The organism is Salipaludibacillus neizhouensis (assembly GCF_002886185.1).
GTDB lineage: Bacteria > Bacillota > Bacilli > Bacillales > Salisediminibacteriaceae > Salipaludibacillus > Salipaludibacillus neizhouensis.
The window spans coordinates 316,102-373,772 of record NZ_KZ614148.1 but is presented as its reverse complement, the minus strand read 5'-3'; the positions used below and the strand labels follow the sequence as shown (position 1 = coordinate 373,772).

General features: G+C 39.3%; 55 protein-coding genes and 2 riboswitches (2 of these 57 only partly in view). Of the genes, 20 read left to right on the top strand and 35 right to left on the bottom strand.

The window, feature by feature from the left end; genetic code table 11:
* A protein-coding gene (locus tag CEF18_RS24735; RefSeq protein ID WP_110939157.1) for a YusW family protein crosses the window boundary here: on the top strand, positions 1-439 show its 3' portion. It extends 104 nt beyond the left edge of the window; the window shows 439 of its 543 coding nt (coding positions 105-543); its start codon lies beyond the left edge, outside the window; it ends in the stop codon at positions 437-439.
* Between the two features lie 106 nt (positions 440-545).
* Here the strand turns inward: CEF18_RS24735 and CEF18_RS24730 are convergent, their stop codons facing one another.
* Both CEF18_RS24730 and CEF18_RS26240 read right to left on the bottom strand, forming a co-directional pair.
* Positions 546-1,478, bottom strand: a complete 933-nt coding sequence (locus tag CEF18_RS24730; RefSeq protein WP_110939156.1) for a manganese-dependent inorganic pyrophosphatase — start codon at positions 1,476-1,478, stop codon at positions 546-548.
* A 399-nt stretch (positions 1,479-1,877) separates the two neighbouring features.
* Complete coding sequence (locus CEF18_RS26240; RefSeq protein WP_183041133.1) at positions 1,878-2,030, bottom strand: hypothetical protein; 153 nt, start codon at positions 2,028-2,030, stop codon at positions 1,878-1,880.
* Between the two features lie 398 nt (positions 2,031-2,428).
* Here CEF18_RS26240 and CEF18_RS24725 point away from each other — a divergent pair, with 398 nt between their 5' ends.
* Entirely contained in the window at positions 2,429-2,749 is a 321-nt protein-coding gene (locus tag CEF18_RS24725; RefSeq protein ID WP_407690442.1) for an antibiotic biosynthesis monooxygenase family protein, read from the top strand.
* Positions 2,750-2,993: 244 nt separating this feature from the next.
* On the opposite strand, the gene CEF18_RS24720 is transcribed toward CEF18_RS24725, so the two are convergent.
* Together CEF18_RS24720 and licT are read right to left on the bottom strand one after the other, a co-directional pair.
* Positions 2,994-4,457, bottom strand: coding sequence for a glycoside hydrolase family 1 protein (locus CEF18_RS24720; RefSeq protein ID WP_110939154.1), 1,464 nt, complete (start codon positions 4,455-4,457; stop codon positions 2,994-2,996).
* Positions 4,458-4,637: 180 nt separating this feature from the next.
* Positions 4,638-5,501, bottom strand: a complete 864-nt coding sequence (licT, locus tag CEF18_RS24715; protein ID WP_110939153.1) for a BglG family transcription antiterminator LicT — start codon at positions 5,499-5,501, stop codon at positions 4,638-4,640.
* A 286-nt stretch (positions 5,502-5,787) separates the two neighbouring features.
* On the opposite strand from licT, the gene CEF18_RS24710 reads away from it, so the two are divergent.
* Positions 5,788-6,642, top strand: coding sequence for a VOC family protein (locus CEF18_RS24710; RefSeq protein WP_110939152.1), 855 nt, complete (start codon positions 5,788-5,790; stop codon positions 6,640-6,642).
* 290 nt (positions 6,643-6,932) lie between these two features.
* On the opposite strand, the gene metH is transcribed toward CEF18_RS24710, so the two are convergent.
* The 4 genes from metH to CEF18_RS24690 form a co-directional block, all read right to left on the bottom strand.
* Complete coding sequence (gene metH / locus CEF18_RS24705) at positions 6,933-10,391, bottom strand: methionine synthase (RefSeq protein ID WP_110939151.1); 3,459 nt, start codon at positions 10,389-10,391, stop codon at positions 6,933-6,935.
* Positions 10,392-10,454: 63 nt separating this feature from the next.
* On the bottom strand, positions 10,455-12,311 hold the full coding sequence (locus CEF18_RS24700; RefSeq protein WP_110939150.1) for a bifunctional homocysteine S-methyltransferase/methylenetetrahydrofolate reductase: 1,857 nt from the start codon (positions 12,309-12,311) through the stop codon (positions 10,455-10,457).
* A 14-nt stretch (positions 12,312-12,325) separates the two neighbouring features.
* A complete protein-coding gene (gene metC, locus CEF18_RS24695; RefSeq protein ID WP_110939149.1) occupies positions 12,326-13,489 on the bottom strand; it encodes a cystathionine beta-lyase in 1,164 nt (387 codons plus the stop codon).
* Positions 13,489-14,610, bottom strand: coding sequence for a methionine biosynthesis PLP-dependent protein (locus CEF18_RS24690; protein ID WP_110939148.1), 1,122 nt, complete (start codon positions 14,608-14,610; stop codon positions 13,489-13,491). Before CEF18_RS24690 ends, metC begins: the two co-directional genes overlap by 1 nt.
* 102 nt (positions 14,611-14,712) lie before the next feature.
* A riboswitch (SAM riboswitch) is annotated at positions 14,713-14,828 on the bottom strand.
* Between the two features lie 539 nt (positions 14,829-15,367).
* Positions 15,368-15,481, top strand: a riboswitch (TPP riboswitch).
* Between the two features lie 160 nt (positions 15,482-15,641).
* Here CEF18_RS24690 and thiW point away from each other — a divergent pair.
* Entirely contained in the window at positions 15,642-16,115 is a 474-nt protein-coding gene (gene thiW / locus CEF18_RS24685) for an energy coupling factor transporter S component ThiW (protein ID WP_110939147.1), read from the top strand.
* Between the two features lie 322 nt (positions 16,116-16,437).
* On the opposite strand, the gene CEF18_RS24680 is transcribed toward thiW, so the two are convergent.
* Both CEF18_RS24680 and CEF18_RS24675 read right to left on the bottom strand, forming a co-directional pair.
* Positions 16,438-16,743 carry an AzlD domain-containing protein gene (locus CEF18_RS24680; RefSeq protein WP_110939146.1) on the bottom strand — a complete coding sequence of 102 codons (306 nt, stop codon included), beginning with the start codon at positions 16,741-16,743 and terminating at the stop codon, positions 16,438-16,440.
* Positions 16,736-17,476, bottom strand: coding sequence for an AzlC family ABC transporter permease (locus tag CEF18_RS24675; RefSeq protein ID WP_110939145.1), 741 nt, complete (start codon positions 17,474-17,476; stop codon positions 16,736-16,738). Before CEF18_RS24675 ends, CEF18_RS24680 begins: the two co-directional genes overlap by 8 nt.
* A gap of 110 nt (positions 17,477-17,586) precedes the next feature.
* Here CEF18_RS24675 and CEF18_RS24670 point away from each other — a divergent pair, with 110 nt between their 5' ends.
* Positions 17,587-18,138: a helix-turn-helix domain-containing protein gene (locus tag CEF18_RS24670; protein WP_110939144.1), complete on the top strand. Its 552-nt coding sequence runs from the start codon at positions 17,587-17,589 to the stop codon at positions 18,136-18,138.
* A 112-nt stretch (positions 18,139-18,250) separates the two neighbouring features.
* On the opposite strand, the gene CEF18_RS24665 is transcribed toward CEF18_RS24670, so the two are convergent.
* From CEF18_RS24665 to hflX, 4 genes are all read right to left on the bottom strand, one after another.
* Entirely contained in the window at positions 18,251-19,402 is a 1,152-nt protein-coding gene (locus tag CEF18_RS24665; RefSeq protein ID WP_110939143.1) for a glycerate kinase, read from the bottom strand.
* A gap of 15 nt (positions 19,403-19,417) precedes the next feature.
* A complete protein-coding gene (locus CEF18_RS24660; protein ID WP_110939142.1) occupies positions 19,418-19,735 on the bottom strand; it encodes an ArsR/SmtB family transcription factor in 318 nt (105 codons plus the stop codon).
* On the bottom strand, positions 19,735-20,154 hold the full coding sequence (locus tag CEF18_RS24655) for an SRPBCC family protein (protein ID WP_110939141.1): 420 nt from the start codon (positions 20,152-20,154) through the stop codon (positions 19,735-19,737). Before CEF18_RS24655 ends, CEF18_RS24660 begins: the two co-directional genes overlap by 1 nt.
* An 89-nt stretch (positions 20,155-20,243) precedes the next feature.
* Positions 20,244-21,509: a GTPase HflX gene (gene hflX / locus CEF18_RS24650; protein ID WP_110939140.1), complete on the bottom strand. Its 1,266-nt coding sequence runs from the start codon at positions 21,507-21,509 to the stop codon at positions 20,244-20,246.
* Positions 21,510-21,863: 354 nt separating this feature from the next.
* On the opposite strand from hflX, the gene CEF18_RS24645 reads away from it, so the two are divergent.
* Positions 21,864-22,328, top strand: coding sequence for a DUF2188 domain-containing protein (locus CEF18_RS24645; protein WP_110939139.1), 465 nt, complete (start codon positions 21,864-21,866; stop codon positions 22,326-22,328).
* A 244-nt stretch (positions 22,329-22,572) separates the two neighbouring features.
* Here CEF18_RS24645 and CEF18_RS24640 read toward each other — a convergent pair whose 3' ends face one another.
* On the bottom strand, positions 22,573-23,406 hold the full coding sequence (locus CEF18_RS24640) for a 1,4-dihydroxy-6-naphthoate synthase (RefSeq protein ID WP_110939138.1): 834 nt from the start codon (positions 23,404-23,406) through the stop codon (positions 22,573-22,575).
* Complete coding sequence (locus CEF18_RS24635) at positions 23,407-24,096, bottom strand: futalosine hydrolase (protein WP_223292474.1); 690 nt, start codon at positions 24,094-24,096, stop codon at positions 23,407-23,409.
* A 197-nt stretch (positions 24,097-24,293) separates the two neighbouring features.
* On the opposite strand from CEF18_RS24635, the gene pgsB reads away from it, so the two are divergent.
* Genes pgsB through CEF18_RS24615 form a run of 4 tightly spaced genes read left to right on the top strand, consistent with a single transcriptional unit; the run spans position 24,294 to position 29,210 of the window.
* Positions 24,294-25,535, top strand: a complete 1,242-nt coding sequence (gene pgsB, locus CEF18_RS24630) for a poly-gamma-glutamate synthase PgsB (protein WP_223292477.1) — start codon at positions 24,294-24,296, stop codon at positions 25,533-25,535.
* A 42-nt stretch (positions 25,536-25,577) separates the two neighbouring features.
* A complete protein-coding gene (pgsC, locus tag CEF18_RS24625) occupies positions 25,578-26,024 on the top strand; it encodes a poly-gamma-glutamate biosynthesis protein PgsC (RefSeq protein ID WP_110939136.1) in 447 nt (148 codons plus the stop codon).
* A 19-nt stretch (positions 26,025-26,043) separates the two neighbouring features.
* Complete coding sequence (locus CEF18_RS24620; RefSeq protein WP_110939135.1) at positions 26,044-27,318, top strand: CapA family protein; 1,275 nt, start codon at positions 26,044-26,046, stop codon at positions 27,316-27,318.
* Positions 27,315-29,210, top strand: a complete 1,896-nt coding sequence (locus CEF18_RS24615) for a gamma-glutamyltransferase family protein (RefSeq protein ID WP_110939134.1) — start codon at positions 27,315-27,317, stop codon at positions 29,208-29,210. The genes CEF18_RS24620 and CEF18_RS24615 overlap by 4 nt, the downstream gene beginning before the upstream one ends.
* A 71-nt stretch (positions 29,211-29,281) precedes the next feature.
* Here the strand turns inward: CEF18_RS24615 and CEF18_RS24610 are convergent, their stop codons facing one another.
* From CEF18_RS24610 to CEF18_RS24570, 9 genes are all read right to left on the bottom strand, one after another.
* The gene (locus tag CEF18_RS24610) at positions 29,282-30,337 is read right to left on the bottom strand and encodes a sulfate/molybdate ABC transporter ATP-binding protein (protein WP_110939133.1); all 1,056 of its coding nucleotides are present in this window, start codon (positions 30,335-30,337) and stop codon (positions 29,282-29,284) included.
* Positions 30,338-30,344: 7 nt separating this feature from the next.
* The gene (gene modB / locus CEF18_RS24605) at positions 30,345-31,016 is read right to left on the bottom strand and encodes a molybdate ABC transporter permease subunit (RefSeq protein ID WP_110939132.1); all 672 of its coding nucleotides are present in this window, start codon (positions 31,014-31,016) and stop codon (positions 30,345-30,347) included.
* Position 31,017: 1 nt separating this feature from the next.
* Positions 31,018-31,800: a molybdate ABC transporter substrate-binding protein gene (gene modA, locus CEF18_RS24600; protein ID WP_183041132.1), complete on the bottom strand. Its 783-nt coding sequence runs from the start codon at positions 31,798-31,800 to the stop codon at positions 31,018-31,020.
* A gap of 214 nt (positions 31,801-32,014) precedes the next feature.
* Complete coding sequence (locus tag CEF18_RS24595; RefSeq protein WP_110939130.1) at positions 32,015-32,362, bottom strand: hypothetical protein; 348 nt, start codon at positions 32,360-32,362, stop codon at positions 32,015-32,017.
* A 340-nt stretch (positions 32,363-32,702) separates the two neighbouring features.
* Positions 32,703-34,160 carry an ABC transporter substrate-binding protein gene (locus CEF18_RS24590; protein WP_110939129.1) on the bottom strand — a complete coding sequence of 486 codons (1,458 nt, stop codon included), beginning with the start codon at positions 34,158-34,160 and terminating at the stop codon, positions 32,703-32,705.
* A 60-nt stretch (positions 34,161-34,220) separates the two neighbouring features.
* Positions 34,221-35,033 (bottom strand): carbohydrate ABC transporter permease, encoded by an 813-nt coding sequence (locus tag CEF18_RS24585; RefSeq protein ID WP_110939128.1) that lies wholly within the window; start codon positions 35,031-35,033, stop codon positions 34,221-34,223.
* The gene (locus CEF18_RS24580; RefSeq protein WP_110939127.1) at positions 35,030-35,977 is read right to left on the bottom strand and encodes a carbohydrate ABC transporter permease; all 948 of its coding nucleotides are present in this window, start codon (positions 35,975-35,977) and stop codon (positions 35,030-35,032) included. The genes CEF18_RS24585 and CEF18_RS24580 overlap by 4 nt, the downstream gene beginning before the upstream one ends.
* Positions 35,974-37,101: an ABC transporter ATP-binding protein gene (locus CEF18_RS24575; RefSeq protein WP_110939126.1), complete on the bottom strand. Its 1,128-nt coding sequence runs from the start codon at positions 37,099-37,101 to the stop codon at positions 35,974-35,976. The genes CEF18_RS24580 and CEF18_RS24575 overlap by 4 nt, the downstream gene beginning before the upstream one ends.
* Before the next feature lie 285 nt (positions 37,102-37,386).
* A complete protein-coding gene (locus CEF18_RS24570) occupies positions 37,387-38,712 on the bottom strand; it encodes a TrkH family potassium uptake protein (protein ID WP_110939125.1) in 1,326 nt (441 codons plus the stop codon).
* Between the two features lie 452 nt (positions 38,713-39,164).
* Between CEF18_RS24570 and CEF18_RS24565 the strand changes: the two genes are divergently transcribed.
* Both CEF18_RS24565 and CEF18_RS24560 read left to right on the top strand, forming a co-directional pair.
* Complete coding sequence (locus CEF18_RS24565; protein WP_110939124.1) at positions 39,165-39,815, top strand: pentapeptide repeat-containing protein; 651 nt, start codon at positions 39,165-39,167, stop codon at positions 39,813-39,815.
* Positions 39,816-39,841: 26 nt separating this feature from the next.
* Positions 39,842-41,014: a MalY/PatB family protein gene (locus CEF18_RS24560; RefSeq protein ID WP_110939123.1), complete on the top strand. Its 1,173-nt coding sequence runs from the start codon at positions 39,842-39,844 to the stop codon at positions 41,012-41,014.
* 116 nt (positions 41,015-41,130) lie between these two features.
* On the opposite strand, the gene CEF18_RS24555 is transcribed toward CEF18_RS24560, so the two are convergent.
* A complete protein-coding gene (locus CEF18_RS24555) occupies positions 41,131-41,325 on the bottom strand; it encodes a YwbE family protein (RefSeq protein ID WP_110939122.1) in 195 nt (64 codons plus the stop codon).
* A gap of 262 nt (positions 41,326-41,587) precedes the next feature.
* On the opposite strand from CEF18_RS24555, the gene CEF18_RS24550 reads away from it, so the two are divergent.
* Positions 41,588-42,415, top strand: coding sequence for a YihY/virulence factor BrkB family protein (locus CEF18_RS24550; protein ID WP_110939121.1), 828 nt, complete (start codon positions 41,588-41,590; stop codon positions 42,413-42,415).
* A 22-nt stretch (positions 42,416-42,437) separates the two neighbouring features.
* Here the strand turns inward: CEF18_RS24550 and trhA are convergent, their stop codons facing one another.
* Positions 42,438-43,085 carry a PAQR family membrane homeostasis protein TrhA gene (gene trhA, locus CEF18_RS24545; protein ID WP_110939120.1) on the bottom strand — a complete coding sequence of 216 codons (648 nt, stop codon included), beginning with the start codon at positions 43,083-43,085 and terminating at the stop codon, positions 42,438-42,440.
* Between the two features lie 156 nt (positions 43,086-43,241).
* Between trhA and CEF18_RS24540 the strand changes: the two genes are divergently transcribed.
* From CEF18_RS24540 to CEF18_RS24530, 3 genes are all read left to right on the top strand, one after another.
* The gene (locus tag CEF18_RS24540; protein WP_110939119.1) at positions 43,242-43,814 is read left to right on the top strand and encodes a DUF1836 domain-containing protein; all 573 of its coding nucleotides are present in this window, start codon (positions 43,242-43,244) and stop codon (positions 43,812-43,814) included.
* A gap of 90 nt (positions 43,815-43,904) precedes the next feature.
* Positions 43,905-44,273: a hypothetical protein gene (locus CEF18_RS24535; protein ID WP_110939118.1), complete on the top strand. Its 369-nt coding sequence runs from the start codon at positions 43,905-43,907 to the stop codon at positions 44,271-44,273.
* Positions 44,274-44,539: 266 nt separating this feature from the next.
* Positions 44,540-44,884: a YflT domain-containing protein gene (locus CEF18_RS24530; RefSeq protein ID WP_110939117.1), complete on the top strand. Its 345-nt coding sequence runs from the start codon at positions 44,540-44,542 to the stop codon at positions 44,882-44,884.
* Positions 44,885-44,991: 107 nt separating this feature from the next.
* Here CEF18_RS24530 and CEF18_RS24525 read toward each other — a convergent pair whose 3' ends face one another.
* Entirely contained in the window at positions 44,992-45,591 is a 600-nt protein-coding gene (locus CEF18_RS24525; protein ID WP_110939116.1) for a trimeric intracellular cation channel family protein, read from the bottom strand.
* 596 nt (positions 45,592-46,187) lie between these two features.
* On the opposite strand from CEF18_RS24525, the gene nirB reads away from it, so the two are divergent.
* The 3 genes from nirB (at position 46,188) to cobA (ending at position 49,821) form a co-directional block, all read left to right on the top strand.
* Positions 46,188-48,617 (top strand): nitrite reductase large subunit NirB, encoded by a 2,430-nt coding sequence (gene nirB / locus CEF18_RS24520; protein WP_110939115.1) that lies wholly within the window; start codon positions 46,188-46,190, stop codon positions 48,615-48,617.
* Between the two features lie 17 nt (positions 48,618-48,634).
* The gene (gene nirD, locus CEF18_RS24515; protein ID WP_110939114.1) at positions 48,635-48,958 is read left to right on the top strand and encodes a nitrite reductase small subunit NirD; all 324 of its coding nucleotides are present in this window, start codon (positions 48,635-48,637) and stop codon (positions 48,956-48,958) included.
* Between the two features lie 77 nt (positions 48,959-49,035).
* Positions 49,036-49,821, top strand: a complete 786-nt coding sequence (cobA, locus tag CEF18_RS24510) for a uroporphyrinogen-III C-methyltransferase (protein WP_223292473.1) — start codon at positions 49,036-49,038, stop codon at positions 49,819-49,821.
* Between the two features lie 106 nt (positions 49,822-49,927).
* Here cobA and CEF18_RS24505 read toward each other — a convergent pair whose 3' ends face one another.
* The gene (locus CEF18_RS24505; RefSeq protein WP_110939113.1) at positions 49,928-50,413 is read right to left on the bottom strand and encodes a spore coat protein; all 486 of its coding nucleotides are present in this window, start codon (positions 50,411-50,413) and stop codon (positions 49,928-49,930) included.
* Between the two features lie 83 nt (positions 50,414-50,496).
* Positions 50,497-50,823, bottom strand: coding sequence for a hypothetical protein (locus CEF18_RS24500; protein ID WP_110939112.1), 327 nt, complete (start codon positions 50,821-50,823; stop codon positions 50,497-50,499).
* 136 nt (positions 50,824-50,959) lie between these two features.
* On the opposite strand from CEF18_RS24500, the gene CEF18_RS24495 reads away from it, so the two are divergent.
* Positions 50,960-51,799, top strand: a complete 840-nt coding sequence (locus CEF18_RS24495; protein ID WP_110939111.1) for a manganese catalase — start codon at positions 50,960-50,962, stop codon at positions 51,797-51,799.
* Positions 51,800-51,863: 64 nt separating this feature from the next.
* On the opposite strand, the gene CEF18_RS24490 is transcribed toward CEF18_RS24495, so the two are convergent.
* The 5 genes from CEF18_RS24490 to CEF18_RS24470 form a co-directional block, all read right to left on the bottom strand.
* On the bottom strand, positions 51,864-52,595 hold the full coding sequence (locus CEF18_RS24490; RefSeq protein WP_110939110.1) for a YwaF family protein: 732 nt from the start codon (positions 52,593-52,595) through the stop codon (positions 51,864-51,866).
* Between the two features lie 361 nt (positions 52,596-52,956).
* Positions 52,957-53,466 carry a type 1 glutamine amidotransferase domain-containing protein gene (locus CEF18_RS24485; protein WP_110939109.1) on the bottom strand — a complete coding sequence of 170 codons (510 nt, stop codon included), beginning with the start codon at positions 53,464-53,466 and terminating at the stop codon, positions 52,957-52,959.
* 218 nt (positions 53,467-53,684) lie between these two features.
* The gene (locus CEF18_RS24480) at positions 53,685-54,554 is read right to left on the bottom strand and encodes a superoxide dismutase (RefSeq protein WP_110939108.1); all 870 of its coding nucleotides are present in this window, start codon (positions 54,552-54,554) and stop codon (positions 53,685-53,687) included.
* A gap of 170 nt (positions 54,555-54,724) precedes the next feature.
* Positions 54,725-56,320, bottom strand: coding sequence for a catalase (locus tag CEF18_RS24475; RefSeq protein ID WP_110939250.1), 1,596 nt, complete (start codon positions 56,318-56,320; stop codon positions 54,725-54,727).
* A 495-nt stretch (positions 56,321-56,815) separates the two neighbouring features.
* Positions 56,816-57,671, bottom strand: partial view of a hypothetical protein gene (locus CEF18_RS24470; RefSeq protein ID WP_110939107.1) — the 3' portion only. 374 nt of this gene lie beyond the right edge of the window; 856 of the gene's 1,230 nt are visible here — the last part of the coding sequence; the start codon falls outside the window, past its right edge — the gene reads right to left on this strand; it ends in the stop codon at positions 56,816-56,818.

Here is a 57,671-nt window from a genome sequence, read left to right as displayed (position 1 = left end):
TTTTAATGAGAATATAAGCGCCGATCTTAACGACAATGAATTAGACCTCGTTGAAAATAATCAGACGAGTATCGAGGATCAGGATACACAAAACGGATCAAAGGAAAGTTCTTCATTTGATTATGGTGTGGATGACTTTGACTTAGGTTTGGAATTTCAAGATGGGGATGAATGGGATTACGATTATGATTATGAGGAGGACAAGGAAGCAGAAATTGAAAAAGAAAATGGTGAGAAGATAGAAATATCCGGCCCTGAAGCCATTGAAGAAATTGAAATAATGCTTCAAGAAATACAAATCACTCCGCCCACATCTGAAGACGATGCTATTGCCGAGATTTTAAACCACTTAACGGTAAGTGAACAGGATTTATTAAGTTTTGAACTAGAAATTGATTTCAATGATGGAGAAGAGCTTGATGTTAGTCGAAGTTACTAAACTTAGGTTGAGAAAAAGAAAGTGCCTTAAGATCGCATGGATCAGAGGCACTTTTAAAAATTATTATAAACTGTCAAATTACCAAAAGTCAGACATTCTGCTTACTTTATGACAACGCACTTGTTAACTGTGGGACAATTTGTTTTTTACGTGATACAACACCTGGCAATGTAGCTTGATTATTATCTAGCTTAACATCAAATGCCTTTTCAACAGCTTGTTTTTCAGCACCAACAGCAAGAATAACTGAATCATTTTCTAAAATATCAGTCACTGCTAAAACGAATAAACCTAATCCTTTTTCTGCAATGGTCTTAGCCATCTCTTGTTCGACTTCTGCTTTACGGCCTAACACATCTTCTGTGTCGACAACGTTTACTTGGGAAACTTCCACTTTATGAGATCCCATTGTGAATTCCTTCGCATCAATCGTAAGCAATTGCTTTACTGACTTTTCACTCATATCCGCGCCAGCCTTAAGCATTTCAAGCCCATATTCCTCTACATTCATCTCCGCGATAACAGCTAATTCTTTTGCCGCTTCAACATCTTCGTCTGTACACGTTGGAGACTTAAATAATAATGAATCGGAAATGATTGCCGAAACCATGAGACCAGCCATTTCTTTCGTAACTTTTACACTATTTTCTTTATAAAGTTTGTTTAATATCGTAGCCGTACAACCTACGGGCTCTGCACGATAATATAACGGGGCTTCCGTTTCAAAATTCGCAATACGATGGTGATCAATAACTTCTAAAACCTGAACCTGGTCCAAATCCTTTGCGCTTTGCTGACGCTCGTTATGATCAACCAATATTACTTGATTCACTTCATTTGAAACACTCTCTACGAAACGAGGTGCTTTTATCTTGAAATGATCCAAAGCATATTGCGTTTCCCCATTTACTTCACCAAGTCTAACCGGTTCTATAGCCATTCCAAGCTTGGATTTCAAATCTGCATACACAATAGCGGAGCAGATAGTATCTGTATCCGGATTTTGATGTCCAAAAACTAACACATTTTCATTACTCATGCACAAGACACTCCTTCTTTAACTAACATTCATTAAGGGTAATTTTATCATGTTAAAGGTGTGTATGTCACTATATCCGACAAAAGTGATGCGAATTTTATTGAATTGCATGAATGTATTAAAAAGGCTAATGGAGCTATAGTGAATCTTGGTGCCATTTACACGAACGTGGCAGGCTGAGTGTCGTTATAATCTTTCTATAACGACACTCAGGGCATCAAACGCTTCTGAATGTCACTTTCCGCTTCTTACAGTAACATTCGATCTGGTGCCATCGGTGTAAGTGTCACTTATAGACTTCTATCTTTCTTTTTGAACACAAATACCGTAAAATCTAAGAATTTAATACATTCAAAAAACTATTCCAGTTATTGCTGCTGGAATAGCCCCCCTCTTCATCTATACACGGCTTTCTTTTTTTGAGGCATACAATTCTTCTAATTCCGTTAACGTCAGTTTTTCTATTGCTCCTCTACTTATTCCTAATTGGGCCAACCTCTTTATTAAAAACTCTCTTTTTTTCTTAATAGCTTCTTGAATGTATTTGGACATTCTTAACGCCTCCCATCCTCAGGTAACCATGTATATTCAACTTCCTTATGATCATTCATTACATCTATTTATCAATATATGTCGCTTCCTCAAGTTTTGCTTGGCTAAATACGATTGTTAGGAGGATTCAATTCGTCCTACAATACTCGGAAAACAATCACCACAAATACTATTTAACAATGATTCCCATTATAAAATATGATGATGATATCTAATCTGTGAATGGAGTGTTCGGATTGTTTATTTAAGAAAACGCGTAGCGTATTTTGTTAAATACAGCGTCAGCTTCCGTCGCCCCGAGTAGCACCTACTCAGTGCGTGTAGGTGCTACTCGAAAGGAGGATAATTTTCCCTTGATACTTGCGGTGTGAAGGTAGCTGTCAATTTAATAAATACTTATTTCTGAAACAAAGACGATTGTAGTGAAACAGGGTACTGCCGATAAAGTAGTCGATCGATTTAGTGGGGAAGGCATCATTGAACAATCAGAAGGATTTATAGATCTTAGTGTTCTTGTAAAAGAGTCACGCAAAGGAAACGATAAAGTAGTTGTTCTTATTCGATGGGAGTCTGAAGCTTCATGGAAACAGTGGGAAAAAAGCGAAGCACATATTAATATGCACCGTCAAAATCGAGGGAAACCGAAACCTGATCATATCGTCGATTCATCACACGATACGTATCATGTTCGCGGCGTTAAAACTGCGTCAGCAAATTAAACGATATTGGCCATTTAAATATAATCTCAATAAAACGCCCACCTTTCGAAAATGCAAAAGGTGGGCAGTTACTTGACTTAAATAATAACTTCTTAAGACGTCTATGCCGTTTTTCTTATAAGTAAAGTATAAGATGACACCTATCTTTACGCCACACGCACCAAGGGAAACCCACCCTTGTTACTTAAATGATGGTGGCAAAAGATCACGCTGTATTTAATAAAAGACGGCAATGCCGTTTTTCTTAGTCTAAATCTCTTCCGTTCGTCTCAATTACTTTTTGATACCAGTAAAAACTGTCTTTGCGGCTTCTGTCCAATGTTCCATTACCATAGTCATCCTGATCAACATAGATAAATCCATAACGCTTGGACATTTCAGAAGTAGAAAAACTGATTAAATCAATCGGTCCCCATGCCGTGTATCCCATTAGGTCCACACCATCTGCAACGGCTTCTCTCATTTCACGAATATGCTCACGTAAATATGCCATTCGGTACTCGTCATGAATACTGCCATCTTCCTCCACTTTGTCAAATGCACCCAATCCATTTTCAACGACAAACAAAGGTTTTTCGTAACGATCAGTGAACATATTTAATAATGTACGTAAGCCTTTCGGATCGATCTGCCAACCCCAGTCAGAAGCTTCAAGGTAAGGATTCTTCAAGCTGCTCATTATATTTCCGGCTACTCTTTCTCCTTCCGTTTCTGGACGAGCAGAGACAGATGACATGTAGTAACTTAATGCCACGTAGTCCACAAGATTCTCCTGCAGAACTTTCTCATCCGACTCATCCTTCTCGATAACAATTCCATTATCATCAAAAAAGCGAGTCATGTACGCAGGATAGTGTCCTCTTGCCATTACATCCGTGAAGAAGAACGTATTCCGTTGATCATTAAGTGCTTCTAGAACATCTTCTGGGTGTGTTGTGTTCGCATAGTTAAGCATCCCAATCACCATACATCCAATTTGACCATCCGGAATAGTTTCATGTAAAGCTTTAACAGCTTTTGCACTCGCAACAAACTGATGATGAGCTGCCTGAAACTTAGCTTGTAAAATATCCTCATCCTTTACTTGATCACGTAAAAATGCCCCACCAATATATGGACTCATCATAATGGCATTAATTTCATTAAAGGTAATCCAGTATTTCACTTTATCTTTAAAACGAGTAAACACCGTTTGCGCATAGCGTTCAAAGAAATCAACTAGTTTTCGGTTTGTCCATCCTCCGTACTCCAAGGCTAAATGAACTGGTGTTTCATAGTGTGACAACGTGACAACTGGTTCAATTCCTTGTTTATGCAATTCATCAAATAAATCATCATAAAATTTGAGGCCTGCTTCATTCGGTTCCAAATCGTCTCCATCCGGAAAAATTCTTCCCCAAGAAATAGATACACGTAGTGTCTTAAAACCCATTTCTTTAAATAGAGCTATATCTTCTTTATAGCGATTATAAAAATCAATTCCGTATCTTTTTGGATAATCTTTATCATTTTTATTCGCTAATGCCTCTTTTACTTCCTCAGTAGTAGGAAATGGCAGCTTCATTTTTTTACGATCCTCTGGACGAACGACTTTTACAACGTCACTAATATTTGGTCCTTTCCCATCCTTGTCGTACGAACCTTCTACTTGGTTAGCAGCGATTGCTCCACCCCACATAAAATTTTCTGGAAATCCTTTTATACTCATACTATCCCCAACCTTTCAAGTCAATTATATTAAGTATTTCTCCTACCAAATCTTTATTTGTTTGCTCTAAATATCTCATCTCCGAGATTTTTAAAAAACCTAAATCACGCCAATGAAAGAGCGCAGTAAAAGCTCCATTGGTTCGTAACTTAGGTTTTGCCTGATTTACAGTAACAATCCTTAGTTGGATGTTTTATTATTTAATTGATGTCTATTTGCCACGCGATGAACATGGAGTGTTAAATAGACCTTTTCATCCTTTGAAACTCGCCAATTATGTGCCTTTTCTATATACATCGCTATTTTTTCACTGCACTGAAATGCTTCCTTATACTTCCACTTGACCTGGTCATATAAAAAGTCATCTGGATTGTCTGCGTCTTGTCCCTCTTCTTTCATTAACCGAAAAGAGAAAAAACGTAGATGTGTCAGAAATCTTTCATAATTAATCGATCCCTCATCTAACTCCATGCCGAAATGGTATTTAACAATATTAAGAATATCATTAACCATTTCTGTTGCTAAAACCATTGATTCTAATCCCTCACCGGATATTTGACTGTTGAGAAGGTGGAGTGCAATGGATCCTGCTTCATCATCTTCCAGTCGATACCCCGTATCTTCTTCGATGATGTCTAAGGCATGTCGTGCAACTTCATACTCTTGCTTGTAAAATTTACGTATTTCCCATAATAGAGGATTTTTTAATTGCATCCCTTGCTTATGTCTCGTAATAGCAAAACTTAAGTGATCAGTTAAAGCAACATATAAAAAATCGTCTAATTTAGTCGATAGCCGTGATTTTGCATAGGATATTATTTTGTCAGAGAGTTGCAAGTACTTTTCCGATACATCACTTAGTAGCTCAGCTAGCTTATCGGACACATCATCGCTTTCAAGAACAAATGTTTTCTCAATTTTAGACGAGTCAACCAAGTCCCCCACTTTTTTCTGAAATGCTAACCCTTTACCCATGACTACTAATTCTTGATTATCATTCTCTGTTAACACGACGTTATTGTTTAAAACCTTTTTTATATCCATTTGCACTCCTCCTTTCTTGTTAAGGCTTTCTGGAACATAAAAAAACCTAAATTCACTAAGAGATCCCACACTTGTGAGTTCCTCCAGAAACTTAGGTTTTGCCTGCCGAACAGTAACAATCCATATATATGAGAAATTTATTGTAAGCGATTAACTAATTACAATTTACCATTTCATATTTAGTCATGTCAAGTATTTATAAACACCGTAAGAATGTTTACTTGACTACCCCACCATATATTATTTATACTTACTTAAAGTAAGTAACCAAAAGGAGGAAATAGTAATGGGATTTCATCAGCCACCTTCAACTTTTGTTAACGAGATACAATTAAAAGTAACTGATTTTGAACGTTCGTTAACTTTTTATCAAGACATGTTAGGATTTCAAATTTTAGATCAAACCGGTGAACTCGTTCGTTTAACAGTCGATGGGGAAAAACCACTAATAACATTAACAAGGCCGGACGATATCCTTCCAAAACAACCAAGAACCACCGGTTTATATCACTTTGCAATCTTGTTACCAGACCGGGTATCTCTGGGGGCTTTGTTGCAACATCTAGTTAGACAAAAATATCCACTTCAAGGCGCTTCAGATCATCTGGTGAGTGAGGCCGTTTATTTAGCTGATCCGGATGGGAATGGGATTGAATTATACATTGACCGCCCATCATCTGAATGGACCTGGTCCAATGGTGAAGTAAAAATGACAACGGATCCTCTTGATGCTGAGAGCTTATTAGCAGAAGGAGCCAGTTTAATATGGAAGCAACTCCCGGCTGGAACAGTATTAGGTCATATCCATATGCATGTATCGGACTTTCGTGATATAGAAGATTTTTATTGCACAGGTTTAGGTTTTGAGGTAGTCACGAAGTTTGGTGATCAAGCGTTATTTATCTCTTCTGAAGGATATCATCATCACATCGGACTAAACACATGGGCAGGTGTGGGTGCATCAGCACCACCTGAAAACAGTGTTGGAATCACTTGGTTTGAAGTCGTATTCCCGAGCAGTGATGCAAAACATAAAGCAATCGAACGATTAGAAAAACTAGACTTTTCCATCGAGGAAAAAGATAATGAATTTTATACGAGCGACCCTTCTAAGAATAAAATTAAGTTATCTGTTTTTTAGAAGAGGATGTTCAAAAAGGTGTTTTTTACCTTTTTGAACATCCTTTATACAATGAGTGATGCCGCTGCATTGTCTTAAGCCTGATCTGAGTGGTTTTCTCAGAACAGGCGTGCAGCGTGTATTGCCATTGAACAGACCTTTCTGAACATACTTTAGAAGTAACTTTACCACAAATAAAAGGTGTGTCCGTAAGGCATTTAGCCTAACAAACACACCTTTTAAACACTGTGGTAGTTTTTCGTATATGTTTTTCTTGAAAAAATAGCAAAGAAAACTATGCCACTTTCCTATTACACACTAAAGTACCGTCCTTCTGGATGGGCAAATACCATCGCAGACACACTTGCTTCAGGTTCCATCATGAATTCGTCCGTTAACTCCACACCGATTTTGGATGGGTTAAGAAGTCTGAACAGCTTCGCCTGATCTTCCAGGTTCGGGCAGGCAGGATAACCAAATGAGACACGAACGCCTTGATAACGTGCTGAAAAGCGCTCTTTCATCGTAAAGTCAGGTGAATCAGGGAATCCCCATTTGTCACGTATTAACTGATGAATTCTCTCAGCAAACGCTTCGGCCACTTCTAAGGCTACTGCCTGAATCATATGACTCTCTAAATAATCTCCTGCTTCCTTCGCTTGCTCAGCAAGGTTACGCACACCTTTCCCCGCAGTAACTGTCATGAAAGCAACATGATCCATTACACCGCTGTCTACCGTACGTAAAAAGTCGGCGAGACATAAATATGGCTCTTTTTGCTGGCGAGGAAAACTAAATCGCTCCAATACTTTTGTGTGATCTTCTGGATCATACACAATGACATCGTTCTTTCCATCCGATTGAGCTGGAAAAAATCGATACAATCCGTCTGCCGATAGAAAGCCTTCCTTACCCGCACGAGTGATTAAATCATTTGCCTTGTCTTGAAGATCGATTGTTTTTTGGTCATTTCGAGCAAGATTTTTTTTAATATTTCCTTGTATACCAAGATGCTGACCTAACAAAGTTTGCATGTTTATATACGGATGTAAATGTGATAACCGGTAATTTTTTAAAACATGGTAACTATAGTCCTCCGGAATAAACAATGGTGCTTCCTTTGCCACTTTGGAGCGTGGTAATTCCAATGTTGCTGTAGGAGACTTGTCTTTTGACGCATTTCCCTCTGCCTCACTAGCCGTTTTAATCGCTAGCTGTTTCTCCTGATGCGCGATGGTTAGTTGTTCACGATCTGCCGGCCTGGCAAGCTTGTTTGCTAGATCTAATCCATTCATAGCATCCTTCGCATACAAAACAAGCCCTTCATACCCTTTTGATATTTTATTTTCCGTGAATCGTCGCGTTAATGCCGCTCCACCAACTAATATAGGAATGGAAATACCTCTTTCACGTAAATCGTTTGCTGTTAAGACCATTTGCTGTGTCGACTTGACTAACAGTCCTGATAACCCAATTGCATCAGGGGTTTCTCGTTCGACCGCTTCAATCAGCTCATTGGAAGTCACTTTGATTCCTAGATTAACAATTTTAAAGCCATTATTTTTCAAAATAATCTCCACTAAGTTTTTACCAATATCATGGACATCGCCTTTTACCGTAGCTAAAAGATATTTCCCTTTTCCGCGATCATCTTCTTTTTTCTCCATAAATGGTTCTAAATGGGCTACAGCTGCCTTCATTGCTTCGGCACTTTGCAACACCTCAGCCACAATTAGTTCATTATTATTAAATAACTTGCCTACTTCATCCATTCCAGCCATTAAAGGTCCATTAATAATAGATAAAGGGGCATCATACTTCTCGAGGGCTTCATCCAAGTCTTTGAATAAACCTTCTTTTGTTCCCTCTACGATATAGCTGGCCAGACGTTCCTCTAAACTCATCGTCGAAGCTTCAATTTTTACCGCAGGCTTTTTCTCCCGATAGAAAGCCGTGAAGGTAGCTAATGTTTCATCTGTTGTTTCGTACAGAAGCTTATCCGCCAATTCTTTCTCTTCCTTCGAGATCGATCCATACCGTTCTAATTTTTCTGTATTTACAATTGCATAATCAAGTCCTGCTTTTGTGCAGTGATACATGTAGGCAGCATTTAGTACTTCACGACCTAATGGAGGTAAACCAAAAGACACGTTACTGACGCCTAGAATGGTTAAACACTCAGGCATAGCTTCTTTGATTAATCGTATCCCATCGATCGTTGCTTCTGCAGAACCAATATATTGCGCATCTCCAGTACCAACCGGGAAGACAAGCGGATCAAAAATGATATCCTGTGGCGGAATCCCGTATTTATTTACTAACAAATCATAGGATCTTTTCGCAATTTCAAGCTTCCGCTCTGCCGAAACTCCCATCCCTATTTCATCAATCGTTCCGACAACTACTGCAGCTCCGAACCTTCTTATCAATGGAGCTACCGCTTCAAATCTTTCTTCCCCGTCTTCTAGATTAATCGAGTTTATAATTGCTTTTCCTTGTGAATACGTAAGTCCTTTTTCGATGACTACTTCATCCGTTGAATCAATCATGAGAGGAACCTTCACTTTATTGACAACGAACTCCAAGAATTTCTCCATGTCTTCCATTTCTTCTCGGTCAGGGTCAGCTACACAAACATCTATTACATGAGCCCCACGCTTCACTTGTGCTCTCGCTATTTCAGAAGCTTCCTCGAATTTTTCCTCTGCGATTAATCGTTTGAACTTTCGGGATCCGATAACATTTGTTCTTTCCCCAACGAGCAAAGGACGCATGGAATCATCATAAACAAGTGGTTCAATTCCTGAAACCATATGGGTTTGATCTACGCGAGGTTGACGAGGCTTATAGCCTGACAGCCTCTCTGTAATCACTCGGATATGTTCAGGCGTTGTGCCGCAGCAACCACCTACAATATTTAACCATCCCTTTTCAGCAAAGCCTTCCAGTTTAGTGGCTAATGACTGAGGAGATTCATGGTAATGTCCCTCTTCATCAGGTAACCCGGCATTTGGATAGCAATGCACATATGTCGAGGACAGGTCTGATAACGAACGTAAATGGTCCTGCATAAACTCAGGTCCAGTAGCACAATTTAAGCCAACTACAGTCGGCTTCATGTGTTCTAAAGAAATATAAAATGCTTCTATATTTTGGCCAGCAAGCGTCGTTCCCATTGGCTCGATCGTTCCAGAAATAATCAGCGGTACCTCTATGTCTCTTTCCGCCTTCACTTCCTCGATTGCCACATAGGCTGCTTTTACATTTCTCATGTCCTGGCTTGTCTCTAAAAGAAGGATATCCACACCGCCATCAAGTAAGCCTTCTACCTGCTCACGGTATGATTCTGTTAATTGCTCGAAGGTTGCTCCTCCCGTAACCGAGAGTGATTTCGTGGTTGGTCCCATTGCTCCAGCTACAAACCGAGGTTTTTCTTCACTGGAAATCGCTCTTGCCTCTGTAACTGCTAATTCTGCCGACTTCTTATTTACTTCATAGGCAATATGTTGCAAATCATAATCTGCCAACACTATGTTTGTCGCACCAAACGTATTCGTTTCAATAATGTCTGAACCCGCTTCTAAATACGCCCGGTAAATATCCGTGATAACATGAGGAGCAGTGATATTTAAATACTCATTACACCCTTCATATTCTTCTCCACCAAAATCATCTGCATCTAGATTTGCATCCTGCAGCATCGTTCCCATGGCTCCATCAAGGACTAATATTCGTTTTTCTAATGCATTTTCAAATGCCGACTTTCCCATGTTGATCGTCCTTTCCTGCCCTCTATTTTAGAGGATATTCACAAGCCAAAATGCTTCATTGTATTATTTTGCAGTTATATCGAAACTTTTATTTGCTTTCATAATATTTTTAGTCAATTCGACTGTCATTTCATAGCGTAAAAAAGGAGTAATTAAGTAAATGCTCGGAAAATATTCTACCGCTGCATCAACTAAGCTTTGGGCAATGGCTAGTCCCTCTCGCTGACTGGCTTCCCGATCCCCTCCATGCTTTGCCATGCTGTCTCTGACTCCTTGCGTTAACTTGATGCCTGGAACTTCATGATGCAAAAATTCTGCATTTCGACTGCTCACTAAAGGCATAATTCCCACGTAAATTGGTACAGGAAGATGCTTCGTCGCTTCGTAAATATCTTTGAATTGCTCTTCACTGTAAACTGGCTGACTCATAAAGTAGTCTGCCCCGGCCTCGATTTTTTTCTCGAGACGAGTTACTTCTCTGTCCAAACGACGAGCGTTTGCATTAAAGGCTGCAGCGACAGTAAACGATGTTTTTTCACCTAAATCTTTTCCAGAAAACGATAGTCCTTCGTTCAACTGCTTCATCATCCGGATAAGATCCATCGAAGCCATATCGTAAACCGAAGATGCTCCAGGGAAGTCGCCAACCTTTGCTGGATCTCCCGTTATCGCAAGGACATCTTGAATTCCCAACGTGTGTAATCCAAGCAAGTGAGATTGCAAGCCGATCATATTACGATCACGACAAGCTACATGCAACAACGGTCGCGCTCCTGAATGCTGTTTCATCAATGAACCTAATGCCAGATTATCAATTCTGGCCGAGGCCAAGGAGTTATCGGCAAGGGTTACCGCGTCTGCCCCAGCATCTTTTATCGCTGCCGCTCCTTCAAGAAATTTCGCCGTTGCGGAAAGAGCTTTCGGCGGGTCTAACTCTACAACAACTGACCGTCGTTTCAGGGGCATTTCCGGGATTCTTTCCAACACTCTATTAGAAGCTACTTTAACGACTTCTTTTCTTTTTGGCTCTTTTACTCGATGCGATTTGTCTTTAACAGGTTGTAAATGAAGATTATTTATTGCACCTCGAATTGCCTGGACATGCTCTGGGGTTGTCCCGCAACAACCGCCGATAAGATGGACGCCTTCTTTTACTAACGGCTCTGTCATGTCTGCAAAATAGGAAGGATTGGATTGGTAGAAAAACTTGCCGTCCCTAACATTCGGCAAACTTGCATTTGGATAGACACATAGAACAGAATCAGTTAAGAGAGGCACTTCTTCTAATGAACGTAACATATGGTATGGTCCCATTCGACAGTTTAAGCCGACAACTTCTACGCCTTCCGCTTCCAATAGTAGCAGAGCATCTGCGAGCGGAGTCCCACCTTGTAAGACACCAATATCTCCTAACGTCACTTGAGCAATAATAGGTTTATTTGTATTTTTTCGCACGTACTTCACGATCTCCAGCAATTCTTGAAAATCATAAAATGTTTCTAATATAAAGCCATCCACATCCGTTTTCAATAGAATATCAACTTGTTGCTTTAAGCTCTGATTTATTTCGTCAGGTTCGTACTCTGTTAAATGAACGCTCCCAATACCACCGATCGTAGCAAAGACAAATGTTTCCTCTTTTGCTTCTTTTCTAGCTAGGGCTACCGCGGCCCCGTTAATCTCTTCTACTCGATGGTCCAATTGGTATCTGCGCAATTTTAACGAATTAGCGGCATACGTATTTGTTTGAATCAAATCAGATCCTGCCTCAACATAGAGACGGTGGACATGGCTGACCTTTTCAGGTGCACTGATATTCAACTCTTCAAAGCAACCGTCCACTCCATGTTGATAGAGCAACGTTCCCATTGCACCATCACCTACAAGAATATTATTCTTTATTTTTTCTAGGAATTCCATGTCACCATCTCCTCTCATAGCGTTTGATTAAAGGCTTGGTCAAAATCTTTTATTAAATCTTCTGACTTTTCCAATCCGACAGATAGACGAAGTAGGCCATCTGAGATTCCCCGTTTTTCTCTTTCATGCGCTGGCATCGCAGCATGAGACATAAGAGCAGGATAAGAAAGAATAGATTCGACTGCACCGAGACTTACTGCAAAAACAGGTATCTCAATCGCATCAACAACCTTTTTTACTGCTTCTCTATCCGCTAATTCAAACGAAAGAACGGCACCGGGACTATCAGATTGAGCCTGGTGAAGATCAAAGCCAGGGTGATCTTTCAAACCGGGATAATACACATGTTTCACTGCTGGATGAGTCGTCAACCATTGCGCAATCTCTACCGCTGTTTTTGTCGAAGCTTCCATTCTCGTGTGCATCGTTTTCATTCCACGAAGAATCAGCCAGCAATCCTGAGGTCCTAAAACTGCGCCAAAGCTGTTTTGTAAAAAGCCTAGTTTTTCTGCTAAAGCAGAATCTTTCACTACTGCTAAACCTGCAATAACGTCACTGTGTCCGCCAATAAATTTCGTAGCGCTATGAACAACTACATCCACACCAAGATCTAACGGACGCTGTAGAACGGGCGTCATAAACGTATTATCTAAAACTGTTAAACTACCACTTTCCTTGGCAAGATCAACAATCGCTTTGATTGGTGTAATTTTCATCGTTGGATTTGACGGTGTCTCTATGTAGATCATTTTTGTATTCGGTTGAATTGCTTGTTTTACTTCCTCAACCTTTGTCATGTCTACAAATGTATGCTCAATACCTAGTTTTGTAAGTACTTCTGTCGTAAACCGGAATGTCCCGCCATAAACATCTTCCGTGATGACCAGATGGTCGCCTGAAGACAGCATCATAAACGTCGTGGAGATCGCCGCCATTCCTGAGGCAAAAGCAAATCCCGCTGTTCCATTTTCCAATTGAGCAATGGTATCCTCCAAAGCCTCTCTAGTCGGATTCCCCGATCTCGCATAATCGTATTTACCGAACGAGTCCAGTCCCTCTTGATGGAACGTCGATGCATGCTGAATCGGCACACTGACAGCACCGTTTGTAGGGTCTGTTTTATGTTTATGATGTAAAATTCGTGTTTGCAGGCTATATTCTAAAGAATCATTTTTCATTATTTCTCCCCCTGACTAGCTGTAACTGCTTGAAAAGCTTGCTCTAAATCAGCAATTAAATCTCGCGCTGATTCAACACCTACTGAGAATCTTAAAAGTCGGTTGCAAACTCCGAGCTTGGTGCGAAGTTCTTCCGGCACATCTGCATGTGTTTGTGTCGCCGGATAAGTCATTAAGCTTTCAACCCCACCCAAGCTTTCTGCAAAGGTAATCAATGATAAGTTTTGCAGGAATGGGTTCACATAAGATTCATCTTGAATCCGAAAAGACAGCATGCCCCCGCGCCCGGGGTAGATAACATCATCCACTAGTGGGTGCTCGTGTAAAAATTCAGTGATCTCTTTTGCATTTTGCTCATGTTTATCCATACGAAGAGCCAATGTTTTCATGCCTCTGATTACGAGCCAGGAATCTAAAGGTGACAGAACCGGACCAATGCTATTAAAGTAATAGAAAAGATCTTCACACAGTTTTTCTCCTTTTCCTACGATCAAGCCGGCAATCACATCATTATGACCTGATAGGTATTTTGAAGCACTGTGAATAACTATGTCCGCACCTTCTTCAATAGGGCGCTGGATGAGCGGAGTATAAAATGTATTATCTACAATGAGCAGAAGGTTAAATTCCTTTGCAAGTTTATTAAACGCTGCTAAATCCGCTTCTTGCATAAGCGGGTTTGTCGGCGTTTCAATGTATAAAGCTTTCGTTTTATCTGTTATTTTAGAACGGAACTCCTCGACGTTTCTTGCATCACCATATTGAAAGCTCAGCCCCCAGCGACGCCAGCTTCCTTCAAACAGTCGGTACGTTCCCCCGTATAAATCACTTGATGCTATAATTTCATCTCCACTTTCAAATAGGGAGAGAACAATTTGAATTGCTGACATTCCTGAGGAACAGGCAAAACCCCTGTCTCCACCTTCTAATTTGGCAATCGCCTCTTCTAAAATATGTCTAGTTGGGTTGCCAGTCCGAGAATAATCATATCCTGTCGACTGCCCAATGCCTTCATGGCGGTATGCTGTTGAAAAATAAATAGGCGCGCTAACTGCACCTGTTGTTGATTCACTTCTGTTTCCGATCTGAACGAGCGCTGTTTCAATTTCTTTACGATCCATAGACGCCGATACCTCCTTTAAACTAATACTTACTGCAATCAAAAAAACCTTCTTCTTATTTTTAAATAAGAAGAAGGTTTGGGATGTATATGTAAGGTCTTCTTCTTATCTTTGCAAGCACCTTGGCTTGCAGGAATTAGCACCTGACCACGGACAATTACTCGCAGCTGGTTGCTGAGACTTCAAAGGGCCTTTCCCTCCATCTCTCACAATAAGAATGTATCTGAATATTTAATTTTCACTAGGTCATTGAATCTATTCTATAGCATACGGGAAAAGAATGCAATATTTTTTTCGGATCCAGAAGATAGACAATCTTAATTTCCGTAGAGACTTAGATTTCTTTTATTTTCAGAAAAATTAACCTTTCAAGTAAAAGATCGAGCAGTTTACCCTTATGACGATGCGCCGATCTCAAAAGTTTTCGGAGGATCATCCTCAAGATAGCTTAATCTCATCACTTGTACAGGTGAGTTCGACCGCGCTAATGGAACACACAGAGAACGTTTAGTCGTTTGCACAGAATTAGTTGAAGAAGCTTAAATGACAGTAGGGTACGGAAGAAGTTTATTAACTTCTTTCGTGCCTTTTTACTCGAATCAGTTTAATTCAATCGTTTGTTTAAAAATAAATGGTTGTTGTTAGTTGTTATATTAGAGGACTCTATGAAGGTCTAAAATGATGACATTCGTTATCACAGAAAGTTGACATCAGCTTAAGGTTTGTTACAATCAAGGGAAATTAATACATACTATAACTATACTACTAGGGGTGCCCATAAGGCGGGCTGAGAGAAAGGTGAATTAAACCTTTTAACTCTTTTGAACCTGACCTGGTTAAAACCAGCGGAGGAAAGTAGTGATAAATGAGATTGTATCTTTATCAACTTCGTGACCAAGGTCAGGTTCTTTCATTCAATTGAGGGGACTTGGCTTTTTTTAGTGGAATTTATAAGTTGACAGCTATCTTTACGTCACGCGTTTTTCTTATATTTTCATTCATTTTATATTATATAAGGGGGAAATAACACAATGAATCGTACACACAAATTAACATTAATGGCGATGCTCATCGCTATTGGAATAGTAGGGGCCGCGTTTATTTGGTTTCCTGCAGGTGTAGCCAGAGCTTACCCTATCCAACATGCAGTCAATGTAATTGCTGCCGTTTTACTGGGTCCCGGACCTGCCATAGTCATTGCATTCGCTATTGGTTTAATACGTAATATGCTTGGTCTTGGAACTCTTCTAGCTTTTCCAGGTGGGATGGCCGGTGCTTTATTAGCTGGTCTCGCCTATCGTTGGACAAAGAAAAAATCGATGGCTGCTGTTGGCGAAGTCATTGGAACGGGAATAATCGGTTCTCTTCTGGCTGTTCCTATTGCCCAACTATTCCTTGGTCAGGCTGCAGGTGTTCTCTTTTTTATTCCTGGATTCTTGATTAGTAGTATCGCCGGTGCAGCTCTAGCTTTATTAGTGTTAAGTAGAATAAGAAAAACGGCATAGCCGTCTTTTATTAAATACAGCGTCAGCTTCCACCGCCCCGAGTAGCACCTACGTAGTGCGTGTAGGTGCTACTCGAAAGGGGGTGGGTTTCCCTTGATGCTTTCGGTGTGAAGGTAGCTGCCAATTTTATAAATTCTCTAAAAAAAAGATCCTTTGAAGTGAGAGAAACCTTCGCTTCCGCCGGATGTGTAGCACTTACTGTTTATACGTAGGATGCTACACGGTTTGTAGCTAAAATCAGTCTGTGCGTATATCTGGACCCGAAGTGGCGCATTCATGATGCCTAAATTATCCATAATCAAAACAGCATCTTTCAGCCATTCTAGAAAAAGATCATATCTGTTATCCAAACCCCTGCTATGCCGCCCATCACTATAAGGACGAGGTTAAAGCGAAAGAACGCAAGTACAATGGATGTTGATGCCCCGATGATGGCTGAAGGTACATTCTCTACCGAATACAATATCCCCGGAAAAATAAGACTGGCCAGTACTGCATATGGTACAAATTCCAAAAATCGCTTCACAGGAGAAGCTAGTTTCATATTTTTCAGAAAAACCATTGGAAGCATCCGCGGTAAATACGTCACTAAGCCCATTGCGAGAACTAGAAGAATCATCTCACTCATGATCTTCACCTTCCTCTTTCGGGAATAACCAAACTCCGATAGTAGCTGTTAGGATCGTTGTAATGATGATCATCCAGCCAGTGGAAAACTCCATTGGAATGACCCAGTACAACACCGCATTAATCACAATCGCTATTCCTACTATAACTACGATCGGATTTGATTCTTTCAAACTAGGCACCAATAATCCTATAAACATCGCATAAAGAGCGATGCCCATACTATTTTGAATCGATGCCGGAAGACCCATAGCTAAAAAAACACCAGCCCAAGTCCCAACATTCCAAGCTAAAAAAGCAATAAGATTTATTCCTATAACAAAGGAAGGTTGGAGCACTCGTTCCCGTTGCGACGAAGAAACACTAAATGTCTCATCGGTTACCCCAAAAGAGAGCAATGCTAATTCTTTATTGGATGTCCATTTTGGCAAACGCTGTGATAAAGAAGCCGTCATCAAAAAATGGCGAAGGTTTAAAATAAATGTGGTAATAATGATTTCCCAGTATGCAACCCCTGCGATAATTAGGTTAATACCAATGAATTGACTTGCCCCTGCAAAAATAACGAGAGACATGAGTAAAATCACGGCCTCTGGAATAAAAAAAGATTTGGCTAATAGTCCGAACGCGATAGCAATTGGAATATAACCTATTGCAACAGGAATACCTGCTTTTAATCCTTCCTTGAATGGATTGCTACTGACGATGTTTTCTTCTGCTAATGCGTTGGACATACACTCACCTCATATGTATAATTTACTTTAATATACAATACATTCGGATGTTATACAATATAAAATACTTTTATACGTTATAACATACTATTACCCTTGGAGGTGTCCCGATGGATCCTGTAAATCAGCAGATTGCTTGGAAATTAAAACAATTACGTCAGTCGAAGGGTTTCAGCCTAGAGAAGACTGCAGAAGTAACGGGTGTGAGTAAAGCAATGTTGGGACAAATTGAACGAGGTGCTTCAAATCCTACTGTTTCTATCTTATGGAAAATTGCTAATGGCTTAAAAGTCTCCTTTTCTTCCTTTGTGGAAGAAGAAGAACCTTCTGTTTCCATTGTTCACTTATTGAATGTAAAACCTATTAGTGAATCCAATGGTTCATATCAGGTTTTTCCTATCTTTCCTTTTAAACAAGATAAGCAATTTGAAATATATACGGTAACACTAGCTGAAAATTGTATGCAGGAGTCCGAAGCACATCAAAGAGGTGTGGAGGAGTATATTACTGTTTTAGAGGGCGAATTGACATTAGATATTAATACGAATGTCTATACAGTAGGGGAAGGTGATTCCATACGTTTTCATGCGGACAAGCCCCATGTATACATGAATAAAACTGCACAAATCCTTCGTTTTCACAATTTAATCTATTACGCTTAGGTTGAGAATGGCATTGATCTTCACTAATGCTATTTTTACAGATTGGTGATTTAATGAGAATAGCGCGGTACTCGAATCTGCTTCCACACTATTTGAAGATAAAAAAATAACCTCATTCTAGGCTATATTTCACATCCATTTTCTTCATTAACCTAGCTACGTTTTCCGAGATCTGACGAACGTGTTCTTTTGCTTTCGCCGGTAATTCCTCCATCAATAAAACTTCGGAGAGAGAACTAAACACAACGTCTATTCCTGCTTCATATACCGCTTCGTACCCTTCACCAATACTTCCACAAATTGCAATCACAGGAACGCCATGCTTTTTCGCAACTTCCGCTACGCAAATCGGGGTTTTCCCAAAAACCGTTTGAGAATTGATCCCGCCTTCACCTGTAATAACAAAGTCAGCACCTTGAACATGCTTCTCTAAGCCAACTGCATCTGTGATGATCTTACCACCCTGCTCAAGCGTTGCTGGTAAAAAAGCAAGAAATGCTGCTCCAAGTCCTCCCGCAACTCCAGCACCAGGGATGTGTTCTACGTCCTTGCCTAACTGTTGCTTCATGACTGCAGCAAAGTGAATTAATGCAGTATCTAATTTTTCAACGTCTTCCGGTGTTGCACCTTTCTGAGGGCCGTAAATAGCCGAAGCACCACTATTTCCTGTTAACGGGTTACTAACATCACAGGCAACTAAAATAGAAACCTCAGACAGTCGTGGATCTAGGTTACTTACATCCAATGAATCTAATTCCTTTAACGCTAGTCCCCCCGGTCTTAATTCCTTGCCAGCCTTATCTTTCAAACGAACACCAAGCTCTTGAAGCATACCAGCGCCACCATCATTCGTCGCACTGCCACCAATCCCAATAATAAACTTCTTCACCCCTAAATCCAGTGCAGCAGATATTAATTCTCCAACACCTTTTGTGGTCGTTATTTTGGGATCTTTCAAGTTTTGAGGAACAAGATGGATACCTGACGAAGAGGCCATCTCTATTACTGCTGTTTTCTTATCCCCTGACAATCCAAACAAGGCCTCGACTGTATCTCCAAGCAGCCCAGTCACCTTTTTTTGAATGATTTGCCCTCCTGTAGCATCAACGAGGGATTGAACTGTTCCCTCTCCACCATCAGCCATCGGACACATAATAAACGCTGCATCCGGAAAGATTTTCTTAAACCCCTGCTTCATTGACTGAGCGACTTCATATGCGGTTAAACTTTCTTTGTATGAGTCTGGAGCAAACACGATTTTCATGGAGAGTCACCCACCTTAATCATCTTTTTCAACCTGATGTTTTAACTTCAATAGTTTATTTTCCCAGAAACGCTCGAAATACTCTAGCCAATCTTTAAGCTCCTGTAAGGACTCAGCATGTAAATAATAAATTTTTGCACGACCATGCTTTTCAGATTTCACCAGTTTTGCTTCAGACAAAATCTTTAAGTGCTTTGATACAGCTGTTCTAGTCATGGGAAAGTGATCACTAATTTGAGTGATTGAAAGTTCCTTTTCACCAAGCAATCGCAAAACTTCTCTTCTAGTTGGGTCTGCAATTGCTTGAAAGACATCGTGTTTTTCCGCAGACATTATTTTTCCGCAACCTTTTTAAGATCCTCATACACAATTTTGTTCCATCCATTATCCATGCGATCGCGCACAAGACCGTGTGTTTCACCAGTTTCCGGAATAAGTTCATCAAATTTACCCCATCCACTATGGGTGAGTGTAAATTCCGTGCTGTCTCCTAGGTCTATTAAATAAAAGGAAATAATCCAGCCCATTTCCCCCCAAGAAAATGAAAGGTGTTTCGGTGGGTCTATCGTTAACACTTCGCAGACTGAAGGGCCAAATGGTGATTGTATCTCAAACTTAAATCCTTCTTTTGCTTCGAAGTTATTTGGCATAAACCATTCCTCTATCGCTTCTGAATTCGACACAGCATTCCATACCTTTTCAATTGGCGCTTGAAAAGTAACCTTTTTTTCAATCGTTTGTACTTCCTTCATAAACATCCTCCTTCAAATAGGAAACCATTTGGTTCTACATTGAATTATATACAACCATATGGTTTCACGTCAATGAGAATTGATGGTTTTTAGTGTCCAACCACTATAAAATTCCTGTATTTATCGGCATCCGCTTTTTTACATGTTATTGTCAGTTTTGTGCCTTCTTCTTCATGTTCGGTGGTCAAAATATGTGCATGTTCATTAAAATACGAAACCAGTTGTCCCTCGTTATAAGGAATAAGGAACTCCTCTGTTACATAGTCCGCAAACACATTTTTTTCAATAAGAGAGATTAATTCATCGATACCATTTCTGTTTTTGGCAGATAAATAAACTTCCTGATCTTTAACAAAAGGGACATCAAGCTGTGCCAATTCAGATTTATTATAAACATAAACCATAGGTATATCGGAAACGCCCATATTCTTGAGGGTCTTCTCGGTTACTTTAATCTGCTCTTTATAGTCTTCATTCGACCTGTCGATCACATGTAGAAGCAAGTCTGCTTCAGCTACTTCCTCAAGTGTGGAACGGAATGCCTTCACTAGGTGATGCGGCAGTTTATCAACAAAACCTACTGTATCTGTGAGAAGAAACTCTTTATTATCTGGTAATTGCAGGTGACGCACCGCTGTTTCCAGCGTTGCAAATAACATGTCTTTTTCGAAAACTTCTTTCCCTTCGCTCTGTCCATAACTCTCTAAGAGTGCATTCATTAGTGTTGACTTCCCGGCATTTGTATAACCCACAAGCGATACTGTTGGAATCTCACTCTTTTTCCTTTGCTTTCGTTGTGTTTGACGTTGACTCACAAGAACTTCTAATTCTTTATTCAATACATTAATATTATTCTCAATTCTCCGTTTATCTAATTCTAACTTTGTTTCCCCTGCTCCTTTTGTTTTCGTACCTACTCCTCCACTTTGTCTTCCAAGCGATTTTCCTAATCCGACAAGCCGTGGAAGCATATATTGAAGGCTTGCAATCTCTACCTGTAATTGTGATTCCCGTGTTTTTGCTCTCACAGCAAAAATATCCAGTATGAGCATCGTTCGGTCAATTACCTTGCATTCTAATGTGGCTTCTAAATTACGAATTTGCGAAGGTGACAATTCATCATTAAAAATGACAACATTCGCTTCCTTTAATTCTACAAGCGCCTTGATTTCTTCTGTTTTTCCCGTACCAATATAATGAGAAGCAGTTGGGCGAGGTAGATTTTGCGTCAATTCTCCTGCGACCGCAACCCCGCACGCCTCCGTTAAATTTGCCAGCTCTTCCATCGATGTCTGAAACTTAGCTTCTTTATTTATATTAACTCCTACTAGAATTGCTTTTTCCATTGCTTCCATAGTTAATCACTCCTAAATGTTTCTATAAGAAAAACGCTAAGCGTCTTTTATTAAATACAGTGTAATCTTTCGCCACTATCATTTAAGTATCAAGGGTGGGTCCTCTTGATACGTTTATACTTTCTTATCTATAAAAAAACACAGACCCTAATAAGCCTGTGCGATAAGTTTCGGTATAAAGCCGTTAATGGCTTAAGGTTTATTTTACCACACAAAAGAGAAAGCTTCTAAAACGACCCTTCCAGTATCTGGGGGGTCTAAATCTTTTTATACGTGAAATCTCATTATTTCTGGTTTAAGTGTAATGAATTTGCGGTAATGAGTGGATAAGTACAAACGTGGAGGTGCTTTGAAATGCCATGGGATACAAATGATTATCCAAGTTCGTGGAAAAACCTTGAAACAGCTATTCGTAAAAAGGCGATCGAAATAGGTAATGCAATGCTTGATGAAGGTTATAAGGAAGGGCAAGCTATTCCAATTGCCACGGAACAGGCGAAAGAATGGTATGCGAACGCAAGCGAAAAAGAGAAAAATCAAAGCCTAAATGAGCAAGATAAAGAATTAAAAAAACGCGATAGCTCTGATACTCAGTCAGACAGCAGACCAGAACTTCTTGAAAAAGGAGAACATGTTTTCAAGCGAGAAGATGATTGGGTAGTTCAATCCGAAGATGCTAAGCAAGCTTCAGGAGTTTTTGATAAAAAAGAGGATGCCATAAAGCGTGGAAGAGAAATAGCAAAGAACAAAGAAACTCACCTTGTCATTTACAATGCCGATGGATCTATTCAAGAAAAACAATCGTATGATGAAAAATAAGAAAAACGGCATAGCCGTCCTTTATTAACACCAGCGTCAGTTTTTTGCCTCCCCCGAGTAGCACATACCTCTTTTTTAGCCTTCTAAACTCTCTTATTCTCTCGTTTTCTACGTGCTACTTTTGTAGGTGCTACGTCGGTAGCACCTACCTTTTTTTCGACTTCTAAACTCTCTTATCCAAACCAACAACTTCTATAAAAGCCAGTTTACATAACCGTTATAGTTTTTTTATTCCTTTTTTGTTCTATTCTTTCAGTTTACTCATCTCAAACGCTGGAACAAAACCTTCTTTTGCTGCTCTTCCTAACAAAGATTCGATTGCAGCATAACCATCATTACCTAATTCTCTTGTGAATGAATTTACATACAAATCAATATGAGACTTTGCTACATCTCTAGACATCTCCTGGGAATGTTCCATCACATATGCTTCAGATGCCTCGGGATTTTCCCACGCATAATCCACAGAAGCTTGAATCCATGATGCAATGGCATGTTGATCCAACGATCTTTTAGCTATTATCGCTCCTAAAGGAATCGGGAGCCCGGTATCTTCTTCCCACCATGAGCCTAAGTCTTTCACCATACTTAATCCAAACTCTTGATAAGTGAACCTCGCCTCATGTATCACTAGTCCAGCATCTACCTTCCCGTCCCGAACAGCAGGCATAATTTCTTCAAAAGGCATCACGATTATCTTACCGACACCTTCCGGGATTTGTTGTAATGCCCATAACCGAAATAACAAGTATGCAGTTGACTTCTCACTTGGCACAGCTACTGTTTTTCCAGCAAGCTCTTCGGGGTTAGTTAGCTTATTCTTCGTCAATACCAAAGGTCCACATCCTCTGCCAAGAGCTCCGCCACAAGGAATCAATCTATATTCTTCCAACACCCAAGGGAGCGCAGCATAGGATATTTTCATTAACTCAGGCCCGGTGTTTTCAGCAGACCAGTTATTCGTCTTATCAATATCTGCATAAGTAACGTCGATGCTCGGAGCACCGTCGACTAACCCATGCACTAACGCATGAAAAACAAATGTATCATTAGGACAAGATGAAAATGCCATCTTCATTTATAAAACCTCCTTTAATATGGAACTTACTACTTTAAGAGACTCGAGCGCATCTTTTATTCTCCAAGCCTCCCGATCACGTGGGCCAATAAGATTGGAAATCGAACGTATTTCCATGCATGGAACTCCTTTTAGTTCAGCTGCCGTGGCTACGCCAAAACCTTCCATCGCTTCCGCTCCGGCTTCTGGAAAACGTTGTTGTAATTCCTCCAACGATTTAGTTGTCCCTGTCACTGTTGATAATGTAAGAATGGTTTTTGTATGTACTGAAATCAAAGAGTCTATTTGGATAGCCGCATTCACTTTATCTACTAGATCGGGGGTAACCGTATAGACTGACTTCCCAAATCCTAACTCTTCAATAGGTTTAAATCCATTCTCAGATTCTGCTCCAAGATCAGCAGCAACCATTTTTAACGCTATCACAACATCGCCTATACTGGCACTTTCAGGAAACCCGCCAGCGATGCCCATGTTAATGACGAGGCTAAAGTCTGAGTTTGCCAGCATGGTGGCTGTGTTTGCGGCAGCAGACATTGGTCCTACACCTGCTAATGCAAGAGTGAATCGTTCATTGTTTAATCCAAGGCCTTCTCTTATAGCGTTTTGTTCTGCCTCTACCGAAGTCATAATTAATATTTTCGAGTTTATTTTGTTGTTTCCAGTATTTTTCAACATTTTATTTGACATGACCGACATCTTGTCCTCCCTAGCTTCGAATATATAACTTGTTTCATCTAGTTTAACAATGTAACAAGTTTATTACCAAAACAAGCTTATTTCTTGTATTATAGGGTAATAAGAACATGAATAAGGTTTTGTAATGAACTCATTATCTATCATAGTACAATTTATTAGCTGCAGGAGGTCATCATGTGAATGAATTTATTTATTTACTCTTCTTTTCCGCTATAGTTTTATATATCGGAATAAGAGAACGTCAAAAGATTGACAGAAACATTCAAAAAATCCCGACAAGAATTCTAGTCAATGGTATTAGAGGAAAATCCACTGTTACTAGATTAATAATGGGCATTATAAAAGAAGACGAGCAACGGGTTGCTGGAAAAACAACAGGAACTTCTCCTCGCCTTTTTTATTGGGACCAAGAGGAAAAAGACCCAATCACACGCAGCTTACAAGGACCAAATATTTCTGAGCAAAAACTCATCATGAACCGAGTTTGTCGAAAAGGTGTGGATGCACTTGTAACAGAATGTATGGCTGTTAATCCGGAATATCAAGATGTATTTCAAGAACGGTTTGTTAAAGCGAACATCACCATTATCACCAACATAATGGAAGATCACCTCGATGTAATGGGACCCACGGAACAGCAAATCGCAGAAGCATTTGCCAAAACAATTCCTACCAATGGTCATCTCGTCATCCCGCCTACCAAATATCAGCGTTTTCTAACGAAAATTGCAAAAAGAAGAGGAACAAAGGTAGTCTTGGCGGATATTTCAAGAGTCGATGATGAGTATGTAAACAGCTTTCCCTTTATGATGTTTCCGCAAAACATCGCATTAGGATTAGCGGTTGCAGATATTTTGAATATTGACGAAGAGGTTGCACTTAAAGGTATGTTACACGCACCTGTTGACCCCGGTGCGATGCGGATTCACAGCTTTGGCAAGGAAACAGCTCCGAGCTTTTTCTTTAATGGCTTTGCCGCAAATGATGCTACATCAACGATTAACATTTGGAATCGAATCAAAGAAAGCGAGTATCCTTGCGATAACAAAGTAGTCATTATGAACTGTCGTGATGATCGTGTGGAAAGAACCATTCAATTTGCGGAAGAAGTTTTGCCATTACTACACATGGATACACTCATTTTAATGGGTAGAGCAGTAGGACCAATCGTTGATGCCGTGGAAGATGGAACGATACCCGTAAGGCAATTAATTAATTTAGAGAAACATACTACAGAGCAAGTGATGGAAGAGATTAAACTACTTCCAAGTAAGAGTATTATCTATGGTATTGGAAACATTCATGGCGGTGGCCAGGAATTAGCAAATGAGATTGAGAAGTTAAATTTACTAACCTATGAAAACAAAGGGCAATTTCCTAAAGTTCCATCCATGAAACCTGAGCGTCAAGTAGCCCAATCAACTAATTAATTTAATTATGAAATTCAGAAACTAATAAGGAGTTGGCCATACGTGTTTGGTACAGATTTATATATCGCTATTGTTATTGGGGTTCTTTTATCCCTTATTTATGCAGAAAAAACTGGAATTGTTCCGGCAGGTTTAGTAGTACCGGGCTACCTCGCCCTAGTATTTGACCAGGTAATGTTTGTTATTGTCGTGGCTGCACTAAGTATTGTCACTTATTTAGTAGTCACACAAGTCATTGGACGAATAACTGTATTATATGGTCGCAGGAAATTTGCAGCCATGCTGACAGTAGGGGTTCTGATGAAAATGGCATGGGACTTCATCCCAATCGTTCCCTTTGAAGTTATGGAATTACGGGGAATTGGGGTCATTGTTCCCGGCCTCATTGCAAATTCCATTCAAAAACAAGGTATTTTCCCTACGTTTTCATCGACTTTTGTCATCTCATTTTTTACTTTTGTCATTATATCTATCTATCATCTGTTTTAGAGTAGGAGCGTTGTAAGCTATGCAAAAAAAATTAACTAATAAAGAAAAAAATAAATTATGGACAATTCGTCATCGTGAAAAAGCGACTCTTCATTCTGTTATTGCATTAGTTATTTTAGCCATCCCTTTCTTCGGTTACCATTGGTTTTTTGAAGCTGCAGTACCGGAGGACACTCGTGAAGAAAATGTAGAGTATCGAATGTCTATGGTTGGCGACATGATGCTAGGCAGGCATGTTCATGATTCGACTATTCAAAGTGGCGAGTCTATCGATCGAGTTTTCAAGTATGTTACTCCCTTTTTTGAGGAATCTGATTACGTAACCGGGAATTTTGAATCTCCTATTTTAAACGTAGCAGATGAGGAAGTTGCCTCCGCGATGGATGACGCTGAATTATACAACAAAGACATTCACCTTTATTCAGAACCTTGGGCGATAAATGCACTTGAATCCGCGGGTTTTGATTCTGTAACTCTTGCAAATAACCATGCTCTTGACTTTGGGGATCTTTCTCTTGGCGAAACATTAAGACACTTTGCAGACTCTTCTGTAAAGACTCTGGGAATTGGAGACGCCATAAATATAACGGAGGAAGAGGCCGAAGCAGGTGCTATCGATGCCGCTGATGTATCCTACTTCGATATCAACGAAAATACTCGTGTTGGTATTATTGGATTTACTGATGTTATGGTTCAAGGCTTTAGTGCAAAAGATTATGTTGGTGGTGTATTTACGAAAGAGGAAATCACTGTGTTACAGGACAGATTAATAAATGCTAAGTTACCTGAAGAAGAAGGTGGCGGTGGTGCAGATATCATGATTGTTCATTCACACTGGGGAGACGAGTACCAAGTAAGTTATAATGATCGCCAAGTAGAATTGGCGCAGTATATGACAAACTATGGAGCTGATATTATCATCGGTCACCACTCGCACGTTCTTGAGCCTATAACTGTTGTAGAAAGTAATCTCGACGCAGGACATAAGGCAATTGTGATGAACAGTATGGGAAACTTTGTTTTTGACCAAGGTTGGTCACGTACGAAAGAATCTGCATTAGCTCAGTTGGATTTCTTAGATGACGGATCAAAACAGCTATCTTTTGTCCCGTTAAGAATTGAGGAAGCACAACCTCGGGAAACTTCAGGGTTTCTAAAACCCTATCGAGATTTGAGGGTGTTTCGAACATTACGAAAAGAGCTTGAAGATGAACATTGGAAGACAGAAAATGGACGACTCATCATTGACTTAGATGCAGCTGGTATTTTGGAAGGGGTGGATATTACATCATGAACTACAAAAAATATTTAGTTGGTACCCACGTCCTTGCTGTAATTATATTTGTTGGTTTGATAGCATGGAACTTTTATTTTGAAGATGAGTTCGATCAGTTCCGGGAACCTTATTCCGGCAGTGATTTCCAAGAAAGACAAGTCAATTCAGTGGATGTTAACCAAGGTGCATCTTCTAACCAATCGCCTGCCGAAGAAACAAGTGATAATGATCAAGCTCCTTCTCGTCCCGGAATATACGGTGTGAGTTCTATCCATCCTTTAGCAGCAGAAGCTGGCATGAAGGTCATTGAAAACGGTGGTAATGCAGCTGATGCTGCAGTTGCTGTATCGTTTATGCTAAATGTTGTGGAGCCATATGGTTCAGGTATTGGCGGCGGTGGCTTAATGCTCGTTCATGATCCTGAAGATGGCGCAGTTACTTACGACTATCGCGAAGCGGCACCTGAAAGTGGTGCTCAATCGCCACCTAATGGCCGAGTTGCAATTCCTGGATTAGTGAAAGGAATGGAAAAACTTCACCAAGAAATGGGATCCGGTAATGAAGAGGCTTCCTGGGAAAAACTATTACAGCCTGCTATAGACGCTGCAGAAAATGGGTTTGAAGTAGGTGCTATATTACAGGAGCAAATTGCAAACTCGACTCGGTATATTCAAATTGAAGACAGTGCAACTCGTCAGTTATACTATCCAGACGGCCAACCACTCCAGGTAAACGACATCCTGGTACAAAAAGAACTAGGTGAAACGCTAACCCTTATACAAGAGAATGGAGCAGCTGGCTTTTATGAAGGAGAGGTAGCTCAAGGGTTAGGATACTTTGGGTTTACATCTGAAGATTTAGCCGGCTACGAAGCTAAGACAACCGAAACGGTTTCTGCAGAAATAGGTGATCAGATCGTCCACGGCGGTCCATCTCCTTCGTCCGGTACGGTAGTGGTCCAAGCCTTACAAATTGCCAATCAGTTAGACTTGGAAAAAGTATTAACCGCAGATGAAATAGCTGACCTTAGAGCTAAACTAGCTGAAGATGGTATTACGGAAAGAGAACCACAAGTAGGTGACCTTATGAACTATGAGGAATATGAACACAATTATATTCACCTAATGACCGAAATTACTGATACAGCATACTCGAGCAGACTTGATACATTAGGTGACCCTTATTACGATGAGATTGATCATTCTGACTTCACAAGTCCTGAAACAATTGATCGTTTCTTGGAAGGTATTTACTCCGGTAATAGTGAAACTTCATCAGGAATAACTGATGAAATGTTTGATTCTCCTGGAGAAGAAAAGGATGCTAGAAATACTACTCATTTTGTCATCATTGATAAGGAAGGCAGAATGGTTTCAGCTACGAATTCCCTAGGCCAATTTTTTGGCTCTGGATTTTATACGAATGGATTTTTCGTTAATAGTCAAATGGATAACTTTAGTGGTAATCCAGAGTCCCCGAATTATTATGAACCCGGCAAGCGACCTAGATCATTTGTTTCACCAATGATCTTTGAAGAGAAAGGTCAAGCTGTCCTCGGTATCGGTTCACCAGGGGGACGACGTATTCCAGCAATGGTCTTTCAAACGATCATGAAATATCAACATGGCTTAGATGAAAATAACAATAAATTAACGTTGCAGGATGCCATCGAGATGCCGCGTTTTTACACCGAAGATGGTGTAGTAAACGTAGAATCAGACTTGAAAGATGATGTGAATAATAACCTACAGGAAATGGGTTATACCGTTTATGGGCATAGTTCGCCCTTATACTATGGTGGTATTCAAGGATTAGGCACCGTGCTTGATGAAGATGGAAATCTTCAAAGTATGTATGGTGGCGGTGATCCTCGAAGAAAAGGCGCATGGCAAATTGAAAATAAAGAATAGGAAAACTAGTTTTTCTAAAAACTTTAACACATGATAAAATGAGCGATGATCACTTTGATCATCGCTCATTTTTACTCTTCCATGCAAATCAATTTATCCTTAGGAAATGTCAAAAAACAGTCATCACCGAGTTCCCAATTTGTTTTACTGCCCTTCATAAAATCCTCTACTTTTACTTCAAGACCTCCAGTACTAATTGTAAAACTATAGTTATTCACACCTTCCACAATTTGAACAACCGTTCCTTCCAAGCAGTTAAAAGAAGCATCCTTTGATTTCGTTAACAAGACATCGTAGCTGCGAATTCCTATATATACCGGCCGACTTATCTTCGTCCGGCTCACTTGCAGAAAATGACCTACTGACTCAACTTCCGTATCATTACCGATCTCTTTCGATGAAGTCACCGGAAATACATTCTCACAACCAACGATCTCCGCTGCTTTTTTTGATTGCGGAATTCTTAACACGTCTCGACGTTCGCCAGACTGTATCACCTTACCGTCATTAAATAATAATATTTTATCGCTTACCCGATAGGCTTCTTCAATATTGTGAGTCACAAAGAGCACAACACCATGAAACTCAGATCCGATCACTCTCAATAGATCCTCTTCAAGAGAACCACGAATCTGTTGATCCAGGGCTGAAAATGGTTCATCCAGCAATAGCAATTGCGGCTCCGTGATCATCGATCGAGCTAATGCTACCCGTTGACTCTGACCTCCAGAAAGCTGAGAAGGATATCTCTTTTCGAAGCCTTCCAACCTTATTGTTTTTAGCCATGTATTTACTCTTTCAGAAACAGTTGATTTAGGTAACCCCTTTAAGCCATATGCTATGTTTTGAGATACAGTCAAATGAGGAAATAATGCATAGTTTTGAAATAGAAAACCTACTTGTCGTTGTTGAGGCTTCCAAAAAACCCGCTCATGACTATCAAACCAAGTTTGTCCATTCATGACAATTCTTCCTTCATCAGGTTTTGCAATACCTGCAAGTGCTTGGAGCGTTAAACTTTTTCCGCACCCTGAAGGACCTAGAATACTCGTAATTCCCTTATCCGCTTCAAAGGACATATTCAAATGAAAGGGGGAGTATGATTTTTTTAACGATACTTCTAACATAGCGCATTCATCCTTGTATGACTCGTTTTTCTAATCGATTAATTGCGTAAAGAATAGTGATAGCTACGATAGTCATGATAAATACAAGCGTGTTGGCGAGGATGCGATCTCCCACCAACAATGCATCATAAATAGCAATAGGCATAGTCATTGTTTCATTAGGAATACTGCCGGCTATCATTAGCGTTGTACCGAAATCTCCCATCGCACGAGCAAACGTAAGCGTAATTCCAGCGACAATACCCCGCCATGCCAGTGGAACCATGATGGTGAAAAATATATTCAATCTCTGTCGGCCAAGAATTGCCGCAGAATGGATTAAATCTTGATCAATACTTGCGAATGACGTTTTCGCTGATTTAATCATGAATGGAATCGACACAACCAAAGCTGCAATTACTGCCCCCGTGGGTGTAAAAACTATTGTAATATCAAGGTAATTCTCAAGAAACTGACCGACAGGACTGTTTCTACCCAATAAAACGAGTAAATAATATCCTAGAACCGTTGGTGGTAAAACAATCGGAAGCGTGATCAGTGTATCTATAAAATCAGACATTTTACCATTCGCCCGATGAAGGTAATAGGCAATAGGAATACCGATCACAATAGCTAAGATTGTCGCCGTGATCGATACTCTTAGCGAGAGAAGTAACGGAAAAAGATTAATATCTCCCATTCTATTCACCCTCCGGAGTTTCAAAACCGTGTGATTCTAATATATCTTTTCCTTCGGCTTCCAACACGAAGGCCATAAACACCTTGGCTAACTCTTCTTGATCAGATCCTTCTATAATCGCAATCGATTGTTCCAGCGGCTCATATAATTCTTCATCTATGTATAAAAAGTCAAACGTATCCTCTTGAGACATCGCCAAAGAATGGGCAATTAGACCAACCTCTGCGTTCCCTGTCTCCACTTGCACCAAAGCGTCGGAAATATTGCGTCCATAAACGACTTTATCCTTTACTTCTCCCCAAACTCCGGCATTCTCAAGAATTTCTTTAGCTGCCATTCCATAAGGGGCGTGTTCCGGGTTTGCAATCGAAATATTTACAATTTCCTCTGCCTTTAAATCTTCCAATGAATCTAATTTAATACCAGAATCTTTTAATGTAGTTAACCCTAACTTGCCATAGGCATAGGTTGCTTGCGTCCCCTCAACAATGAAACCTGCCTCTCTTAAACGGTCGATAAATGAAACATTTGCAGCAGCAAAAATGTCGAATGGTGCCCCATTCTCTATTTGATCCGCTAATTGCCCCGTAGAATGAAAGGAAAAAGTTATTTCAGTCCCTGTCTTTTCGGTGAACTTTTCTCCAATATCATTAAACGCGGGCACTAAATCGGCTGCAGCCGCTACCGTTAGCTTATTATCGGAATTGGATGCGGGATCATCATTTTGACCACAACCACTGATTATTAGTAATAATAAAATATAAAAGCAATTCCACTTTCTCACGATGTACTCCTCCTGTTGCCACAATCTAATCTGTTAATTATATCAAATTATTTATAAGAAGTATGCTGTGTGTGTGAGTATCTACGCTCTGCTCTATCTAAGAAAAACACGTAGCGTAAAGATAGCTGTCTTCTATACTTTCTACAAGAAAAAAGCTACTAGAAAAAGTAACACAGTCGACTTTTTCAGCAGCTACGATAAAGACATGTTTAGTTTAAGTTAACATCGCGTTTACTAGGAGTAAAACGTAAGAACCGATTATTGCACCTGCACTGATAATAAATAATTGCTTAACTTTCTTTTTTGGTAAAGCTTTTAGATCTTTACTAAAAAACCAGCCTGATAGCTGTGTTTTATTGCGGAAAAATACGGTAACGACTAGGAAAACAGCTGCTGTTTGTAAAGCGAAAAATGCTGTTGAAAAGATTCCTTCCGTTAACAAATCCATCCCGCCAAATAGTTGTAAAATTAAAGTGTTAATGACGCTGGAAACAAGCAAAATAAGAAAGGTAATAAATATAAATTTAAACAATTGAAGTAAAAAATCTGCCGATGAAGTCATGAATCTATTCCTCTTTTCTCTCGAACTAAGCTACTTTTTCTATTGTAGCAAAGAAAAAGGATAACCAAAAATGTTTCCTATTATAAAATTCAACGAAATTTTATATTATTTTTTAGAAGGCAGATTCTTTTCACAGGCAATCCTTCAATCTGCCAGGAACCTCTGGTCTTCAGCAATTGCTCTTCCCACAGGATATGTCGAATTCCGATTCTTCAAATCTTCTCACAAAAACAACAATATCTACATAAACAGACTTCTCAAGAGGTCGTTTGACCTTTTGAGAAGTCTTCTTCATGGTAAAATATGGCGGGTCTGACCCCGTTTTCAGATCCAGTTTCACTTACTCTTCGGTTGCTGTTCTGTTGTACGTTTCTATCGCATGATTCGTTGCTTCTATCGCTTGATTCAATGCCTCTTCCGGAGACATTCCTTGATACATCGCTTCAAACGCAGATACTACTTGCTGTCTGGCTTCAGGGAATACTGCAATTAATGCACCCTGTGTTGCAGAAGATGGTACTGTTTCTTGCAACTGTTCAATTGGCACACGTAACTCTGGAAACTCTTCATGCTCTTCGGTTACAATTGCTTCATCATAAGCAGCCGGATTAATCGCAAAGTAACCAGTATTAACATGCCAATCTGCTTGCACTTCAGCTGTTTGAAGGTGCTTCATGAATTCCCACGCTGCAGCCTGCTCCTCTTCGGTAATTCCATTTGCCATCCAAATGGAGGCTCCACCTATAATTACTCCTTGAGGATCTATGTCATCTGCGTGAGGGACAAAAGCAACTCCAACATCAAATGGTGCATTCGCAATCGTATCCTTTGTTCCAGCAGAAGAATCCATATACATCGCTACCTGGCCTGCTTGGAAAGCTGCTCGGATATCATCCCAATTCTGACCATAGTATTCATATGATCCTGCTTTATGCATCGAGTTAATCCATTCAAACACTTTCAGACCTTCCTCGCCACCAAACTCAGCCTCTGTTGCATTTCCGTCTCGGCCATTCGCTTCATTAACAAAATCTTGCCCTTGTGTAGAGATCATTTGCTCAAAAAACCAACCGTGTCCAAGCATAGAAAAACCGTATTGAGACGTTTCTCCACCTTCTGAAACAGTTAAAAGTTCCGCAGCCTCCTCAATCTCCGAAAAAGTACGCGGAGGATTCTCTGGATCTAATCCTGCTTCTTCAAATGCATCCTTATTATAAAATAACGCAGGCGTTGATGAGTTAAACGGCATAGAATGAAGATCCCCATCAACCGTATAATAACTTAAAATATTTTCTTCAAGCTGTGAAACATCATACCCATCCTTATCGATCCATTCCTGAACTGGGGTTGTATATCCACTTTCAATCATATACTTCGTTCCGACTTCAAATACTTGAACTAGAGCAGGTGCATCAGTTGTGCCACCAACACTCCGGAATTTTGTTAGTAATTCTTCATAAGATCCTTGAAATTCGGCTACTATTTCAACATCGTCCTGACTCGCGTTATATTGCTCAACAAGCTCATCAAGCGTTTCGCCGAGTCCTCCACCCATACCATGCCAAAACTCAATCGTTTGTGGTTCTGAGCCAGAAGCTTCTGATTCATTAGCATTCTTTTCGTTACTGTCAGTGTTGTTCTCAGCGTTGTTGGCAGTGTTTTCTTCACTATTATTATCAGTATTTTCTTCCCCACTAGTTCCTGGCGTTTCACTTGCAGCTTCTTCTTCATTTCCACAAGCAACTAGCATTCCCACCATTAAAACTAGTAAAATTATAGTATATATCATCTTTTTCATCTTCTGATTCTCCCCATTCATTTAAGTTTAAAGTTTCGGACCAAGTTAATAGGCAATTCTTCATTTAAGCGCACCTTGAGTAAGACCTTTTTGTAATTGTTTCTGCCCGATAAACAGCAACAACAATGTTGGTATGATTACAATGATAACTCCCGCCATTACCACCCCCCAATCTGTTGCAACTTCGACTGTTTGCAGCTGTTTTAATCCAATTTGTACGGTTCTCTTTTCATCATTTGTCGTAACGAGCAATGGCCACAGGTACATATTCCAAGTCGTTAAAAACCCATATATACCAAGTGTTACAAGACTAGTTCTACAATAAGGCAACACCACTTTATAAAAAGTGGCGAACTTTGACAGCCCCTCAATATCAGCAGCCTCCATTAATTCATGTGGAACGGTCTTAAAGTGCTGACGAAGAAGAAACGTTCCAAAAGCCAGCGCAAAAAACGGTACAGTCATACTTAAATAGGAATTCATCCATCCAAATGCTTGTATCGTTAAAAAATTTGGAATCATCGCTGCTTCCCACGGAATCATAAGCGTTGAAATAAATAATAGAAAAACCGCATTCCTGCCTTTGAACGGAATGAATGCAAATGCATAAGCCGCAAACGCACATACCACTAGTTGGCCTAACATTACTCCTGTCGAAACTATGAAACTATTCATTAAATACCGCATTAAAGGAACTGTCTCAAACACACGTTCATAATTTGACCAATTCCATATCGATGGTAAAAATGAGCGATTCATCACATCTGTTCCCGACATAAAGCTGACGAGGAATGCATAGACAATTGGAAAGAAGAGAAGCAAAGAAGAGATAATCAGCAGTGGATAAACCACCCAACCTCTTGATTTCATCATTGGTAATGCACCCTCTTTTCGCCAAATTTAAATTGTAAAATTGTCAGACCGAACACAAGTATAAATAATATTAGTGCTTGTGCACTTGCCGTGCCAAATTGATAATTTATAAATGCATCCCGGTAGATTGCATATACAATAAGATTTGTTGCTTCCGCTGGCCCCCCTTGTGTCAGAATATCGACTTGCCCGAATGACTGAAACGAATTAATAAATGTAATTGTAATAATGAAAAATAATGTTGGTGATAACATCGGAAGTGTGATCCTTCGTAATTGGTACCTGTATTTTGCCCCATCAATTTCAGCATTTTCGTAAAGGTGTTGATCAATGTTTTGCAGTCCCCCAAGAATGACTAAAAATGCAAATCCTGTATTCATCCAAACGGTTGTAATGGCAATCGAAATAAGCGCCCATTGGGGGTCAAGCAACCATGGGATCGATGAGATTCCAATAATATTTAAAAATGAATTTAATATTCCTACCGTCGGATGAAATAAAAACAACCAAATGACTGCTGATGCGGCTACCGACATCCCCATCGTTGAAGATAATATTGTTCTGAAAAATCCAATCCCGCGCAATTTCTCGTTGGCAAGAAGCGCAAGAAACAAAGCGATGATAACACTTGATGGAACCGTGTATAACACGAACAAAAGTGTTGAAACCATACTTTTTCTAAAAACAGATGATTGAAGGATGTACGCAAAATTTTCAAAACCAACAAACAGTGACGCAACTCCTTGAGCATCCGTTAAAAAGAAACTAAGATATACAGTCCGGAGCATAGGATAGAACAGAAAGATTGAAAATAACAGAATAGACGGGAATAAATACAACATTGCGGTCCGGAAGTTTTTTGTTTTACCCCACCAAGAAAGCTTTTCCTTTCTTCCGTACTGCAAGATCCGTTCTTCTACAACTGTCACGGATGAAGAACTCATAACACTTGAACTCCTTCCGATAACTGAACTTGCCCCGAATAGAATATTTCTTCGGTATCTGTATCAAAGAGATAGGCTGCTTCTAGGGGTACAGCCAAAGATAATAAATCACCAATATTTTTGGGCCACTGTCCCTGCCATTTAGCTTTCCATGTTGCTTTTCCCAGTGTAAAAGTAAAATGTGTTTCATTTCCCAGGACTTCGGTATCTTCAATTGTTACGTCAAATTTAATTGAAGGTTCAAGAACCTCCTCTGCCGGAAATACTTGTTCTGGTCTAACACCTAAATGAAAGTGATCTTTCGTATTTAAAAGAGTTCGCCAAGAAACAGGCGTTGCTAAAGATATTTTTTCATTCATAAACATCAATGATCGGTCCTGACTCAAAGAAAGAGGCAAGGTGTTCATTGGGGGAGCCCCAATAAATGTTGCAACAAATAAGTTTTTCGGTTGGTTATAGATAGATAGCGGGGTGCCAACCTGTTGAACTTTTCCATCTTTCAACACCATCATCCTGTCACCCATCGTCATCGCCTCAACCTGATCATGAGTAACATAAATCATCGTAATTCCCAATTTCTTTTGAAGCTGACGAATTTCCGTTCTCATATACCCTCTTAATTTCGCATCAAGGTTGGAAAGCGGTTCATCGAGTAAACAAATTGGACGTTGACTGACAACGGTTCGAGCAAGGGCAACTCGTTGTCGTTGTCCTCCTGAGAGCTCTCGGGGTTTCCTTTGTAAATAAGGGGTTAAGCCCAGTAAATCAGCTGCTTCTTGACAGCGTTCATTACGTTCGATTTTATTCATTTTTCTAGCTTTTAAACCAAATAGAATATTTTCTTCCACTGTTAAATGTGGATAAAGAGCGTAATTTTGAAAAACCATCGATATTTCCCTCTTACTCGGTGGCATATGATTCACTCTGTTTTCTCCAATTGATAAGTCACCAGCAGTTATAGTCTCAAGTCCAGCGATCATTCTCAGCATGGTGCTTTTACCGCAACCCGATGGACCTACGAGCACGAAAAATTCACCTGGGTTAATTTCTACATTCACATCATCGACTGCAAATGATTGTTGATCATAACTTTTTGATACATGAGATAATGTAACCTTTTTCATGCTAATCCCCTTTCGACAACATTAGTCCTTTTCATTCCCATATTTAAATCTTATCAATGAAATATGAAGAAAGATTAGCTATAATATACAAATTGTGTAAAAAACGTTTGAGTATTGTGAAGTTTATGAATGGTTGTACATCTCCCAGTAGTCGAGGCGTTTGCTAGAAGAGTACAAGAGTAAAAGGCGCTAAAATGGGTCAGACCCCCCATTTACTGGAAAACAAATAACCCCAGAATCCGGGGAACTTTACCCTGGATTCTGGGATTGCGAATAATCTTTTTATTATCCTGTAAACACGTCGCCTTTTGGATAGCGAAAATTACTGGGTTCATTTTTTGCCAGTGCAAACGCCAGTGAGACCGGCCCAACTCTACCAATGATCATGAGTACGATGATTACTTGTTTACCTATCACCGATAGTTCGTCAGTTATGCCCATGGATAGCCCCACTGTTCCAAAAGCTGAGAAAGCCTCAAAAACTATCGTTAAATAGGGGGCTGATTCCGTGATTGATAAGAGAAAAATACTTAGAAATACTGCAAAAAGGCTTATTGCCACAATAGATAAAGCCCTTATGACTATTTTCGTTTCAATGGTCCTTTCAAAAATTACTGTTTCTTTTCTTCCTATTAAATAGGAGTAGACTGCTAAAATGATAATAATAAAGGTTGTCAGTTTAATACCACTTCCAGTTGAAGCACTTCCTGCTCCAATAAACATTAACCCCATCATAAACGTAATAGAAGCTGGTGTCATACTGCCGATATCAATCGTATTAAAGCCCGCTGTTCTTGGTGATACTGCTTGGAAATATGAGGCCCATAGTTTCTCCGAGCTCGTCAAAACTGCCAATGTTTCAGGGTTTGTATATTCTAAAGCAAAAATTACTAGCATCGCTACCACATTTAGAATCAGTGTACCTACTAGCATCAGTTTGGTATGCAGAGACAACCGCCTGAATGTTTTCGTGGTTACGATATCATATAAAACCGTAAAGCCTATCCCGCCTGTAATGAATAAAAACGTAATAATGATATTCACGACCGGATCGCCGACATATGCATTAAGACCCTCACTCCACAACGAAAAACCAGCATTATTAAACGCCGATATTGCGTGAAACAAACTAGTAAACAAACCGAACGACCAGCCATATTCAGGGACCCAATGCATCGCAAGTAGTAGAGTCGCAAATAACTCTATAGAAAAAGCAAAAATTAAAAGGATTTTTACTAATCGAACCATCCCGCCCAGTGACGTTTGATTAAGGGACTCCTGCACTAGGATTCGCTCCCTTAATCCGATTTTTTTTCCTAAGGCGAGAACGATGAGAATCGCAAAGGCCATAAGACCAAGCCCACCTATTTTCATTAAAATCATGATCACTGTTTGACCAAAAATAGTGAAGTCCCTCCCCGTATCTAACACAACCAATCCGGTCACTGTTGTAGCTGAAGTGGCTGTAAAAAGAGCATCGATGAGTGTGATCGGCGCCGTCGTTGAAAGAGGTAATAGCAATAACATCGCCCCCACAATAATAGCTCCTAAAAATCCAAATGCCAGGAATCTTTGGGGTGACATAGAGCGCCTTTTACTTTTTACATTCATTATTAGGACCCCATTCTCACAATATAGATAATTACCATTCTACTTATTTAGAAGGTTCTATCTTCATCATTAATAAAGTGAATTTACTCCTGTTTCCCTTATCTGTCAATATAAATATTTAATCATTTACAAGGACAAGAAAGAGGTCCAAGAAAGACAAGAAAGGGGTCAGACCCGCAAAAATTTGGAATATATATAGGCTTTATGTCTGCTCAGTAATTTGGGCTATAATGGGAATTATTAGCGAAGTAGCCATTCTTTCATATATACTTTAATAAAAGACGCTTTGCGTTTTTCTTAAGAGATAAGAATTTAAAAAATTGGCAGCTACCTTCACACCGCACGTATCAAGGGAAATCCACCCTTGATACTTAGATGGCGGTGGAAGCTAACGCTGTATTTAATAAAAGACGGCTATGCCGTTTTTCTTAGAGAAGGGACTGTATCAATAAATGACTCAGCAGAAGCCTGTTAAGATACAAAAACCAAAGTTACCAAAGGTACTTGAAAACATTTCCTTGAATGAAGAAATGGATTCAGAACAGTTTTTTCAAGGGGCCAGCGTTTCTGATTGCACCATTGATACGGAGCCAACGGAGAAAAAATTCTTTGAGAAAATGATTTTCAAAAATGTGACGTTTGAAGGTATGAACCTTAGTAGCGCCGAATTCACCGATATTATCTTTGAGAACTGTGACCTCTCTAATATTGACGTAAGTGATGCTGTTTTCCATCGGGTTGAATTTAAAAATTCAAAGCTTTTAGGGGCAAATCTTTCCGGCACCTCCCTTCGTCATATGTCCTTTACGGAATGCCTTATAAACTTTGCGACACTTAATTTTGCATCACTTAAGGACGTTATTTTCAGTGAAAGTTCTTTACTCCAAACAGATTTCTTTGATTCCTCGCTGAAAAATGTAGAATATAATCAGTGCAACATTGACGAAGCTAACTTCACTGAGACCGAATTAAAAGGCGTAGACATGAGTACGTGCACATTTGATAATGTTGGTGTTTCATTGGACAAATTAGCTGGGTGCACGGTCTCCTCAGAACAAGCTGTTGGTTTCGCGAGAGCACTAGGATTGGTTATTAAAGAATAAAATACATACCTGAAAGGATGATCTAGATGAAGGATTTTTTCGAAGAAAGTGTGGAACGTAAAGGAACAGCATCTTTTAAATGGGACATGACAAAAGAAGTTTTTAAAACAGACACAGATGTGTTACCAATGTGGGTGGCAGATATGGATTTCCGTCCTCCAAAGGCGATCACTGACGCTCTTCACGCGAGAGTTGAGCATGGAATCTATGGCTATACGTATATAGGGGATTCTGTGGTCGAAGCAATCACTTCCTGGTTAAGCAGACGCGTGAGTTGGAATATCAAAAAAGAGTGGATACTTTACAGCAATGGCGTCGTACCATCGATCGGTAAAGCCATTCAAGCTCTTACAAAACCAGGAGATAAAATCATGATCCAATCACCCGTCTATCCTCCATTTTTTTCAATGGTAAAGGAAAATGATCGTGTCATAGAAAATTGTCCTCTTGTGGAAGAAAAGGATCAGTACGGCATCAATTTTGATGCTTTTGAAGCTTCATTGAAAACAGGGGTAAAAATGTTTATACTTTGCCATCCCCATAATCCGATCGGACGGGTATGGACGGAAACGGAGCTTCGGAAAATGGCAAATCTTTGTTTGGAAAATGACGTTATCATCGTCTCAGATGAAATCCATTCAGATCTTGTACTTAAACCTTATAAACATGTTCCTATGGCGTCACTATCTGAAGAGATTGCGCAACAAACAATCACACTTATCGCACCAAGTAAAACATTCAATTTAGCAGGCCTACAAGCCTCAATCAGTATTACACCTAACAAAGATTTCCGGGAAAAAATTCAAGACGTTGATAAAAAACTTGGCTTCCATACGTTAAATACATTTGGAATTCTTGCGATGGAAATGGGCTACCGCCATGGGGAAGAATGGCTCGAAGGATTACTGGATTACCTCAAAGGAAATGTGGAAACAGTAGAAAACTATTTTAAAGAACACCTTCCTGAACTAAAACTTGTCCCTGCTCAAGCAACCTATTTACTATGGATTGATTGTCGTAAGCTTGAACTGTCGGATGCAAAACTAAATAAACTATTTGTGGAAGACGGGAAAGTCGGCTTCAACCCCGGAACAAGCTTCGGTAAAGGCGGCGAAGGCTTCGTACGGATGAATGTGGCCTGCCCGCAAGCAACTGTACTTGAAGGTTTAAAACGCATGAAGCAAGCAATAAAAGGTTAAAGTGACATATTTTAAAACCCCCTTGCCTATTAGTGGCAAAGGGGGTTTTTTTAAACAGAAAAAGTTAAATATTCTTACTTATCCAGAAGGCCATCCATCTTTTATGGCCCTCCACTCTAACTATGTATATTCTTAACCCGACCTACTTGACCATCTTCAAGTCTCACTTTAATTCCGTGAGGGTGGTTAGGGGATTTTGTTAAAAGGTCTTTTACTATCCCCCGAGTTAATTTCCCGCTTCGTTGATCCTGTTTTAACACAATATCAACTTCTTTGCCCGGCTGAATATTACTACGTTGCTGTCCATTCATTTTCATAAACCTCCTTTCTCCTATTTTGTCTTTTAATCATACCACGAGTTTTCCGATAATGACCTCAATGCCTTCCTAATCATTATTCCTGTTAAACAAGAATGGATACACTATTACGTAGAAACACATACTTTAAGTAAAACCATTTTCAGAAAACTACTTGAAGAAGCGAAAGCTGCGACTCTACAGAATTAGCAACTTCTCAGAGCTAACTAGAGTACCGCCCAGCACCTATTCGATCAAAAGGAGTGAGGAAAAAACTATGCTAAAGTCCTTACTTAAACGTTTTAATGACCATAGATTAATTGACCTCGGTGCACAATGCGCCTACTTTTTATTACTTTCTATCTTTCCATTTCTTATTTTCATCATAAGTCTATTACATTTTCTTCCCTTTACATTCACTGACGTTTATCAACTGTTGGAAGAAACCTTTGTTCCTGCAGATGTGTTAGATGTGATTCAAAACCAATGGAATATCTTAAAAGAAAACCACCGAACAGGACTACTTTCCTTAGGTCTCATTTTCACACTTTGGACAGCATCATTAGCACTTGACTCGATATTACGGGCATTAAACCTGTCCTATCATATATCGGAAAACCGTGGATTTCTTCTGGCACGTCTAGTTTCTATTTTTTTGACCGTTGGAATGTTTCTCGTAATTATAGTAGCTTTATCACTCCAAGTTATTGGAGCACACATTGAAAGTACCTTCAACTTAAATTTGCTTATATTAGAGCTAGAAATTCTGCGTTGGGCAGTAAGTTCTATCGTTATCTTTGCCGTGTTTCTTCTATTATATTTAGTAGGTCCAAATTTGCGCCTCACATTAAAAAAGGTTTATATAGGTGCTATATTCGCAACTATCGGCTGGCAGTTAACTTCTTATGCCTTTCATTTTTATCTGACCAATTTTGCAAACTACTCAGCTACCTATGGAACAATTGGCACCGTAATTGCATTGATGGTCTGGTTCCATATCTCCTCGCTAATCATTTTAATTGGTGGAGAAATCAATGCTATCTTATATGAAGAAATGCCTTCCCAAAGAGGAAAGACTAAAAAAGGGGTCAAAAAAGGGGTCTGACCCCCCATTATATGGAAAAGCCTCAAATCACATACATAAACACGCTTAAGAAGTGTGCGAGGCTTCCCAGTAAAATGAAAATATGAAAGATTTCATGGAAGCCCATATGTTTAAAAGTGAGCCATTTTGGTTTCAAGCCATAAATAATTCCACCAACAGTATATAAAATCCCACCTACCATTAACAAAATGACACCTTCACTTTGAATCACATCTGAAATGGGTGCGATAAAAAACACGACTAGCCACCCCATCAGGATATATATCGACGTAGAAAGCCACCTGGGAGAATAAAACCAAACGAGCTTAAAAATAACCCCGCTAATTGCTAGCCCTGTAATAATACCGAACAAAGTCCACCCCATTACACCTTTCAAGCTAATTAAACAAAAAGGCGTATAGGTTCCAGCTATTAATATGTAGATCATCGAGTGATCCAATCTACGTAAAAAAGCGCTGACTCTGTTTTTCGCAACAACCATATGATATGTTGCTGATGCCGCGTAAAGTAAAATCATACTGATTCCAAAAATAATAACAGCCGTTAATTCTATCGCACTAGCTCCATCAAATGAAGATTTAATAACAAGCGCAAGAAGTCCCGCAAATGCAAGCAATGCTCCTGCCAAATGAGTGAAGCCGTTTATAGGTTCTCTAATATAAGTATTCATCTAATTTTCCTCCCACCTCACTATATAGTTTTTATAACTACATGTAATCATATTATAACCTCACCTAGTAGTCAATGTTTACTACTGTGTAAAAATGACGTATAATTAAGAAAAAGCTCTTGCATTACTTTTTGCAGGATTATTGGAGGACCTTGTATGACACGGATCAATGAAATTCTAAAAACCAGTCGATTCGATAACCAAATAACCACAGAAGATATTCCTAATCTCGACTTATATATGGATCAAGTGATTCAACTTTTTGAACGAACTTTTAAAGACTCTAAGCGAAGTGAAAAGGATAAAATCATTACAAAAACAATGATTAATAATTACGCAAAAGGTAACCTGCTTTTTCCAAGCAAAAATAAAAGGTACTCCAAAGAACATGTCATGTTAATTAGCTTAATATACGAGTTGAAAGGTATACTGACTATCCAAGATATAAAACGGACACTCTCTCACATCAATCAGCAATCCTCCGAAGGAACGTTTGACGTCGAAGGTTTTTATGAGAGTTATTTAAAACTAGCTACTCAAAATGTTACGACATTCGAATCAGAACTCGATCACCACATTGAAAATGTCAAAAAACAGGTAGAAGAAATGGAAGAAGAAGAGTACGTACAGCAAGTTCTTGCGATCCTTACATTTATCAACATGAGTAACATCTATCGCAAAGCCGCCGAAAAACTAATCGATTCCATTTCAGAGCCATCAACCAATTAAAGAGACTTTCTATAAGAAGTTGAAAGATTGTGGAAACGCTTGATATCCATTGTCACAGTGCGTATCGTATAAAGTATAAAGTATTTCCTGATGAAAGGAGAGATTCACATCGGAAACTTTTATATACAAAAAAATCGCTACGATATGAAACTAAATGTGAAAATGGAAGGAACGTTCTCCGGAAAAGATGACGAAGAATTTGTAAGAGCATTCACCGAAGAAATTAAAACCTTACCCGTTAGTGAATATGATATTGAGGTGGACTGTTCAGAACTCAATGTCTCCATTCCGCTACCTGAACATTTGCATTTACTGGAAAGTAACATTCATCGTTTTCAAAAAACAGGATTCAAGAAAATTCTCTTTATTGTTCAGAAGTCTTTTTCTAAAAGTAACTGTGCCTTTATTGAAAACGCAAAGAAGACTCCAATTCCCCAATTTCAACTAATAGAGATATAAAAGGTGAGTCAAAGGGCAAAGATGCCCTTTGACTCACCTTTCCTTTTTATAGATTTTTTTAGAATTCATCCATTACCTGCAATCCACCCTTTTATGCAAGGCTTTCTAAATCTAATATTACCAAAAATAAATTACATCCCTCTAAAAAATGTTTAATAACTTTTCATAAATGGTATACAGTTCATAAAGCTAATATGATAAATAATACTATTATTAGCAATCAAAAGTTAGATTTTCATTACATTAAATAGGAGGCTTTTTTAGATATGGAACTATTACACAAAGAATTTTTTAATGATGAGGAAGTAGTAAATGCGGTAGAGTCTTTGAAAATTAAAGGTGTTACAGAAGAAAAAATTTATGTTGTTACTCATGATGATGAGCGAACCAAGCGCGTGGCTGAAAAAGCAGATGCGGAAACTATTGGAGCAAAGGAACAAAGCTTTGGTACAACAGCTAAGAATGTCTTCCGTAAAAAAGGCGATGAACTCCGTGCTAAGTTCCAGGAAATCGGGTTTGACAAAGCAAAAGCTGAATCTCTTGAAGGAGAGCTTGATAAAGGAAAAGTTATTCTCATCGTAAAAGATGCACCAACGGGAATAGCACTTTAAGTCCCCTTCATTATGAAATAAAAAGGTGTCCCAAAGATCTTTTCGATCTTTTGAGGCACCTTTTCTTTACTATTATTTCCATAACAATGGCCTATTAGATTCTGCGCTTATTCAATAGCTCGATTCGGCAGTTGCCATTTATAATAGACAGAACACAGTCTGAGAGCAACTACGATTAAGACGATAATGAGTAACTCAAAAGGACCTGTCAGCCAACCTAAACCCACCACAATTCCTGGTATAAGCGTCCATGCTATATATATCTCCTTTTGCAGAAATAATGGCTTTCTGCCGGCCAGAATGTCTCTGATCATTCCTCCACCAGTCCCCGTCAAAGCTGCAGCTGCAATGCAGGCACTGATTGGGTGCCCCATCGAATAGGCATATAATGCTCCCTGGACAGAAAAAGCCCCTAGTCCAATTGCATCGAAAAATACCCCTCTTCTTAGCAGCGTCCACCGAACAATTCTTGGGAAAACAAAAGCAACTGTCATGACCAGAAACGCAACAGTAAAAAGTGTCCCTTGATCCCAAAGTGTCGAAACAGGAACACCTATTAACAGGTTTCGAACTGCTCCACCACCAAAGGCTGTAATAAAACCTAAAATGTAGACACCCATTAAGTCATATCTTTCCTCCATCGCAACTAAAACGCCACTAAGAGCAAATGCGATCGTCCCTATACCATTTAATACTTCCCACACAATTTTTCCTACTTTCTTTTACTAAAGCTTCAACTGCTAAAATATACTCATCTATTTTAATGAGGTTTTTCTAATTTTACAAGCATTTTGACTTGATTTCGTTAATTTCATTAAAAAACTCTCCCATATATAATAGCGTTTACATCATTGTGCTATCAATATATAGTCAATTTTCACAGATTACACGGTCAATATTGTTGCGTTAGATATTCTGACAAATATCCGATTTTCTTACACAACCTGTGCCATAATATAAAAATAAATCAATATTCAAAATAATGTTTTTACTTACAACTCCAGTTTTAATGAACTTAGACAAAATATATAAAAAATAAATATTGATAACTCTAATGAAGCATAGGGGGCGACTTTCACCATTAATCCGACTGAAATAAGATTAACCGGACAAGTTAGCGGAATGCCTTGAATCGGTGATGATGATAAATCTCTTATTAAAACAGAATCCATCAACACCGAAAAGGAGGCTTTCACGATGAAAAATAGAGCTTCTCGTGGAATCTGAAAAAGATCACATATGTATTAAATTATAAACTAGTTTTCCAATAATCATAGACTTTTAACTAATGGAGGGTTTTAGAATGGCTAAAAGAAAGTTAGTACTTGTAGGTAATGGTATGGCCGGAGTAAGGACTATTGAGGAAATACTAAAAGAGGATAAAGACCGATTTGAGATTACAATTTTCGGATCGGAACCGCATCCTAACTATAATAGAATATTACTATCCTCTGTTTTACAAGGTGACACTACAGTAGATGATATCGTATTGAATTCCTATGAGTGGTATGAGGAAAACAACATTACACTTTATACTGGGGAAACAGTTGAGAAGATCAACTCCGACAAGAAAAACGTTCTTACCGACAAAGGTCAGGAAGTGCCATATGATGATCTTATTATAGCTACCGGGTCTAATCCTTTTATGCTCCCACTCCCAGGCGCGGATAAAAAAGGTGTTATCGCCTTCCGTGATATCGAAGACTGTGAAGCGATGATTGATGCCTCAGAAAATTATGAACGTGCTGTTGTAATTGGTGGTGGTCTACTCGGACTTGAAGCTGCAAGAGGTCTATTAAACTTAGGAATGGAAGTAGACGTTGTCCATATTCTAGACCACTTAATGGAACGACAACTCGATCAAACTGGTTCAAAAATGCTCAAAGAAGAATTAGAAGCACAAGGCATGAACTTCTTGATGGAGCATGGGACAGAAGCAATCCTCGGAAAAGACCGAGTGAATAAAGTATCTTTCAAAAATGGAAAAGTAGTCAAAGCCGATCTTGTTGTTATGGCAGTCGGAATTAAACCGAATATTTCTTTAGCAAAAGAAAGCGGGATTACAACGAACCGAGGGATTGTTGTCGATGACTATATGCAGACTGATGTGCCTGATGTTTATGCCGTTGGAGAATGTGCCGAGCATAGAGAATTAGTCTATGGACTTGTAGCACCATTATGGGATCAAGGTAAAGCTCTTGCCAAAAAGATCTGTGAAAAGGATGCAGGTGCTGGTTATCAAGGCTCCATCCTTTCGACCAAATTAAAGGTAAGTGGCGTTGATGTATTTTCAGCAGGTGAATTCGTGGATAGCCCGGATACAAAAGCAATTCGTGTCCAGGATGAATTCGAAAGAATCTATAAAAAAATAGTCGTACGGGATAATCGTATTGTTGGAGCTGTTTTATTCGGTGATACGAGCGAAGGTTCAAAATTATTGAACATGATAAACACCAAAACAGAGATTACAGATATGAGTCAATTCTCTTTCTTACAAGCAAATGATGGAGATCAAGACTCTCTCGTTGCAGATATGGCCGATGGCGAACAAGTCTGTGGTTGTAATGGTGTTTCTAAAGGCGACATCGTAACAGCAATTAATGAGCAGAATTTAACAACAGTTACAGAAGTTAAAAACTGTACAAATGCTGCCCGATCATGTGGGACCTGTAAAAACTTAGTTCAAGCAGTCTTAGAGCACACGCTCGGCGATGAGTTCGAACAAGTAGACGAAAAAGAAACTGTTTGTGAATGTACGGATCTCTCTCATGAGGAAGTTGTGGCAGAAATTCGAGAAAAAGGACTTTCACATACGAAAGAAGTGATGAATGTTCTTGGATGGAAATCAGAGGAAGGTTGCTCTAAATGCCGTCCAGCTGTGAACTATTATCTCGGTATGGTTAATCCAACAGACTACGAAGATGAAAAAGAATCAAGATTTGTTAACGAAAGAATGCATGCCAACATTCAAAAAGACGGTACGTATTCGGTTGTCCCAAGAATGTATGGTGGTGTAACAAATCCTAAAGACCTAAGAACAATTGCAGATGTTGCAGATAAATATGATGTTCCATTAATTAAACTAACAGGTGGTCAAAGAATTGACATGTTAGGAATTAAGAAGGAAGATGTGCCAAAAGTGTGGAAAGACCTTGATATGCCATCAGGGTATGCCTATGCCAAATCTCTTCGCACAGTTAAAACGTGTGTTGGTAAAGACTTCTGCCGTTTCGGTACACAGGATGCTATCGGACTTGGTATTGCGCTCGAGAAGAAGTTTGAAATGCTAAATACACCACACAAAGTGAAAATGGCTGTCTCCGCTTGCCCAAGAAATTGTGCGGAATCTGGTATCAAAGATGTTGGTATCGTTGGTGGAGAAGGTTCGTGGGAGCTATTTGTCGGTGGTAACGGTGGTACACACTTACGTGCAGGTGAATTACTATGTAAAGTCAGCACAGACGAAGAAGTCATGGAAACAATTGCTGCCTATCTTCAGTATTACAGAGAAGATGCAAAATACCTGGAAAGAACTTCTCATTGGTTAGACAGAGTTGGTTTAGCGCATGTTCAGTCAGTAATATTAGAAGATACTGCAAAAAGAAAAGAACTTGTTGATCGCATGGAAGTTGCCTTAACTAATCTGAAAGATCCTTGGGCTGAAATCATCAATGATAGTAAAAAGAAGAATGAGCTTTTTGAAAATAAAAAACTAACTGTATCTCAACAGTAATAGGGGGAGCTTTCATTATGAATAAGACACTAAAAACGGATCTAGTTAAGGTTTCTCACATCGATGACCTATCTTCTCAAATAGGAAAAGAAGTAAAAATTGGAGATAATGAAATTGCACTTTTCAAGCTAAGCAGTGGTAAGATTAAAGCAATCGAAAACAGATGTCCGCACAAACAAGGTCCTTTATCTCAAGGAATTATCAGCGGCGAGTATATCTTTTGCCCACTGCACGATTGGAAGATAGATTTAGATAATGGTGAAGTTCAAAAACCAGATGATGGTTGTGTAAAAACCTATCCAGTAGAAGTTATTGACGACTTTATTCATATCCGAGTATGATTACAGATCACCTGTAAATATCTTAGCGCTATTACAAACAACTCAGACGCAAAACAAAAGGAAAGGGGAACAATAACGTGATAAAAAATGGGAAAGTTTTTCTTGTTGGTGCAGGCCCTGGGGATCCTGATTTAATTACAATGAAAGGATACAAGGCTATTAAAGCAGCAGATGTCATCGTTTTTGATAGGCTGGTGAATAAAGAGTTGCTGGCCTTTGCTCCCCCCCTTACCGAATTCGTTTATTGTGGTAAACAACGTGATAATCATTCGATTCCTCAGGAGAGAATCAATGAAATTCTAGTTGAAAAGGCGCTCGAAGGAAAAACTGTTGTCCGATTAAAAGGCGGTGACCCTAGTATTTTCGGCAGGGTCGGCGAGGAAGCTGAATACTGCAAAGATAATGGGATCCTATTTGAAATTGTACCTGGCATCACTTCGGGTATTGCAGCCACTACTTATGCCGGTATCCCATTGACTCACCGCGACTTTAGTTCCTCCTGTGCTTTTATCACTGGACATAAGCGTTCAGACAAAGTAAAAAAAGATATTCAGTGGGATAAATTAGCGACATCGGTAGATACTTTAGTGTTTTACATGGGAGTCGGTAATCTCGAAATGATTAAAGATAACCTAGTTCATCATGGACGCTCTAAAACAACACCTGTTGCCCTCGTTCGTTGGGGAACGACAGATCAACAAGAGACACTTGTTGGCACTTTAGAGACCATTGTTGACAAGGTTGCCGAACGTAACTTTAAATCACCAGCGATTATTGTTGTTGGTGAAGTCGTTAAGTTGCGCGAAAAACTGGCATGGTTTCAAGAGAAAGACTCCCATGCTTTCGATTTAGTAGAGGCATAATGAGAGGATTTCCTGAATGGTAATTAGGTGATTCATGACATTCTATCATGAAAGAAAGACCTGCTGGGGTTTCGCCCGACAGGTCTTTCTTCATGAAAAAGTAAATTTACAGGATTTCTAATTTTACAATTAAAGCTAGTAAAAGTTGAAGTAAGATTTGAATATTAACAGAAACTTGCGTATCCGTAGTAGTTACATCAACGTTACGGGAATTTTCAACAACCGTTTTCTGGAATGTTTTTTGCTTCGTCTTCGCAGCTTGAAGTAAGTCTTGAGTAACTCGCTCAGCTGTTTCTCCATCAGCAATCGAAATGTTAATTACCAAAGCAATTGCTGCTTGAAGCGCACCTTGTAAAGATACAGCTGCTTTCGTATCAGTGGTAGAGATCGTAACATCACAAGAATCTTTAATAAATATATACTCCTCAGAGATTTGCAATGTTTTATTTACTTGATTACTTTCCTGTACAACATCATCATCATCGTCTGCATCCACATCTGAAGGGTGACACGCATTTGGATCTAAAGCAGACCACCTATTAGTTGGCGATACAGCAGAATCTTTAATTGTATAATACACTTTATGAGTCATTTACTTTTCCTCCTTTTCGGTTACTACTTTAGCGTATGATTGATGTTTGGTACTGATTGGACAAATACCTCAAGGCAAATTCACTATTTTCTCCACTTTTTTTTCCGATACACAAAGTTTTTAATCGTTTTAACATCATTATTATTTTGATTCAATACCTGGTTTGTCTGCTTGACTGACGGCGTGTCTGCATTCTCGGACAAACTATTTACACCGACGTTATTCTCTGTATAAGCAACTTTTTCGTTTTCCACAAACTTATCCACATCTGATTGCAACTGGTCAACAATTTCTTTCAGCTTTGATTTATCGTCCACTGACATATCTAATTCCTTTTTCACTCCATGCTTTTTAAAAACCTGGTTAACCATTAAATCAATAATTGCCTCTTGAGAATTAATAATAAACACATCCTTTCCTTCAATTAGTACTAGGATATGTTCACTAGGTTAGACAAGTGTTAAGTCAAATGTGGAGTTTTAGTTATAATTGATCATTAAATTTCATATGTATTATGGGTGTATATATTGAAATGGAGGGATAAATTTGTTCTATCATATAAAAGATTTGCAATACCATGCGAAACCGAGTAGACCTGATCCAGTTTACGCAAAGAAATTACAGGAAATTCTTGGGGGACAGTTTGGAGAAATATCTGTAGCCTTGCAATATTTATTTCAAGGTTGGAACAGCAGGGTAAATGCCAAATATCGAGACTTACTGATGGACGTAGGGGCAGAAGAATTAGCTCATGTTGAGATGCTAGCAACGATGATTGCCAGACTACTTAATGATGCTCCCGTGGCAGACCAGGAAGCAGCAGCCAAAGACCCCGCTGTTGGTGCGATACTTGGCGGTATGAATCCACAACATGCGATCGTGTCAGGACTAGGAGCCCTACCAGCAGATAGTGTAGGTAACCCTTGGACTGCCTCGTATATTAACGCCAGTGGAAACCTACTCGCTGATTTTCGAATGAACTTAACCTATGAATCACAAGGAAGATTGCAAGCATGCCGGTTATATGAAATGACAACAGATCCTGGGGTTAAAGACATGCTTTCCTTCTTAATTGCCCGAGATACGATGCATCAAAATATGTGGCTTGCAGCAATTGCTGAGCTTGAATCTCAAGAAAACGTTGTAGTTCCTAGTACTTTCCCTAGAGAACTGGAAAAACAAGAAGTTGCGTATGACTTCTATAACCTCTCTGAAGGAGACGCTAGCAGTAAAGGACGTTGGGCTCATGGAAAAAGCATGGACGGCCTAGGTGAATTCCGATATATTTCCCCAGCACCAGCTTTCGGGGATGCTCCAAAATTAAAACCTACCCCTCCAGATGTTTTTAATACACCTCCAACCGTTCGTAATGACAATGAAGAGTAAAACATTCCCCGTAAGGCATAGAAGGTCTGACAGAGGGTCTTTGACCTGATGACAGACCTTTTATTTATTCCTTGAAAGATTTTTCATGCTTCACGAATTTTCCCTTTTCAGCAAAAACCAGCCACAATAAGAAAAAGAAAAGTATTGCCGTAACCTCCATCCCCAGAATATACCACGGGTGGGTTCCTAAGAAATCAAGTAAGCTTCCTCCAGTTGGCTTCCTCATAAGAAACCAATAATTTCCGCCGACTATAATATTCAAAGCATAAATAAAAGGAAACAAGACATTAAGAAAAACCATCGCTTTTGCAATACTAAAAAGTGATATATTGAATCCCTTATACCACCTAAAATAAAATACAGTCCATATCACTAAAATATGACTGTAAAAAAAGTGAAAAAAACGAAAGTGTGGAAAATCAAAACTTAATACTGGCGTAAAAACCGCTTGTAAAGCTCCCGCAATTCCTACCAAAAATACAATTTCAAATACAGAATGATGGTGTGTCAGTAATAAAATAATAACTAGCATTACACTAATACTGCTTAGATCTAATGGTAATGCAAAACTCACATCCCACTTGCCTGTTATAATGATCCAAAGCTGAAACGCTATTTCAAAGAGAATCAACGACAAGGCAATCCCTATCTCAAACCTTCTATTAACCCTTGTAGATAGCTTGTTGCGCAATAAATACATAGCTAATAAAACAAACAAAAAGACACTGATCACGATCCAATGATTTTCCGTAAACATTGTAAAAGGAATTCTCGAGGCATCTCCCCCGAACCACATAGTCTCAACCCTCTTCTTTATTGCAGTAATAGTCTTAATTATTAACCAACTTTACTTTTTCATTGCTTCCTTTGTTTATGGTTTACCATCTAACGTGATCATATCAAAATGTAATTACTAAGAAAAACGCGTAGCGTCTTTTATCTCTATTTTGTTGCTTTATTAGTACGGAAGGTTATTTGGAAGAATTACCGCTCGCTTTCCGTGGATGTTCTGTGGGGTCTCGCTTGGATCATTCTTCCATAGGAGTCTCACGGATTCGAGTACCTCTGTTCAAAGAAGTACAATAATTTCTGTAAAACTAAGAATTTTATAAATTAACTTTTAAAAAAACGCCCCATTATGGGACGCTTTTAGAAATTTATTTCAACTGTTTAAGTGATTCTCGGTTAAACGCATCTAAATCATCAGGACTCCTGCTTGTCACTAAATTACCACATACGACAACTTCTTCATCAAAAACATTGGCTCCTGCATGTTGCAAGTCGACTAAGATTGATTTAAATCCAGTCATTTTTCTTCCTTTTAAAACATCTGCCGTAATTAAAAGCTGAGGTCCATGACATATTGCAAAAATTGGTTTGTCATGCAAAATGTAGTGTTTCACAAACTCAACAAATCGATCATCGGCACGAAGAATATCAGGTGAAAATCCACCTGGTATAAATAATGCATCATAATCAGTTGGTTTAGCATCTTTAATACTCAAATCTACCTTTACTTTCGCTTCGCCATTTTTCCCTTCTACTTCTTTACCTGCCTCTTGGCCGATAACAATGACCTCATGTCCTTTATCACTAAGAGCTTTGAAAGGCGACGTATACTCCGCATCTTCAAACATACTCGTCATTACACATGCAACCTTACTCAAAATTATCATCCTTTCTTCTATTTCCTTGTATTTTTTATACCCACGTCCTTTTTAATCAAAACATATCTATTAACTTCTATTCATCACCCGGACTTTGATTCTCTGCATTACAAATAAAAAAACTGTTTCATAAGGTTTACAAAACCTAACGAAACAGCTTTTTAAATGTGTAAATCTATCTTGTGTTAATACATATCTAAATCTTTCAATAAGACTCCTTAATAAGGCTCCCACTTAAGTTTCCTTGCCTGCTCGAATCTTTCATTTACATTCGGCCAATTAACAATAGTCCAGAAATTATCAACATATTCTCCTCGACCATTCTTATACTGTAGATAATAAGCATGCTCCCAGACATCTAGACCGAGCAAAGGGATTGCATCCCATTGACTTAACAAATGATGAAATTCAGCTTGTAAAATTTCTAATCTCCTTGAACGTGGCGACCATATTAAAATAGCCCATCCAACACCTTGAACCTGTTTGGCTGCCTCGGAGAAATGCGCTTTGAAGGCATCAAAGCTTCCAAAATCACGATCAATATAAGATCTAAGTTTTCCCGTTGGTTCTCCGCCCCCATCAGGACTCATATTACTCCAAAACATCGTGTGTAAATAGTGCCCAGCCCCGTTAAATGCCGCTTCTTTTTCCCAATGTTTTAGCAAATCGAAGTCATCAGTCTCTCTTGCTGTTTGCATTTTTTTCTCCGCTTTATTCAAACCGTCTACATAGGATTGGTGATGTTCCTGATGATGAAGCTTCATTATCTCTTCATTAATAGCTGGCTCCAACGCATCATATTCATATGGCAATGGTGGCAGTCTATGTTCCCCAATCGGAACATAGTCATTACCTGAAAAAAGGTTGGCGTACATTTCTCCTAATCGATCGACTTGCTCCGTCACATTTAACTGCTGATCCTCGTCAGGAAAAGACTTCTCAGATAAAATCTGTTTCAGTACTTCTATTTCCTTGTAAATACTTTCTTTGGCATCTGGATTTGAACGATTTTGTACATCAGCTTCTATGCTGGCAACCCACTGACTGACGTCTTGTAAATAGATATCAAAAGTACCCGGTGAAATCATCTATCCCACTCCTTTTTTGCAGAGATAACGAATGCAGGAGGACCTGCTAGGACTTCCCTTTTCACTGCTTTTTACTCCACATTAGTCTATGAAAGGAGATAAGAATTGATGACACTTTCAACGAAGCCTTTCTTTAACGAATACGCTGCGATATCAACAAACAGTTAATATTAATATGGATCTGCGTCATGTCCTTCTCTTTTAGCCGTATCCACGGCTCGATCAGCATTGGTTGACCCAGTATGCTGACTATTTGCAGCTTTCAGTACCTCTGCCAACCGCTCCGAAACGAGTTTCCCATAATCAGCATCTGCTTCCGTAAAATGTTCGATCATCTTTTTTTGAATATGCTCTTCACATACCATTAAAGCACTGGCAAGATTGTTGATCAACTCGTCTTTTTCCCAATCTTCGAAATTACGATACGTTTCTCCAGCTTGTTTGAAGTCATTCGGTCTGTCTATCTTTTGTCGAACTAACTTATCTTCATAGAAAGGCTCATGTACCTTCCCCTCTTGTTTTGCTTCTGTCAATCCGCCTAGGCTTGAAGGTTCATAGTTAATATGAGGGTTTAGATCAGGATCTTTGTCCACTCGATATTGCATTTGTCCACCTTCTTGATTTGTAGCCACCCTTTTTTTAGGCGAATTGATAGGAAGCTGTAAGTAATTCGATCCAACACGGTATCTTTGCGTATCCGAGTAGGAGAAAGTTCGACCTTGTAAAAGTTTATCATCAGAAAAATCAAGACCGTCCACTAAAACCCCAGTACCGAATGCCACTTGCTCAACCTCAGCATAGAAGTTTTCTGGATTTTTATTTAATACCATCTTTCCAACAGGAAGAAAAGGGAACTGATCAGTGGGCCATAGTTTCGTAGGATCCAATGGGTCAAAGTCTAGTTCAGGATGTTTTTCATCACTCATTATTTGTACACTAAACTCCCACTCAGGATAATCTTTCTTTTCAATCGCTTCATATAAATCCTGTGTAGCATGGTTTGTTGACTGTGATTGAATGTCATCTGCTTCTTTTTGAGTCAAGTTTTTAATACCTTGATTTATCGGCTCCCAGTGATACTTAACAATCACGGATTCTCCATCCTTATTCACCCATTTATACGTATTAACTCCAGACCCTTGCATTTGTCTGTAATTAGCCGGAATACCCCAGGGTGAGAAAAGAAACGTGGCCATGTGCGTTGTTTCAGGCGACTGAGAAAAAAAGTCAAACATTCTTTCAGGATCTTGAACATTCGTGACAGGATCTGGTTTGAAGGCATGAACCATATCCGGAAATTTTAAAGGATCGCGGATAAAAAATATCTTTAGATTGTTCCCAACTAAATCCCAATTGCCGTCCTCTGTGTAAAATTTAACAGAAAAACCTCTTGGATCCCGGGCAACTTCCGATGACTCCTTGGCTCCGATTACTGTTGAAAAGCGCACAAAAACGGGTGTTTGTTTCCCAACACCCTCAAATACTTTTGCCCGAGTATACTTTGATACATCTTCATTTCCAGCTTTTCCATACGTTTCGAAGTAGCCATGGGCTCCCGCTCCTCTAGCATGAACGACCCGTTCTGGTATGCGTTCTCTATCAAAATGTGAAATCTTCTCAAGGAAATCATAGTTCTCCAGAATAGTTGGTCCTCTGTTACCAACAGTTCTTACATTTTGGTTATCTGTGACAGGATGTCCCTGTCTATTTGTAAGCGAGTCATCGGATTCTCCTGTCCCGGTTCGGCGATCTGCGGAACTTCCCATTCCCTCCACAGGGGAATTACTGATTTCTTCTGAATTATTTTCCAATCGAGACCCTCCTCTAAAAATTTGTTCCATTTATTTATGCCCAATATGGGATGGAATAACCACCCTCAACAGGAATATATAGGGCATTTTTTAGAAAGGGTATAATACCATTCGCTGATCTCGTTTATTTCTAAAATTAAACAAGGCCTTTACGAGTAAACTCTACGCAAAGGCCTTGTTTTAACGGGTGTTTTCTAGAATTTTATTGAGAGAAAAGAATTTATAAAATTGGCAGCTACCTTCACACCGCACGTATCAAGGAAAGCCCACCATCCTTTCGAGTAGCACCTACACGCACTTCGTAGGTGCTACTCGGGGCGGTGGAAGCTGACGCTGTATTTAATAAAAGGCGGCTGTGCCGTTTTTCTTATTTTACTTCAAACAGAAACTTAGAAGACAAACTTTTTAATACAGTTAATTAATTAGACAATCTAACGCAAGTTCTTGAAATTACTCTCTCTCATATATTACGTACTCAGAATCATCTGCACTAAGTTGCCTCATTACATATGGGCTAAGCTTTACAGTGATGTCTTGTAAATTATCTTTATACATATCAAATATAATAAGCTCACGATTATAAAATAAGGTCCCAGGATCAACGATGATATTTTCATTTTCATAGGGTAACAGAACTATCTTATTTTCGTACGTGCCTTCCCCTAATTCAAATTCAACCATCTCCGTCTGCTTTTCAAAAGGGAAATCAGTTTTATTTAGGTATGTAGTGTCCACTAACAGTGCTACTTTGCCATCACTACTGCCAAATTCCTCGTTTTCAGATGTATCTACTTCCATCACCTCTACACGATTTACCCGAATCGCTATTCCATTGTCTTCATCAAATAAAAGAGGCTCTGCATGCTGGAAAATTGTTTCACCAAAATTTAACTCATAATCTTCTTCCAAAGATCCCAGCATATTGTGATACCCATCTTTAAATTTAGTCGCTAGGTTAGTCTCAATTACTGTATTGTAGTCAACTTTTTCTTGAGCATCTCCGTAGATTGTCACACGTGGCGTCTGACCTACAATGTTTTCCGCTCTAAATTCATAACCAAGACCTACATCAATACTTTCAGAATTCTCAAGCGGGTAAGCAACCATGATATGATTTCTAATCACTTTCGCCTGTTCTGGTCTGAGTTCGGTGTAAAGGATACTCGGACCAATAATTCCCTCATTCGTAAAAGTATGACCATTAATTTTCACATCTAAATGTGGCAAGAATACTCTCTCACGCTGTTCCTTTTGATTGTATGCAATCACATCATAGCTGATCAGAAAATTCCCAGCAGCGTTCGTA

Bases quoted from the DNA above. Each gene is read 5' to 3' on its own strand.
- CEF18_RS24540 (WP_110939119.1), top strand. From the start codon at position 43,242: ATGACACGGATCAATGAAATTCTAAAAACCAGTCGATTCGATAACCAA.
- CEF18_RS24700 (WP_110939150.1), bottom strand. From the start codon at position 12,311: ATGGAATTCCTAGAAAAAATAAAGAATAATATTCTTGTAGGTGATGGT.
- nirB (WP_110939115.1), top strand. From the start codon at position 46,188: ATGGCTAAAAGAAAGTTAGTACTTGTAGGTAATGGTATGGCCGGAGTA.
- CEF18_RS24475 (WP_110939250.1), bottom strand. From the start codon at position 56,320: ATGGGAAGTTCCGCAGATCGCCGAACCGGGACAGGAGAATCCGATGAC.
- CEF18_RS24665 (WP_110939143.1), bottom strand. From the start codon at position 19,402: ATGAAAATCGTGTTTGCTCCAGACTCATACAAAGAAAGTTTAACCGCA.
- CEF18_RS24550 (WP_110939121.1), top strand. From the start codon at position 41,588: ATGCTAAAGTCCTTACTTAAACGTTTTAATGACCATAGATTAATTGAC.
- metH (WP_110939151.1), bottom strand. From the start codon at position 10,391: ATGGGAAAGTCGGCATTTGAAAATGCATTAGAAAAACGAATATTAGTC.
- CEF18_RS24595 (WP_110939130.1), bottom strand. From the start codon at position 32,362: ATGACTTCATCGGCAGATTTTTTACTTCAATTGTTTAAATTTATATTT.
- CEF18_RS24645 (WP_110939139.1), top strand. From the start codon at position 21,864: ATGCCATGGGATACAAATGATTATCCAAGTTCGTGGAAAAACCTTGAA.
- CEF18_RS24615 (WP_110939134.1), top strand. From the start codon at position 27,315: ATGAACTACAAAAAATATTTAGTTGGTACCCACGTCCTTGCTGTAATT.
- thiW (WP_110939147.1), top strand. From the start codon at position 15,642: ATGAATCGTACACACAAATTAACATTAATGGCGATGCTCATCGCTATT.
- CEF18_RS24570 (WP_110939125.1), bottom strand. From the start codon at position 38,712: ATGAATGTAAAAAGTAAAAGGCGCTCTATGTCACCCCAAAGATTCCTG.
- CEF18_RS24675 (WP_110939145.1), bottom strand. From the start codon at position 17,476: ATGTCCAACGCATTAGCAGAAGAAAACATCGTCAGTAGCAATCCATTC.
- CEF18_RS24710 (WP_110939152.1), top strand. From the start codon at position 5,788: ATGGGATTTCATCAGCCACCTTCAACTTTTGTTAACGAGATACAATTA.
- CEF18_RS24585 (WP_110939128.1), bottom strand. From the start codon at position 35,033: ATGATGAAATCAAGAGGTTGGGTGGTTTATCCACTGCTGATTATCTCT.
- licT (WP_110939153.1), bottom strand. From the start codon at position 5,501: ATGGATATAAAAAAGGTTTTAAACAATAACGTCGTGTTAACAGAGAAT.
- CEF18_RS24640 (WP_110939138.1), bottom strand. From the start codon at position 23,406: ATGAAGATGGCATTTTCATCTTGTCCTAATGATACATTTGTTTTTCAT.
- nirD (WP_110939114.1), top strand. From the start codon at position 48,635: ATGAATAAGACACTAAAAACGGATCTAGTTAAGGTTTCTCACATCGAT.
- metC (WP_110939149.1), bottom strand. From the start codon at position 13,489: ATGAAAAATGATTCTTTAGAATATAGCCTGCAAACACGAATTTTACAT.
- trhA (WP_110939120.1), bottom strand. From the start codon at position 43,085: ATGAATACTTATATTAGAGAACCTATAAACGGCTTCACTCATTTGGCA.
- CEF18_RS24530 (WP_110939117.1), top strand. From the start codon at position 44,540: ATGGAACTATTACACAAAGAATTTTTTAATGATGAGGAAGTAGTAAAT.
- CEF18_RS26240 (WP_183041133.1), bottom strand. From the start codon at position 2,030: ATGTCCAAATACATTCAAGAAGCTATTAAGAAAAAAAGAGAGTTTTTA.
- CEF18_RS24555 (WP_110939122.1), bottom strand. From the start codon at position 41,325: ATGAATGGACAGCAACGTAGTAATATTCAGCCGGGCAAAGAAGTTGAT.
- CEF18_RS24730 (WP_110939156.1), bottom strand. From the start codon at position 1,478: ATGAGTAATGAAAATGTGTTAGTTTTTGGACATCAAAATCCGGATACA.
- CEF18_RS24635 (WP_223292474.1), bottom strand. From the start codon at position 24,096: ATGTCAAATAAAATGTTGAAAAATACTGGAAACAACAAAATAAACTCG.
- CEF18_RS24655 (WP_110939141.1), bottom strand. From the start codon at position 20,154: ATGAAGGAAGTACAAACGATTGAAAAAAAGGTTACTTTTCAAGCGCCA.
- CEF18_RS24535 (WP_110939118.1), top strand. From the start codon at position 43,905: ATGAAAGGAGAGATTCACATCGGAAACTTTTATATACAAAAAAATCGC.
- CEF18_RS24590 (WP_110939129.1), bottom strand. From the start codon at position 34,160: ATGAAAAAGATGATATATACTATAATTTTACTAGTTTTAATGGTGGGA.
- CEF18_RS24575 (WP_110939126.1), bottom strand. From the start codon at position 37,101: ATGAAAAAGGTTACATTATCTCATGTATCAAAAAGTTATGATCAACAA.
- CEF18_RS24620 (WP_110939135.1), top strand. From the start codon at position 26,044: ATGCAAAAAAAATTAACTAATAAAGAAAAAAATAAATTATGGACAATT.
- CEF18_RS24660 (WP_110939142.1), bottom strand. From the start codon at position 19,735: ATGTCTGCGGAAAAACACGATGTCTTTCAAGCAATTGCAGACCCAACT.
- CEF18_RS24680 (WP_110939146.1), bottom strand. From the start codon at position 16,743: ATGAGTGAGATGATTCTTCTAGTTCTCGCAATGGGCTTAGTGACGTAT.
- CEF18_RS24505 (WP_110939113.1), bottom strand. From the start codon at position 50,413: ATGACTCATAAAGTGTATTATACAATTAAAGATTCTGCTGTATCGCCA.
- CEF18_RS24580 (WP_110939127.1), bottom strand. From the start codon at position 35,977: ATGAGTTCTTCATCCGTGACAGTTGTAGAAGAACGGATCTTGCAGTAC.
- CEF18_RS24560 (WP_110939123.1), top strand. From the start codon at position 39,842: ATGAAGGATTTTTTCGAAGAAAGTGTGGAACGTAAAGGAACAGCATCT.
- CEF18_RS24690 (WP_110939148.1), bottom strand. From the start codon at position 14,610: ATGGATCGTAAAGAAATTGAAACAGCGCTCGTTCAGATCGGAAACAGA.
- CEF18_RS24610 (WP_110939133.1), bottom strand. From the start codon at position 30,337: ATGTTAGAAGTATCGTTAAAAAAATCATACTCCCCCTTTCATTTGAAT.
- CEF18_RS24565 (WP_110939124.1), top strand. From the start codon at position 39,165: ATGACTCAGCAGAAGCCTGTTAAGATACAAAAACCAAAGTTACCAAAG.
- CEF18_RS24720 (WP_110939154.1), bottom strand. From the start codon at position 4,457: ATGAGTATAAAAGGATTTCCAGAAAATTTTATGTGGGGTGGAGCAATC.
- CEF18_RS24480 (WP_110939108.1), bottom strand. From the start codon at position 54,554: ATGATTTCACCGGGTACTTTTGATATCTATTTACAAGACGTCAGTCAG.
- hflX (WP_110939140.1), bottom strand. From the start codon at position 21,509: ATGGAAGCAATGGAAAAAGCAATTCTAGTAGGAGTTAATATAAATAAA.
- CEF18_RS24490 (WP_110939110.1), bottom strand. From the start codon at position 52,595: ATGTGGTTCGGGGGAGATGCCTCGAGAATTCCTTTTACAATGTTTACG.
- CEF18_RS24670 (WP_110939144.1), top strand. From the start codon at position 17,587: ATGGATCCTGTAAATCAGCAGATTGCTTGGAAATTAAAACAATTACGT.
- modB (WP_110939132.1), bottom strand. From the start codon at position 31,016: ATGGGAGATATTAATCTTTTTCCGTTACTTCTCTCGCTAAGAGTATCG.